The organism is Caballeronia mineralivorans PML1(12) (genome assembly GCF_001028175.1).
Taxonomy (GTDB): domain Bacteria; phylum Pseudomonadota; class Gammaproteobacteria; order Burkholderiales; family Burkholderiaceae; genus Caballeronia; species Caballeronia mineralivorans.
Map to the genome: position 1 here is coordinate 1 of NZ_AEJF01000142.1, position 50,777 is coordinate 50,777.

At 59.1% G+C, this 50,777-nt stretch carries 43 protein-coding genes and 1 pseudogene; 27 read left to right on the forward strand and 17 right to left on the reverse strand.

The features are described 5' to 3' along the window. The 4 genes from EOS_RS23085 to EOS_RS23100 all read left to right on the forward strand — a co-directional run. Positions 1-343, forward strand: a 343-nt coding sequence (locus tag EOS_RS23085) for an RraA family protein (protein WP_047849038.1), incomplete at its 5' end; no start/stop codon positions are given. 132 nt (positions 344-475) lie between these two features. Continuing rightward, positions 476-1,747 carry an MFS transporter gene (locus tag EOS_RS23090; protein WP_200908690.1) on the forward strand — a complete coding sequence of 424 codons (1,272 nt, stop codon included), beginning with the start codon at positions 476-478 and terminating at the stop codon, positions 1,745-1,747. 88 nt (positions 1,748-1,835) lie between these two features. After that, positions 1,836-2,906 carry a LacI family DNA-binding transcriptional regulator gene (locus EOS_RS23095; protein WP_047849040.1) on the forward strand — a complete coding sequence of 357 codons (1,071 nt, stop codon included), beginning with the start codon at positions 1,836-1,838 and terminating at the stop codon, positions 2,904-2,906. Positions 2,907-3,378: 472 nt separating this feature from the next. Then, positions 3,379-3,711: a DUF4148 domain-containing protein gene (locus tag EOS_RS23100; protein WP_047849041.1), complete on the forward strand. Its 333-nt coding sequence runs from the start codon at positions 3,379-3,381 to the stop codon at positions 3,709-3,711. Positions 3,712-4,031: 320 nt separating this feature from the next. Here EOS_RS23100 and EOS_RS23105 read toward each other — a convergent pair whose 3' ends face one another. Then, on the reverse strand, positions 4,032-5,075 hold the full coding sequence (locus EOS_RS23105) for a hypothetical protein (RefSeq protein ID WP_047849042.1): 1,044 nt from the start codon (positions 5,073-5,075) through the stop codon (positions 4,032-4,034). A 100-nt stretch (positions 5,076-5,175) separates the two neighbouring features. Next, a complete protein-coding gene (locus EOS_RS23110) occupies positions 5,176-5,766 on the reverse strand; it encodes a lysozyme (protein WP_235442931.1) in 591 nt (196 codons plus the stop codon). A 582-nt stretch (positions 5,767-6,348) separates the two neighbouring features. On the opposite strand from EOS_RS23110, the gene EOS_RS23115 reads away from it, so the two are divergent. From EOS_RS23115 to EOS_RS45710, 8 genes are all read left to right on the forward strand, one after another. After that, positions 6,349-7,701, forward strand: a complete 1,353-nt coding sequence (locus tag EOS_RS23115) for a hypothetical protein (protein ID WP_160312521.1) — start codon at positions 6,349-6,351, stop codon at positions 7,699-7,701. A 291-nt stretch (positions 7,702-7,992) separates the two neighbouring features. Then, positions 7,993-9,513 carry an aldehyde dehydrogenase gene (gene adh / locus EOS_RS23120; RefSeq protein ID WP_047849044.1) on the forward strand — a complete coding sequence of 507 codons (1,521 nt, stop codon included), beginning with the start codon at positions 7,993-7,995 and terminating at the stop codon, positions 9,511-9,513. 81 nt (positions 9,514-9,594) lie between these two features. Continuing rightward, a complete protein-coding gene (locus EOS_RS23125; protein WP_047849045.1) occupies positions 9,595-9,987 on the forward strand; it encodes a DUF779 domain-containing protein in 393 nt (130 codons plus the stop codon). Between the two features lie 144 nt (positions 9,988-10,131). Then, positions 10,132-12,066, forward strand: a complete 1,935-nt coding sequence (locus EOS_RS23130; RefSeq protein WP_047849071.1) for a sigma-54-dependent Fis family transcriptional regulator — start codon at positions 10,132-10,134, stop codon at positions 12,064-12,066. Between the two features lie 158 nt (positions 12,067-12,224). Beyond that, on the forward strand, positions 12,225-13,370 hold the full coding sequence (locus EOS_RS23135) for a GAF domain-containing protein (protein ID WP_047849046.1): 1,146 nt from the start codon (positions 12,225-12,227) through the stop codon (positions 13,368-13,370). Between the two features lie 94 nt (positions 13,371-13,464). Beyond that, complete coding sequence (locus tag EOS_RS23140) at positions 13,465-15,267, forward strand: NAD(P)/FAD-dependent oxidoreductase (RefSeq protein ID WP_047849047.1); 1,803 nt, start codon at positions 13,465-13,467, stop codon at positions 15,265-15,267. 485 nt (positions 15,268-15,752) lie between these two features. After that, entirely contained in the window at positions 15,753-17,885 is a 2,133-nt protein-coding gene (locus EOS_RS23145) for a putative bifunctional diguanylate cyclase/phosphodiesterase (protein WP_047849048.1), read from the forward strand. A gap of 7 nt (positions 17,886-17,892) precedes the next feature. Next, the gene (locus EOS_RS45710; protein WP_082163490.1) at positions 17,893-18,306 is read left to right on the forward strand and encodes a GFA family protein; all 414 of its coding nucleotides are present in this window, start codon (positions 17,893-17,895) and stop codon (positions 18,304-18,306) included. A gap of 24 nt (positions 18,307-18,330) precedes the next feature. Here EOS_RS45710 and EOS_RS23150 read toward each other — a convergent pair whose 3' ends face one another. Together EOS_RS23150 and EOS_RS23155 are read right to left on the reverse strand one after the other, a co-directional pair. Continuing rightward, positions 18,331-19,908, reverse strand: coding sequence for an ABC transporter substrate-binding protein (locus EOS_RS23150; RefSeq protein ID WP_047849049.1), 1,578 nt, complete (start codon positions 19,906-19,908; stop codon positions 18,331-18,333). 80 nt (positions 19,909-19,988) lie between these two features. Next, positions 19,989-21,089 carry a porin gene (locus EOS_RS23155; RefSeq protein ID WP_235442932.1) on the reverse strand — a complete coding sequence of 367 codons (1,101 nt, stop codon included), beginning with the start codon at positions 21,087-21,089 and terminating at the stop codon, positions 19,989-19,991. Positions 21,090-21,402: 313 nt separating this feature from the next. Between EOS_RS23155 and EOS_RS23160 the strand changes: the two genes are divergently transcribed. Next, on the forward strand, positions 21,403-22,257 hold the full coding sequence (locus EOS_RS23160; protein ID WP_047849051.1) for a class II glutamine amidotransferase: 855 nt from the start codon (positions 21,403-21,405) through the stop codon (positions 22,255-22,257). A gap of 256 nt (positions 22,258-22,513) precedes the next feature. Here the strand turns inward: EOS_RS23160 and EOS_RS23165 are convergent, their stop codons facing one another. After that, on the reverse strand, positions 22,514-22,963 hold the full coding sequence (locus tag EOS_RS23165; RefSeq protein WP_047849052.1) for an ester cyclase: 450 nt from the start codon (positions 22,961-22,963) through the stop codon (positions 22,514-22,516). Positions 22,964-24,040: 1,077 nt separating this feature from the next. Between EOS_RS23165 and EOS_RS23175 the strand changes: the two genes are divergently transcribed. From EOS_RS23175 to EOS_RS23185, 3 genes are read left to right on the forward strand one after another with little or no spacing between them, the layout of a single operon-like run. Beyond that, entirely contained in the window at positions 24,041-25,588 is a 1,548-nt protein-coding gene (locus tag EOS_RS23175) for a cytochrome ubiquinol oxidase subunit I (RefSeq protein ID WP_235442933.1), read from the forward strand. A gap of 16 nt (positions 25,589-25,604) precedes the next feature. Further along, positions 25,605-26,591 (forward strand): cytochrome d ubiquinol oxidase subunit II, encoded by a 987-nt coding sequence (gene cydB, locus EOS_RS23180; RefSeq protein ID WP_047849054.1) that lies wholly within the window; start codon positions 25,605-25,607, stop codon positions 26,589-26,591. Between the two features lie 24 nt (positions 26,592-26,615). Further along, a complete protein-coding gene (locus EOS_RS23185; protein WP_235442934.1) occupies positions 26,616-28,400 on the forward strand; it encodes a thiamine pyrophosphate-dependent enzyme in 1,785 nt (594 codons plus the stop codon). A 238-nt stretch (positions 28,401-28,638) separates the two neighbouring features. On the opposite strand, the gene EOS_RS23190 is transcribed toward EOS_RS23185, so the two are convergent. Continuing rightward, positions 28,639-29,580 (reverse strand): AraC family transcriptional regulator, encoded by a 942-nt coding sequence (locus EOS_RS23190; RefSeq protein WP_082163491.1) that lies wholly within the window; start codon positions 29,578-29,580, stop codon positions 28,639-28,641. 267 nt (positions 29,581-29,847) lie between these two features. Between EOS_RS23190 and EOS_RS23195 the strand changes: the two genes are divergently transcribed. The 3 genes from EOS_RS23195 (at position 29,848) to EOS_RS23205 (ending at position 32,877) form a co-directional block, all read left to right on the forward strand. Beyond that, positions 29,848-30,588, forward strand: a complete 741-nt coding sequence (locus EOS_RS23195) for an SDR family oxidoreductase (protein WP_047849056.1) — start codon at positions 29,848-29,850, stop codon at positions 30,586-30,588. 61 nt (positions 30,589-30,649) lie between these two features. After that, positions 30,650-31,498: an SDR family oxidoreductase gene (locus tag EOS_RS23200; protein WP_047849057.1), complete on the forward strand. Its 849-nt coding sequence runs from the start codon at positions 30,650-30,652 to the stop codon at positions 31,496-31,498. A gap of 365 nt (positions 31,499-31,863) precedes the next feature. Beyond that, positions 31,864-32,877, forward strand: coding sequence for a hypothetical protein (locus tag EOS_RS23205; protein ID WP_047849058.1), 1,014 nt, complete (start codon positions 31,864-31,866; stop codon positions 32,875-32,877). 31 nt (positions 32,878-32,908) lie between these two features. Here EOS_RS23205 and EOS_RS48790 read toward each other — a convergent pair whose 3' ends face one another. Both EOS_RS48790 and EOS_RS48795 read right to left on the reverse strand, forming a co-directional pair. After that, positions 32,909-33,358: a UPF0149 family protein gene (locus EOS_RS48790; protein ID WP_326972946.1), complete on the reverse strand. Its 450-nt coding sequence runs from the start codon at positions 33,356-33,358 to the stop codon at positions 32,909-32,911. After that, positions 33,348-33,599 carry a UPF0149 family protein gene (locus tag EOS_RS48795; protein ID WP_268760350.1) on the reverse strand — a complete coding sequence of 84 codons (252 nt, stop codon included), beginning with the start codon at positions 33,597-33,599 and terminating at the stop codon, positions 33,348-33,350. Before EOS_RS48795 ends, EOS_RS48790 begins: the two co-directional genes overlap by 11 nt. A gap of 489 nt (positions 33,600-34,088) precedes the next feature. Between EOS_RS48795 and EOS_RS23215 the strand changes: the two genes are divergently transcribed. After that, on the forward strand, positions 34,089-35,189 hold the full coding sequence (locus tag EOS_RS23215) for a porin (protein ID WP_200908689.1): 1,101 nt from the start codon (positions 34,089-34,091) through the stop codon (positions 35,187-35,189). 633 nt (positions 35,190-35,822) lie between these two features. Here EOS_RS23215 and EOS_RS48250 read toward each other — a convergent pair. Both EOS_RS48250 and EOS_RS48255 read right to left on the reverse strand, forming a co-directional pair. Then, positions 35,823-36,326: a LysR substrate-binding domain-containing protein gene (locus EOS_RS48250; RefSeq protein WP_268760351.1), complete on the reverse strand. Its 504-nt coding sequence runs from the start codon at positions 36,324-36,326 to the stop codon at positions 35,823-35,825. A 9-nt stretch (positions 36,327-36,335) separates the two neighbouring features. Further along, positions 36,336-36,791, reverse strand: a complete 456-nt coding sequence (locus EOS_RS48255; RefSeq protein WP_235442935.1) for a LysR family transcriptional regulator — start codon at positions 36,789-36,791, stop codon at positions 36,336-36,338. A gap of 88 nt (positions 36,792-36,879) precedes the next feature. Here EOS_RS48255 and EOS_RS23225 point away from each other — a divergent pair, with 88 nt between their 5' ends. Beyond that, positions 36,880-37,911, forward strand: coding sequence for an alcohol dehydrogenase catalytic domain-containing protein (locus EOS_RS23225; RefSeq protein ID WP_082163492.1), 1,032 nt, complete (start codon positions 36,880-36,882; stop codon positions 37,909-37,911). 408 nt (positions 37,912-38,319) lie between these two features. On the opposite strand, the gene EOS_RS23230 is transcribed toward EOS_RS23225, so the two are convergent. The 4 genes from EOS_RS23230 to imuA all read right to left on the reverse strand — a co-directional run bounded on the left by EOS_RS23230 (position 38,320) and on the right by imuA (position 44,213). Next, positions 38,320-38,790: a DUF2501 domain-containing protein gene (locus EOS_RS23230; RefSeq protein ID WP_047849060.1), complete on the reverse strand. Its 471-nt coding sequence runs from the start codon at positions 38,788-38,790 to the stop codon at positions 38,320-38,322. 124 nt (positions 38,791-38,914) lie between these two features. Next, positions 38,915-42,076 (reverse strand): error-prone DNA polymerase, encoded by a 3,162-nt coding sequence (locus tag EOS_RS23235; protein WP_047849061.1) that lies wholly within the window; start codon positions 42,074-42,076, stop codon positions 38,915-38,917. 6 nt (positions 42,077-42,082) lie between these two features. Next, complete coding sequence (locus EOS_RS23240; RefSeq protein WP_075645390.1) at positions 42,083-43,576, reverse strand: Y-family DNA polymerase; 1,494 nt, start codon at positions 43,574-43,576, stop codon at positions 42,083-42,085. Then, positions 43,506-44,213: a translesion DNA synthesis-associated protein ImuA gene (gene imuA / locus EOS_RS23245; RefSeq protein WP_047849062.1), complete on the reverse strand. Its 708-nt coding sequence runs from the start codon at positions 44,211-44,213 to the stop codon at positions 43,506-43,508. Before imuA ends, EOS_RS23240 begins: the two co-directional genes overlap by 71 nt. 140 nt (positions 44,214-44,353) lie before the next feature. On the opposite strand from imuA, the gene EOS_RS23250 reads away from it, so the two are divergent. Further along, positions 44,354-45,274 (forward strand): DUF72 domain-containing protein, encoded by a 921-nt coding sequence (locus tag EOS_RS23250; protein ID WP_047849063.1) that lies wholly within the window; start codon positions 44,354-44,356, stop codon positions 45,272-45,274. A 207-nt stretch (positions 45,275-45,481) separates the two neighbouring features. Here EOS_RS23250 and EOS_RS23255 read toward each other — a convergent pair whose 3' ends face one another. Further along, positions 45,482-46,228: an SDR family oxidoreductase gene (locus EOS_RS23255; protein WP_047849064.1), complete on the reverse strand. Its 747-nt coding sequence runs from the start codon at positions 46,226-46,228 to the stop codon at positions 45,482-45,484. 30 nt (positions 46,229-46,258) lie between these two features. Then, positions 46,259-46,816, reverse strand: coding sequence for a nuclear transport factor 2 family protein (locus EOS_RS23260; RefSeq protein ID WP_152693165.1), 558 nt, complete (start codon positions 46,814-46,816; stop codon positions 46,259-46,261). 357 nt (positions 46,817-47,173) lie between these two features. Here EOS_RS23260 and EOS_RS23265 point away from each other — a divergent pair, with 357 nt between their 5' ends. From EOS_RS23265 to EOS_RS23285, 5 genes are all read left to right on the forward strand, one after another. Further along, positions 47,174-47,620 carry an Ohr family peroxiredoxin gene (locus EOS_RS23265; protein WP_047849065.1) on the forward strand — a complete coding sequence of 149 codons (447 nt, stop codon included), beginning with the start codon at positions 47,174-47,176 and terminating at the stop codon, positions 47,618-47,620. Positions 47,621-47,671: 51 nt separating this feature from the next. After that, positions 47,672-47,953: a hypothetical protein gene (locus tag EOS_RS23270; protein WP_047849066.1), complete on the forward strand. Its 282-nt coding sequence runs from the start codon at positions 47,672-47,674 to the stop codon at positions 47,951-47,953. A gap of 194 nt (positions 47,954-48,147) precedes the next feature. Beyond that, positions 48,148-48,609: a MarR family winged helix-turn-helix transcriptional regulator gene (locus tag EOS_RS23275; protein WP_047849067.1), complete on the forward strand. Its 462-nt coding sequence runs from the start codon at positions 48,148-48,150 to the stop codon at positions 48,607-48,609. Between the two features lie 235 nt (positions 48,610-48,844). Next, the gene (locus EOS_RS43645) at positions 48,845-49,282 is read left to right on the forward strand and encodes an SRPBCC family protein (RefSeq protein WP_053064019.1); all 438 of its coding nucleotides are present in this window, start codon (positions 48,845-48,847) and stop codon (positions 49,280-49,282) included. A 114-nt stretch (positions 49,283-49,396) separates the two neighbouring features. Continuing rightward, a complete protein-coding gene (locus EOS_RS23285; RefSeq protein WP_047849068.1) occupies positions 49,397-50,305 on the forward strand; it encodes an ATP adenylyltransferase family protein in 909 nt (302 codons plus the stop codon). Between the two features lie 132 nt (positions 50,306-50,437). Here EOS_RS23285 and EOS_RS23290 read toward each other — a convergent pair. After that, a pseudogene (locus EOS_RS23290) lies at positions 50,438-50,777 on the reverse strand (SAM-dependent methyltransferase); the annotation flags it as partial.

Consider the following 50,777-nt stretch of genomic DNA (forward strand, 5'->3'; position numbering starts at 1 on the left):
GCGCGACAGCGGCACGATCTCCGGCCTCGGCCTGCCGCTGTGGTGCGCGGGCGCGAGCGCGCCGCTGAACCTCGCCAAACATCACGCGGTGGATATGAACGTGCCGATCGCGTGCGGCGGCGTGGCGGTGTATCCGGGCGATATCGTCGTCGCCGATGTGGACGGCGTCGTGATCGTGCCGCGCGAAATGGCGGAAGACGTTGCGCGCGATGCGACCGAACAGGAGCAACTGGAAATTTTCATCTCGCAACGTATCGATGAAGGCAGGCCGTTGCGCGGCACCTATCCGCCGAACGAAGAAACGCTCGCGGCCTACGCGCAATGGCGCGCACAAAAACAATAACGCGCAGACGTTGTACATATAACGGCCCGCTGGGAGTCAGCGAGCGCAGGAGACCTCGTGAATACTGCTGTTAATCCCGTCGCGCATGCGATAGACGAAACACCGCTGATCAACCGGCTGGCGTTCAGGCTGATGCCGCTTCTGGGCCTGCTGTATCTGATCGCGTATATCGACCGCTCGAATATCAGCTTCGCCAAGCTGCAGATGCTGGGCAGTCTCGGTTTGAGCGAGGTAGCGTACGGGCTTGGCGCGTCCCTGTTTTTCATCGGCTATCTGATATTCGAGGTGCCGAGCAACGTGCTGCTGCACAAGTACGGCGCGCCGCGATGGATCGCACGGATCATGCTGACGTGGGGCATTGTCACCGTGCTGCTCGCGTTCACGAAAAACGCCACGACGTTCTACGTGCTGCGTTTCCTGCTAGGTGCTTCCGAAGCGGGGCTTTATCCGGGCGTGATCTATTACCTGACCTTGTGGTTTCCATCGCGGCATCGCGTGCGGATGCTCGGTTATTTCACCGTCGGCAGCAGTCTCGGCAACATGGTCGGCGCGCCTATCTGCGGCTGGCTGCTCGACAAGGGCGGACTCTTCGGTCTGCAAGGCTGGCAGCTTGTATTTATTGTGACGGGCATACCGTCGATCCTTCTGACCGCTGTGGTGCTGCTGTATCTGCCGGAGTCTCCGCTCAAAGCGAAATTCATGACGGATGCTGAAAAGAAATGGCTCGCCGATGCCCTCGACAATGAACGCGCACTCGCGGCGCAAACCGAAGCGGGCAAGACAAATTTCCTGAGCGTGCTGACCGAGCCGCGCGTGATCGGCATGGCGTTGTATTACATGATGCTGTCCATGTCGGTGTATGGCGTGAGCTACTGGCTGCCGACGCTGGTCAAGGGATTTGGTGTCAGCAATACCGTCAATGGTCTGATCAACATCGTGCCGTGGCTGCTCGCGACTATCGTGCTGGTATGGTTGCCGTCGAAGTTGCGCGCGAGCGACCGCACCATGACCGCGATGCTCTGCGCGTCTGTACTGGGCGTGATGTTCTTTCTCGGCAGCGTCTTCCTGCCGACCAATACAGCGCGCTTTATCGCGTTGAGTCTTGGCGCGCCATGCATGTATTTGCTGCTCCCCTGTTTCTGGACGTTGCCGCCCAAGTTCCTGACTGGCGCACGCGCCGCAGCGGGAATAGCCGCGATCAATTCGCTGGGTAACGTGGGCGGTTTCATCGCACAGAACCTGGTGCCGTGGGTACGGCAGACCAGCGGCAGCACGAAGGCGCCCATGCTGATTCCCGCCGCGTGTCTCTTTACGTTCGGCGTCGTTACGCTGATCCTGATTCGTCGCAAGCGCCCTGCCGGTATGCCGGAGCCGGATAATGGGCGTCGAGTGGAAACGGCGTAGGGAGCAGCGCTATCGTTCCTATGACAAGGCAAGCTCCGCCGCGTTGACTACAATAGCTGCGTCAAGCCTTTCAACGACCACGAGAACCATGCCGAACGACAAGCCGACCGCCTATCCCGCCGACTCGCAGGACGAAGCTCCGCCTGCGCCCGTCAAGCGCTCGCGTGGCGGTCCGAAGGGGCTGCGCATTACCGATGTCGCGGCTGTCGCGGGCGTCTCGCCCATCACGGTGTCGCGCGTCTTCAACAATCCGGAATCGGTCGCGCCAGAAACGCTTGAACGCGTGCGCCAGGTCGTGCACAAGCTCGGCTACGTGCCGAACCGGCTGGCGGGTGGATTGTCGTCGTCGAAATCGCGGCTGATCGCGGCCATTGTCCCGACCATCGCGCACTCGCTGTTCTCCGAGACTATCCAGGTGTTCAGCGAGACCATGTCGAAGGCGGGTTACCAGGTGTTGCTCGCGCTGAGCGGCTACAGCGATTCCAGCGAAGAAACGTTGCTCGACGCAGTCCTGAGCCGCCGTCCTGAAGGCGTGTTGCTGACGGGCGTCGCGCATACGGATTCGTTGCGCGAACGGCTGCGCAATGTGGGCATTCCGATAGTGGAAACGTGGGACATGACGGATACGCCGATCGATATGCTCGTCGGTTTCTCGCATTATCGGGTGGGTGAAGCGGTGGCCGAGCGGTTCCTGGCGCGTGGCGTTTTGCATCCGGGCCTGGTGTCGGCCAACGACGACCGCGCGATCGCGCGTATCACCGGCTTTCGCGAGCGGCTGGCACGTGCAGGGATTCACGACATAGCCGAGGTGATTGTCGCGCCGCCCAGTTCGGTGTCCATCGGCAAGACCTCGTTGCCGCAACTTCTGGAGCAGACGCCGCAACTCGACGCTGTATTCTGTGGCTCGGATCTGCTTGCCATTGGCGTGCTTGGCGAGGCGAAACGCCGAGGTATCGATGTGCCGTCGCAACTGGCCATCTGCGGCTTCGGCGATCTGGAATTCGCCTCGGAAACGAGCCCGCAATTGACGACGGTGGGCGTGGACGGCACGCGTATTGGTGTGAGCGCTGCGCGCTGTTTGCTAGAGCGCCTGAAAGGCGTGAAGGAAGCGAACGTGACCGACGTGGGGTTTCATATCGTCGAACGTCAGACGGTTTGACCGCCGCTAACAGTGCAGCCACCGCTACGCGGGGGCGAGGGCCAGCATCCCTCCCTTTGCCGGGCTCCCTCTCCCCTCCCAAAATGCTTCGCTTATCCCCCATCTGCATGGTTTCGGCCGCGACGGCCGACGACGACACTACAGTCATCGATCGGTGACCTTCCTTCGCAAAGACAATGACGGAAGCCAGCTCTGAACTTCCAACCAATATTCCTTATTGTTTTCATCGGTCGAGTGTTTGACTTAAGCGTGTGTAGCGGGCGCTTCATCCGGCTAAGTGGTTGAGCGGTTAAAGCGCGTGGTTGACGGGAAGGGTGCACGGTCCCGCGTACGCATGCTTGTGTCGGCGTTACATGGCATTTAAGAAACGTTATTAATCGTGTGTAACACCGACGATTACTTTTTATCAAACCGGGGACATTCCCTGCGAATCTGGCTCTCAGGCGCAGGACAACACTTTCTGGAGGTAAATATGAAATCGTCGATCTATGCGGTCCTCGCTGTCTCTGTCTCGGCCCTGACCGCGCCGATCATTTCGTTCGCTCAACAGAGCGGACCCATCACTCGCGAGCAAGTGCGCGCTGAACTCGCCCAGCTTCGTGCAGCCGGATATGACGGAAGCGCCGGCGACACGACGTACCCCACTGACCTGCAAACTGCGTTAGCGAAGGTGGCCGAGCAGAATCAGGCGATGGCAAAAGCCGCTCCGCAAAACAGCGACTACGGGACGTCGTCCAGCGGCAGCTCGCAAGCAGGTGCCCCACAAGTCCCGGTGGACACAACGTCTCTCTACAGGGGACAGTAAGGGCGCCGGCTGTTCTGTGCGTTGTTATCGAGCCCGACCCTGCCGCGCCGATGTGCTGCGGGTCATGGAGTATCAAGCCGGCTTGTATGGCTAATCCACCATCGTGGGCTCGTCTCCAAAGACGAACGCAGCGGCCGTCGCTGCGGCTGTTGCGCTGGTCGCCCGCGATATTGAGGAACAGCTTCCACACATTCGTGGTCTCGAGAACGTCGTCCTGATCGTCCGAGTTCGGGCCGTTCCAGGTGCCGTCGGTACAGAAGACAATATTCTTGGACGTGACGTCTCCTTTCGATTTATGCGGCAGTGAGTTGCGCTGCGAATCAGGACTGGGCGTCGCCAGTGGAATAGCCCGACTTGAGGCCATCCAATGAGACACCGGCTGTTGTTGTCGCGCTCTCTGGCTTAGGCTGTGCTTCGGTCGTTTTGAAACCGATGTAAGTCGCGCCACTGATGCCAAGCAGCGCGAGCGTGTTCGCGTCGAACGCGGGCATCGAGCAGGTGGTGAATACCTGATAAAGAAACATCAGCCCGACTACAACGGTGAAGATAAGCATCTGCAGCCGATGCACGGCGACGCCGCCTTCGTCGCTGGTCAGGTCCGCGAAAAAGTGCGGGGTCGTTGCGGGAAACGCGGTCCGCCGCGACAAATCCACGCCCCGTGACGTCATCCCGAGCACACTGTAGATACCCATGAGAACGAGCGCTTGCCCCGATAAGGAGGGGATCGCTCCTAGCGCCACCCACTCGAACACATAGGACACGACAATGACTGCTGTCCACCACGCCATCTGCGTGCGGGCGAGGCTGAAGGTGCGGCTTCTGAAGGGCACCGTGGTCTCTGCGCCGACATCGCGCAGCAAGGCTGTAGTCGCACCCAGATAGATGAAAAGCGCCACGGTCGCGATGGCCACGAGGGCGGCCACCGCAATTCTCCATACCGGCGACCAGAGGAATTTCAGCGTGGCGTTCGGCGCACCGACAGCATTGCCGTTTGCATCGGCCACGCCGACCGGCAGTTCCCGGACGAGCGACGAACCGTTGCCTTGCCATGGAAAGCCGGTCAGTCTGTGCCACGCCGCTGTATTCGCTGACGCTGGCGTGTCGGTTGTCCTGCTCAGGAGAAACGACACGGTGTTGGGGTCCCCGGAGCATCCCTGCGCCGTTATACCGGTGTTATCGCCATCCACCATCAGCGTATATTTCTGGACGACGGACTGCGCAGGGCAGGGAGTTGTAATAGGAACTTTGATGACATCGCCAAGCGAGCCGTTGATGCCGCCGCTGGTTTGCGCGCCAGCCTGCGCGGCGGCGCATAGCAGTATCGGCACAAGCAGCGCAGCGGCGCCGTGACAAGGTAGCTTCATATAACCTCCAGCTTTTTGGAGTAGTCCGGCGGGCTGCGCGAACCGTCCTCGCTTACCCGGCGTGGCCGGCCGCAATTGTGGGTTGGGATTGCAAATTGCCTTACTGAATGGGCAAAGCGGGCGGCGGGGGAGGCGCTTGAAGAAACAGGCTTCGCTCGGCGGTTCTGCGTTTGAGCAGACCGGGAAGCACGGAACCGTTTGCGCGGCACCAGCGAAGAAACTGATCTGCGGCACCCGCAAAATTCCCCGCGTTAAGTTCGGTGAGCAAGGTGGACGAGCGAAGATTGCCCAGGCCGAGGTTAAAGGTGAAGCTGGTCAGCGCACCATACTGATTGTCATTGAGCGCTACCGAGACGGATGCAAGGACACCTGCACCGGCCTGCATGAGATCGCTTTGCAAGAGCGTTTCTGCCTGCGCGACGGTAATTCCGCCGGGATACAGTGCCTTGACTTCGGGAAGCGCTCCATTTCCCCTGAGAAAGTGCCCGCCGCTTTCAATGGCATGTCCCCAGCCAATGGTCCAGATTCCGACGGGATCGAGGTACGGGCGAATTGTCCCGCTGCCGTCGCCGAATCCTGGAATGCCCTCGTATTGCTTTACAAGGCTCACTGCAGCATCACATACGGTGCGCGGGGTCATGACGTTCTCCTGATACTTCGCACGGGCCCGCAGCGAGACGCGCAAGGTCACCACTTTCCAGGACATGCGTTGCTCAGAGCCAGCCTAGAAAATCAACTCTTTGCGTCAAGGCGTATGTGCGCTAAACCGCATAACCAAGGGCAAGTTGGATGCGTGTTTTTAAACATATTCTAATGTTGAGGATGACGACAGAATGCTTCGGATTCAGGAATCGTGACACTTTTTTAAAACTGTCTTGATCCCCTGAACCGATGACGGCCAGACCGAAGACTGCATTCGGCGAATCGAAAAATCGGCTGTCGGGCGGTTCGTCTTTTTTGACTCGTTACCAGGCTTGCCCATTCAGCCCGACACAGCTGGATCAAGGAAGGTGTAGCGAGCTTTTCGATGCAGTGGCTCAACGAAGGTGGGCCAGCAATCCATAAAGCATGGGTCATGCAACGCGCAGACCGGCGGTCGACTTGTCCTCACGGCGTCGCCCTCCGGTGAGGTAGAGGGGTTGCGCTCGGATCTCCAGCAGTCAGACGCTGGCAGCATGACTGCGCGTGCCGACATATCGGCCTTTTTAAAAATAAATCGAGGTCAGCGATGACGTCTTTGAATTCGAACAACATCCCGGGCACGTTCGACGAATTGATCTTCAAGCGCGAACTGAACGAAGTGCATTTGCTGCTCGACTTTATTTCCGGCCGCCCGAATGCGCATATATGGGACCTCGACGGCAAAATCCCAAAGCCGGTTGCCGACGCACCGAAGCCCGGGTCAGCAATACAAACACTGATCAAGACACTTTGGTCGCCCGCCGTAGTTACGTCGACGCTCGACAACGGTAAAAATACCCTTGATGCCTTCGACACGATCAAGTGGGTATGCAAGCTCCGCTATCCGCCGGCCGCGCCTTCAGCGGACAAAGCATACGACGCCACGCTGCTCTTTTACGTCAAGGACAGGCTGAACAGCCTTGCGTATCCGGCGACGGGATTGACGATCGCGTACACCTACATTTTTGTGGAAGAGCAACGCCCGCTGCAACACGCGACCAAGGACGAGAGGGACAGTCAGACCCGTGCGTCCGTTGCGAGAGAGGCTTACCCGGGGCTGGTCGGAAGTGCCAAGCGGTTTCGCTGGGTTCACAAGCTCTATACCGGCGTTGGCGCATTCGTTACTCTGCTTGCCGCCATCTTGCTATGGCTCGTGACTTATGGCGTGCAGATCACTTCGCGTTTCGAGGAAGACGGAAAACGTGCAACCGAAATAACGCGAGCAATCTATGCGGAGATCGACAAGGAGAATGCGGCGGTGCCTCTCGACGGCAAAACCCTATCAAGCCGCAAAACAGTGCCGGAGCGGTGCGACGCCAAGGAGATCGAAAACCAGACCAACTCGATCCGGCTGCTATGCAACGACTGGTCCTACATTCAGGCGCGTTATGACATGTCCATTGCTGACGCCACGACCTTCGCCAACAGCCTCCCTTCAAGCCTCCTCATGCTGGTTTTTCCGACCGCTGTAGGAAGGGGTGAGTGGCAGAGTCAGGCTACACAGGCCAACCCGTCGCTTGGGGACGCTAAAGCGCGGCAGCGCGATAGCAGCCGGCAGGAGGCTATTCAGTCCATCACCCTGGTGTTGTCAGCTTATGCGAGCTACGTCTTGCCAATCCTCTTTGCGTTAGTGGGGACTATTGCCTCAATGCTGCGCGACATTGGCAACAAGATCACGGATAACTTGCTGGCGCCCAGGGACGAGGCCCTCGCGTTGATGCGCGTCCCGCTAGGGCTGATGGCGGGAGTCGCGGTCGGCTTGTTCTTCAGCCCTTCGTCGGTCGCGTCACAGGTGAGTTCGGGTGCCGGGGTCATTACTCTCACGGCTTCCGGACTTGCCTTTCTTGCGGGCTATGCAGCCGATGGTTTTTTCCGGATGCTCGACACCTTGACCACGCGTGTCTTCAATTTGAATAGTGAGGGCAAAAAGCCGACCGCCCAGTAGGAGGCGTTTACCGTGGCTAGTCCCACATATTACGAAACGCCAGGGCCGCGATCACAATTTCCCGCCCGTCGTCCTCGACGCGCGGATCGCTGTTCCGTTTCATTACAGTTCTTTGCACGGGTGTTCCGAAACGGAACGCTTGCCCCAATCCGCGCTTAGCCCTTAAACCCGGGCAACGCGTGTGTATTCTTGCGACCTGTTCGTTGGCACACATCTCGCAAGCATGCTCCCACCGGTCGCGGCAATCATAGTCGCGGCGGTCACTCTCACCGACATGCGAGGAGCACGCACATGAATCACGCCGAAATGCAGTTTTTGAACACCGAATTCCCGTACAAAAAGCAGTATGGCAACTTCATCGGTGGTCAATGGGTCAAGCCGGCAGGCGGCGAATATTTCGATAACATTTCGCCCATCACCGGTGAAGCGTTCACCTCCATCCCGCGCTCGCGCGAAGCCGATATCGAACTGGCGCTCGACGCAGCGCACAAGGCCAAGACCGCCTGGGGCAAGACCTCGTCCACAGAGCGAGCCAACATCCTGAACAAGATCGCAGACCGGATGGAAGCGAATCTGGTGCGCATTGCGGTGGCGGAGACCATCGACAACGGCAAGCCGCTGCGCGAAACCATGGCCGCCGATATCCCGCTGGCTATCGATCATTTCCGCTATTTCGCCGGCTGTGCGCGAGCGCAGGAAGGCTCGATTTCGCAGATCGATGAAGACACGGTCGCGTACCATTTTCACGAGCCGCTAGGCGTGGTGGGCCAGATCATTCCGTGGAATTTCCCGATCCTGATGGCGGTATGGAAACTCGCGCCGGCGCTGGCCGCTGGTAATTGCGTGGTGCTGAAGCCCGCTGAGCAGACGCCTGCTTCGATACTCGTGCTGCTCGAGTTGATTGAAGACCTGCTGCCGGCCGGCGTGCTTAACGTGGTCAATGGCTTTGGATTGGAGGCGGGTAAACCGCTGGCATCGAATAAGCGGATTGCGAAGATTGCGTTCACCGGCGAGACCACGACCGGCCGGCTGATCATGCAATACGCCAGCCAGAACCTGATTCCGGTGACGCTCGAACTCGGCGGCAAGAGCCCGAACATTTTCTTCGCCGATGTCATGAACGCAGACGACAGCTACTTCGACAAGGCACTCGAAGGTTTCGCCATGTTCGCGTTGAATCAGGGCGAGGTCTGCACGTGCCCGTCGCGGGTGTTGATCGAAGAGAGCATCTACGACCGCTTCATGGAACGCGCGCTCAAGCGTGTGGCGGCGATCAGCCAGGGGCATCCGCTCGACTCGAAGACGATGATCGGCGCGCAAGCTTCCCAGGAGCAACTCGAAAAGATCCTGTCGTATATCGATCTCGGCAAGCAAGAGGGCGCTGAATGCCTGATCGGTGGCGAACGCAATACGCTCGACGGCGAGTTGAAGAACGGTTATTACGTGAAGCCGACGGTCTTCCGCGGTCACAACAAGATGCGCATCTTCCAGGAGGAAATCTTCGGGCCGGTGGTATCGGTGACAACCTTCAAGGACGAAGCGCAAGCGCTGGAAATCGCCAATGACACGCTCTATGGCCTCGGTGCGGGCGTGTGGACGCGCGACGGTACGCGCGCCTACCGGTTCGGCCGCGACATCCAGGCTGGCCGCGTGTGGACCAACTGCTATCACGCATATCCGGCGCATGCGGCGTTCGGCGGTTACAAGCAGTCGGGCATTGGCCGGGAAAATCACAAGATGATGCTCGACCACTATCAGCAGACGAAAAACCTGTTGGTGAGTTATAGCCAGAAGCCGCTCGGTTTCTTCTGATCGAAGCGGTCATTTGATCGACATGGCGGGCCGCTTGGCGGCTCGCCATATTGCGTATTCAGTGGCTCAGTGGAAACCCTTATGACCGAAGAAGAAGTTTCGCGCGTGGTCGCCACACCAGCGGCGATTGATTTGATCGAGACGCTGAAGGCCGAACACGGGCAGGTGTTGTTCCATCAGTCCGGCGGTTGCTGCGACGGCAGCGCGCCCATGTGTTTCCCCGTCGCCGAATTCATGGTCGGTTCATCGGATGTCAAACTCGGCGAGCTTGCCGGCGTGCCGTTCTACATGAGCGAATCGCAATTCGAGTACTGGCAGCACACCCAATTGATCATTGATTGCGTGCCGGGCAATGGCGGCATGTTTTCTCTGGAACGCCCTAGCGGTTTGCGTTTTCTCACGCGATCGCGTCTTTTCGACGACGCCGAATCCGCTTGGCTCGAACGCCATCCGGTTGAGCACGTCGCAGGTTGAAAACCGGTGCAGTGGTACATTGTGTCCATCGACCACGCGACGGACGGAGCTGACGACCGACTCCTTCCGCGAATGCTGGTGGAGGAGACAATGCTTATGAACCCGGTTTCTATCGACCGTTCAAGTGGATCAAGCCGATCCGCGATGTTGGCCAGCGACCCTGCCGGCCGTATGGAAGGGCTGGATATCATCAAGCTATCGCATGAGCGTTCCCGCAGCTTCGGGCTGTCGGACACCATGCGGCCCGATTATGGTGTGCTCGTTGAAGCCGATCTCCTGCTCAAGCGCGAGCAGAACCACGCGCTCTGTACACATGCGCTGCCCGTCATAGAAACACTCTACGGGCAGATCGCGAACACCCATAGCATGGTCGTACTGACCGATTCAGAAGGGCTGATCCTGCATTCGCTCGGCGACGACGATTTCCTCGCCCGTGCCGATCGTGTCGCGCTGCGGCCCGGTGCGTTGTGGAGCGAGCAGCAGCAGGGCACCAACGCTATCGGCACGGCCATTGCCGCGGGCGATGCCACCATGGTGCTCGGCGACCAGCATTACCTGCGCGCGAACCGGTTCCTCGCGTGTTCGAGCGTGCCGATTCTCGATCCATTCGGCGAGCTGCTAGGTGTCCTCGATGTGACCGGCGATTGTCGCGGTCATAGCCGCCACACGATGGCGCTTGCCAAGATGTCGGCGCAGATGATCGAGAACCATTTGTTCACCAGCGCCTTTCCTGAAGCATTACGAATTCATTTCCATGGACGGCCCGAGTTTATCGGCACGTTGATGGAAGGCATTGCTGCGTTCAGGGCCGATGGCCGGTTTCTATCGGCTAATCGCAGCGCCCAATTTCAATTCGGTTTGCCGCTTGCTTCGTTGCGAGCGCATACCTTGTCGTCATTGTTCGACGTCTCGTGTGGCGAGCTGATCGACCGGATGCGCAGCGGCACGAACGCGGCCGTCGACCGCACGATTTCGCTGCGCCTGCACAGCGGCGTCAACGTGTTTGCGAGCGTGGAGCTAAGGCGCTCGACGGCTGTCGCGCTCTCTGCGGAGACACGCGATGTCACCGATGTCGTCGCGCGCAAACACCTACCGGAACCGCAGCCGAAACTCTCGGGTCTGCGTTACCTGATGACCGGCGATGCCCAGGTCGCCGCGCTCGTGGAGCGGGTGCGCAAGGTGATCGGTAAAAACATTCCGATCCTGATCGGCGGCGAGACGGGCACCGGCAAGGATGTTCTGGCGAGCGCGGTACATCGTGATTCGCCGCGCAGCAGCGGGCCGTTTGTTGCAGTGAATTGCGCATCGATCCCGGACACGCTGATAGAAGCCGAATTGTTCGGCTATGAGGAGGGCGCGTTTACCGGCGCGTCGAAGCGCGGTGCGTGCGGCAAGATTCTGCAAGCCGATGGCGGGACCTTATTCCTCGATGAAATCGGCGATATGCCATTCTCATTGCAAAGCCGTTTACTGCGCGTGCTGCAAGAGCGTACGGTGACGCCGCTTGGCAGCACGCGCGCCCTGCCCGTCGATTTCGCCCTGATTTGTGCGACCAATCGCAATCTGCGCGAGCGTGTCACGCGGGGAGAGTTTCGCGAGGATCTGTACTACCGGATCAACGGTCTGCTGGTGACGCTGCCGCCGCTGCGCCAGCGCACCGATCTTGCGGTGACGGTAGAAAAAATCCTGCGCGCCGAGCGCACGAGCGGTGCGCCAATCAGGGTTTCACCCGAGGTCCTGGCGGCGTTCACGCGGCATCAATGGCCTGGAAACTTCCGGCAACTCGCTAACGTCCTGAGGACCGCATGCGCCATGCTCGACGACGATGAAACGTGCGTGGGTCTTGATCATCTGCCGCAAGATTTCTTCGATGACGACCGTGCCGCAGAGAGCGTGCAAGCGGTCACGTTGTCGCTTGTCAAGGACAGCGCGCGGCTGGATGATCTCGCGTTGTCTGCCGTCGCAGCGGCGCTCGAAACGCATGCCGGCAACATCTCGGCGGCGGCGCGGATGCTTGGGGTATCGCGCAATACGCTGTACCGGAAGATGGCTGCGCTCGACGAAACGCGGCGTCGGTAACATCGTTGTTGGTGAGACGAACGTCTCACCAACAACGATGGTGCACTGCGGTGTGATCTCCCGGAACACGCATGTTAAAACGTCACCATGCGCTTAAGTTTTCGGGTTGCAACGTGTCATGAGTGGCGCGAGCGCACCGAATCCGCCGGAGACTCTTCATGCCGTATGTTTCGCAGACCAGACATATCGATCGCGTGCGCAACGTGATCGAAGGGCGCATGAGCAGTCCAGGTGCCGATGCGTCGCGGCTGGCTTCATCGTATAGAAGGTCGCTGGAGCAATATCATCTCGATCCGGGCGCGACCATCGGCCCGCGCATTCTGACCGTACCCGAATTACGCAATGTCCAGCAGCGCGAAGAAACAGTGCTGCGTGCATCGGGTCAATGTCTGTCGCGTTTGCATGAGACCGTGCGTGAGGCTGACTACTGCGTGATGCTGACGGACGCGGAGGGCGTGACCATCGACTATCGGGTGGACCGCGATCGCCGTCATGAGTTCAAGCGTGCGGGTCTGTATCCGGGCTCGTGCTGGTCGGAGCGCGAAGAAGGGACATGCGGCGTTGCGTCGGTGCTGCTCGACGCCGAGCCGATAACCGTTCACAAGACCGACCATTTTCGCGCGGCGTTCACCACGCTGACCTGTAGTGCATCGCCTATCTTCGGCGTGCAAGGTGAGTTGATCGGTGTGCTGGATGCGTCCGCTGTGCGTTCGCCTGAAGAGCGCGAGAGTCAGCGGCTGGTCAACCATATCGTGCGGCAAAGTGCGTTGCTGATCGAGGATGGTTTCTTTCTCAACGCCACAACACACTGCTGGGTCCTGCTTGCACATCGCAGCCGGCATTACGTGGAAGCGCAGCCGGAAATCCTTATCGCTTTCGATGCACGCGGTTATGCGATTGCTGCAAACCGGCGCGCGAGGGAATGCGTGCCAGGACTGGATCAGTTGCCGCGTCACGTCTCCGAACTCTTCGATATCCGCGCCGAACGTCTGCTCGATGTCCGCCCCGGACGTGATCTCATTTCATTCAGATTGATCGGTTCAGGCGCGCCGCTGCATGCGCGCGTGAGGCCGCCCGTTATACGTTCGTCCCGAAGCACGCCGGTGCCTCCGCGTGAAGCCAATACACCGGCGACACAACCCGCGTTGTCTGAAAGCGAAACACTCGAATGCAGCCGCATTGTTGCCGCGATGACCGATGCAAAGTGGCGCCCAGTTCTCGCTGCGCAGGCATTGGGAATATCGCGGGCGACGTTATATAGACGTATCGCGAAGTTTGGAATAGTGGCGCCGCACAGGCGTTAGCAGCAACTTGGCGGTTTTGACGGGCACAGAACCCGTATTTTTTTGATCGATATCAATCGATATTCAGTAATCCGTATTTCATGGAGGAGCGACCATGCCTGAACGTAATCCGAACCAAACCATCTCCAACATTCTGGAGACATTCGAAGCTGCACTGAAAAGCGGCGACACGGCGGCTGCCGTTGCGCTATTCCAGCCCGATGGTTATTGGCGCGACCTGGTCGCGTTCACCTGGAACATCAAGACGATGGAGGGCCGCGAGCAGATTGCCGCGATGCTGGATGCGCAGTTGAACACGGTCAAGCCATCGAAAGTGAAGATCGCGGACAACGAAACGGCGACCGAGGCGGACGGCGTGACGCAGGCGTGGATCACGTTCGAAACCGGCGTCGCGCGTGGTACGGGGTTTATTCGCGTGAAGGACGGCAAGATCTGGACGCTGCTCACCACCATGACCGAACTCAAGGGCCATGAAGAACCCAAAGGCTTCAAGCGCCCGATGGGCGCCGAGCACGGCGCGCGTACGGACCGGACGAGCTGGAAAGAGGATCGCGAGGCGGAGCTTGAGGCGCTGGGTTATGAGAAGCAGCCGTATTGTCTGGTTGTCGGTGGTGGACAGGGCGGCATTGCGCTAGGCGCGCGGCTGCGGCAACTTGGTGTGCCGGCGATTATCGTTGATAAGAACGAGCGGCCCGGCGATGCCTGGCGTGCTCGTTATAAAACACTTTGTCTGCATGATCCGGTTTGGTACGACCACATGCCGTATCTGCCGTTTCCCGACAACTGGCCGGTGTTTTCGCCGAAGGACAAGATCGGCGACTGGCTCGAGATGTACACGAAGGTGATGGAGTTGAACTACTGGGGGTCGACCGCGTGCACGTCCGCACGATACGACGAGGCCGCGGGCGAATGGATTGTGGAAGTCGAGCGCGGCGGCGAAAAGCTGACGCTTCGGCCGAAGCAACTCGTGCTTGCAACCGGTATGTCGGGAAAGCCGAATATGCCGAAGTTCAAGGGCATGGATGTGTTCAAGGGCGAGCAACATCATTCGTCGAAACATCCGGGACCGGATGCTTACCGTGGCAAGAAGGTTGTTGTGATCGGCGCGAATAATTCGTCGCACGATATTTGCGCGGCGCTGTGGGAAGCGGGCGTGGACGTGACGATGGTGCAGCGTTCGTCCACACACATAGTCAGATCGAATTCGTTGATGGAGTTGGCGCTCGGCGACCTTTACTCGGAGCGTGCAGTGGCGGCGGGGATGACCACGATGAAGGCCGACCTGACGTTTGCATCGATTCCGTACAAGATCATGCACGAGTTTCAGATACCGGTTTATAACGCGATCAGGGAGCGTGATGCGGAGTTTTATGATCGGCTGGAGAAGAGAGGTTTCATGCTCGATTTCGGCGACGACGACTCGGGTCTGTTCATGAAGTATTTGCGGCGTGGGTCGGGTTATTACATCGACGTGGGCGCTTCCGAGCTAGTCGCCGACGGCAAGATCAAGCTGAAGAGCGACGTGGATGTGGTCGAGTTGAAAGAGCATTCGGTGGTGCTTAGCGACGGTAGCGAGCTTGAGGCGGATTTGATTGTGTACGCGACGGGATATGGGTCGATGAATGGCTGGGCTGCGGATCTGATTTCGCGCGAGGTGGCGGATAAGGTCGGGAAGGTGTGGGGGCTGGGATCGGATACGACTAAAGACCCGGGGCCGTGGGAAGGCGAGCAGCGCAACATGTGGAAACCTACGCAGCAAGAGGCATTGTGGTTCCATGGCGGGAACCTGCATCAGTCGCGGCACTACTCGCAGTATTTATCGCTGCAGCTTAAGGCGAGGATGGAGGGGATTCCGACGCCGGTGTTTGGCCTGCAGGAGGTGCATCACTTGTCGTGATGGCAGGTTGTAACTGACGCTTTGCAACGAAGTGTCAGACGTGCCCGGCGGTGGTCGATTCTTTGTCGATTGCTGCCGGGCACGCGCGTTTCAGTCGTCGGCTCGTCCGCATGGCCACCCATCAGAACCGCCTCGACGTGGGTTGCGACCAAAATGGGACCCCGATTGGGCTTTCCGGAGCGCAATGACACTCGACCGGCTCTCGATTCTTTCAAGTTTCGGAACGCCGAGTCGTTATAACAAATGCGTGTGCCGTTGCCATGAGCCTGACCATCGCGACTTTCGCACACAGGTCCACCAGCGTTTTGTGGAATTGTTCGCTGTAACCAATTGCTCAGGCTCTCATGGACGCTTCTTTTTTGCGTCCCAGGCATCTGTTTTACGTGGGAGGCTAAGGCTCGACAATCATCTTATGCTCACGCTGTAGTGCGCGGGCGCGGTGGGAGAGATCCACGTAGTTTGGATCAACACTTATGGAATACCCCATGCTTGCAGGTAGCTACAACAGTTTGCTCGTCTTGTTCTCGCTGCTCGTAGCGATTCTGGCCTCGTATACCGGGTTGGACATGGCGGGACGCATTTCTACCTCACAGGGACGTGCTGCCTTTGGGTGGCTGGTGGGCGGCGCGTGCGCCATGGGCACGGGCATCTGGTCGATGCACTTTGTCGGCATGCTTGCCTTCAGCTTGCCGATTTCGCTCGGCTATGATCTCGCGATCACCGTGCTCTCGCTTCTGATCGCGATCGCATCCTCGGCGTTCGCGCTGTGGCTTGTGGGCCAGAACGAGTTGCCTGTGTCGCGATTGATCTGTGGCGCTGTATTAATGGGCGCCGGGGTCGCCGGCATGCACTATACGGGCATGGCTGCGTTGCGCATGACACCCGGAATCCGCTACATCCCGCCGCTTTTTATCCTGTCTGTCGTCATCGCGATTCTCGCGTCGGGCGCGGCGCTGTGGATTGCATTCCGTCTGCGCCGCCATTCACCTCTTGTCCGGCCGATGCGTGCAGGCGCTGCGGTGGTGATGGGCCTGGCCATTGTCGCGATGCATTACACCGGGATGGCGGCAGCGCAGTTTCCGCTGGGGAGCGTTTGCGGTGCTGTGCATGAGGGAGTGAACGCGGGATGGCTTGCGCTTGTGATCATTGTTGCCACGCTGGCGGTACTCGGCATCGCACTGATCATTTCAGTACTTGACCTGCGGCTGGAGGCACGCACCGCCATATTGGCGGTCTCACTCGCTGAGGCCAACCGGGAATTGACCTATCTGGCGTTACATGATGCCCTCACCAAGCTTCCCAATCGCGTGCTGCTGGAAGACCGGCTCGATCGGGCGATCCAGAGCGCCGATCGCGAACATGGCCGCTTTGCCCTGATGTTCATGGACCTGGACGGCTTCAAGGCGGTCAACGACGCCTGCGGCCATCACGTCGGCGACCTGTTGCTAGTCGAAGTCGCGCAACGCATCGGGGTGACCGTTCGATCACAGGACACTATCGCTCGTGTGGGCGGAGACGAATTCGTGCTGCTTGCAGAGGTAGTCGAACCAGCGGATGCGGCGACGCTCGCCGACAAAGTATTGGCCGTTATTCGAGAGCCCTTTCAGCTTGCCGGCCGCGAGTTGCGCGTGTCGACAAGCATTGGCATTGCGATGTACCCCGGCAACGGCTCTCATCGGGCTGACCTGCTGATCAATGCGGATGCCGCGATGTATCACGCGAAGGCGCTAGGACGCAATACTTACTGTTTCTTCGAAGCCTCGATGAACGCCAATGTGCATGAGCAGTTACAGCTCGTGCAAGATCTCCTCGCGGCCGTTGGTCGAGGGCAACTGGTTCTGCAATATCAACCGAAGTTCACTGCACCCAACGGGCCGGCAATCGGCGTGGAAGCGCTGGTGCGTTGGCGGCATCCCACTCGCGGGCTGATTGCACCGGACCAGTTCATCCCCCTGGCGGAGAAAACCGGCTTGATCTTGCCAATCGGTGAATGGGTATTGGACGAGGCTTGCCGGCAGATCGCGGCGTGGCGCAACACAGGCCTCCAAGACCTGACCATGGCGGTCAACCTGTCAGCATTGCAATTCAGACATGCGAGTTTGATTCGAATTGTCCGGGAGACTTTGGCGCGCCACGCACTGGAACCGAGCTGCCTGATGCTCGAGATCACCGAGTCCACGGCAATGCACGATGTCGATGCGAGTCTGCGAATCCTGGAGCAACTGCACGATATGGGCGTGCGTATTTCCATCGACGATTTTGGCACCGGTTATTCAAGTCTTCTGTACCTGAAACGGCTACCGGCGAGCGAGCTGAAGATCGACCGTGGGTTTATCCGCGACCTCGCTCGCGACACAGAAGACGCAGCGATTGTTTCGGCAATTGTGGCACTGGGTCAGACGCTCAATCTGAATATTGTCGCGGAAGGTGTGGAGACACAGGCACAACAAGAGTTCCTGACCCGTCTTGGTTGCGATTCGCTGCAAGGTTTCCTGCTCGGCCATCCGATGTCGGCAGATGATTTGATTGATGCACTATCGCTGGATGGGGTAAGAGGAGGTCGGCCTGCTAACGAGGCCGGTATGGGGATGGCGCCTGTTGTGGGGCAGGTGGGTTGATTCGGCGATGCTAGGCGGTGGCGCGATCCAACCGGGTAAAGCCGAAACGGGTCACCGACGCCGTGCCAATACCTGGACGAGCGTCGTAGTACCACAAAATCATTGGGCCTCGGGCGAAAGCCTGTTACGCAGCTTCGAGTCTTCTCCCGGCAAGCTACGCTATTTTTGCTCGGGATGTGGCACGCATCTCATTGCTGAGCGTCCCGAGCAAGCACACGTCATTCTCCGAGTTCAAACACTTGATGAGGATCCTGGAGTCACGCCCGCGATGCATATCTGGATTTCGCACGACCAGCCTCGGCACCAGTCCGAGCAGGCGGGCGACAAGGAATTTCAGCACAAGCGGTCTCCAGAGAAAAACGCACGCAAGTCTCCACTGACGGCCGTGCAACTGCACGACCGTCATCCGGTGAAAGAGTGATGCGGGAAGGTTTGCCGGACGCGACTACCGGATCGACACGGACCCGAAGTTCACGCGGCCGAACGGACTGACGTGATAGCCATCCACATTCGGGCGCGTGATCGCGGCCACCAGCGGATGCGCAAGCGGAATCCAGAGCGCCTGATCGTGCGCGATCTTCTGGGCGCGCTCGTAGTCCTGCGCACGAACCGATGCAGTGCTGGTCGCCTTGCCGCTCGCGATCGACGCATCCAGCGACGCATCGCAGTAACGCTGGAAGTTGGTGCCGCCCTTCACCGCGTCGCACGAGAACAGCGGCGACAGGAAGTTGTCCGGATCGCCGTTGTCGCCGGCCCACCCCATGAACAGCAGGTCGTATTGCCCTTGCTTGATTTCATGAAGCAGCTCGCCCCACTCCAGCGTCTTGATCTGAGCGTCGATGCCTACCTTGGTGAGGTCAGCCTGAAGCAGTTCGGCGCCCACCTTCGGATTCGGATTGAGCGTGCTGCCGGTCGAGCGGGTCCAGATCGTCAGACTTAGTCCGTTCGCCATGCCCGCCTGGGCCAGCAGCTTTTTCGCGAGCACGGGGTCGTACGCATAGCCGGTCTTCGCCTCCGTGCTGCTGGGATACGGACTCGTCGCCGGGACTGCGCTGGTGCCGAACAACGTCTTCACGTACGTATTGCGATCGAAGGCGAGGTTGATGGCGCGGCGCACCGCCGGATTATCGAGGCCGTGACGCTGCGTATTGAGTGCGACGAACGCGGTCATAAAACCGGGCACGTCGAGCACTTTCAGCGACGGGTCCTTGCGCGCCGACGCGACGTCGTCCGGTTTCGGTGCGAGCGCGATGTCGCATTCGCCTGCCTTGACCCGTTGTGCCCGCACGGTCGGATCGGGCGTGATCGCGTAGATCAGTCCATCGACCTTGAGTTTCGGTCCCCAGTAGTCCGGGTTCACTGCGTAACGGATCGTCGCGTCCGGGCGATAGCTCTTCAGGATGAACGGGCCGGTCGATACCGGTTTGGCGTTCAGGTCTGCGATCGCGTTGGTCTTCAGCAGTTGCGCCAGATATTCGCTCGAATAGATCGACGCGAAACTCATCGTCAGGATCGGCAGGAAGGTGGCGTCCGGACGGTTGAGGACGATGCGAACTGTCAGCGGATCGACCTTGTCGACCGACTTGATCAGCTTCGGGATCTGCATCGACTGCACGTTCGGCATCACGATCGTCGGCAACGCCTTGCGCCATGCGTTGTCCGGATTCAGCATCCGGTCGAACGTGGCGATCACGTCGTCGGCATCGAAGGTCCGGGTCGGCTTGAAGTAATCGGTCGTCTGGAAGTGGACGTTGGGACGCAGATGGAACGTGTACACCGCGCCGGACTCACTGACGTCCCAACTCTGCGCGAGCGCCGGCTGCACAGTGCCGGTCACATCGTCGTACGCGACGAGCCCGTTGAAAATGACGTCGGCGGACGCATTCGTGATGGTCAGCGTGCTGTAACGTACCGGATCGAATCCTTCCGGGCTAGCTTCGGTGCAGACAACCAGCGGCTTCGCAAAGGCGCTCGCAAGCGGTAAAACCATGAGCAACGCAATAGCGGAGAATCGCAATTTCATTGGATGTTTCTCGTTTGAATTAGCCTCGACCGCGGCACGCGGGTCGGCGGCCGAGGCCCGGTACAGGTTCAATCAGAAGTTTAGAAGTTGTGGGCGATGCCGACGCGCAAGGCGGTTTGCGTCTGTGTGCTCGACGGAGTGAACGCATAGCCGATCACCGCATTCACGCCGCTCGATGCGCGAAGGTAGCCCGCCGACGCGTAGATCCGCGTACTCTTCGACAGACTCTCGTAGAGACCGATCGACAGCTCGTTCCAGTGATGATGTTCGAAGGTCGTGTACTGGTAGCCCGAGCGGAGCGCCAACGCAGGCGAGAACTGATACGCGCTGCCGGCTTCATACACATGCATGAAAGACGACACCTTGCCATCGGCCGACGTGACCTTGGTCAGGGTCGTGTTGGCCTTGATCGTGAGCTTGTCGAAGCTATAGCTCGCGCCGATCCCGCCCGTATCGAGGTGGCTCACGGTCAGTCCGGTGCTCGAATACAGCGACGTGAGCTGGCCCGTCGAGCTGCTGACTTTGGCGGTCGTGGTGCCAAGGAACGACGACAAGCCGAGCGCGTTGTATGGATCGATCGTCGTGCTGTTCAGCTGCGAGTAAGCCGCTGCCGCACTGAATGCGCCCGTCGCGTAAAGCACGCCGGCACTCCACGCGGAACCGGTGTGAAAGCTGCCGGCCGTATTGCTGAACGAATACATCCCGCCCGCGCTCAGGCCGTTGAAACTCTTGCTTGCGAACTTGACCGAATTGATCATCGTGTCGCCGCTCATGCGGTCCAGGTCGCCGAGGTGGATCGCGTACCCGTCGCCGTCCTGGCTGATGTTATAGCGGGACGTGTAGTCGTTAATGAAGTCGTATTGCCTGCCGAGCGTCAGCGTGCCGAACGAGTTGCTCAGGCCGACCAGCGCGGTCTTTCCGAACATGTAGGCGCTGCTGGGCTTCGAACTGCCGTCGTTCACGCGAAAGCCCGAGCGAAGGTCGAATATGGCTTGCGTGCCCCCGCCAAGATCCTCTACGCCACGCAGCCCCCAGTAGTTGCTGTACACGACGCCGCTGTCCATCTTGTATTCGTGTTGCCCTCCCGTGTTCGTTATATAGGTCACCCCGTTGTCCATCCGCCCATAGAGCGTCACGCTGTTGTCCGCTTGCGCCGCCGATGTTGCCAGCATCGCAGTCATTCCCAAAGCTCCAAACCCGAAAAAGAATCTTGATTTCATGTGCGGTGTTTTTAATGTTGGATCCCATAGAAGCCAGACCGAAACCAATGAGATGCAGCAATGCGCCGCACACCGGGTTCGGAGCTGCATTCCCGTTCATCGGGGAACGGAATCACTGTATCGCGGGGTGGGTAGAAGAAAAAACTAAAGCCCTTCGTTCCGATCGATCAATTTGAAATAACGTTCTATATTGGCTGGTAATTAATATAGATAGCATCTACCTGATGCAGCGAACAAAGTAGTTAATTCTTACCACTAATTACATGCCTTGCCTATGTGCCAGCTCCTTGCTCTTAGTTGCGCTGAACCGACCGATGTGACCTTTTCCTTCACGGGATTTGCGGCTCGAGGCGGTCTGACCGATCACCACGTGGACGGATGGGGAATCGCGTTTTATGAGGAGCGGGCATGCCGGCTATTCATCGACGACAAACCTGCTTGCCAATCCCCCATGGCGGAGTTCGTGAAGCGTTATCCGATCAAATCGCGCAATGTCATCGCGCACATCCGCAAGGCCACGCAGGGCGGTGCGAGTGCTGAGAATTGCCATCCGTTCATGCGCGAACATAACGGACAGCAATGGGTGTTCGCACATAACGGCGATCTGCGGGAGCGAAACTGGTGGGTGCCTGGCCCTTACGCACCGGTGGGAACAACCGATAGTGAATCGGCCTTTTGCACGATTATGAATGTGATCCACGAGCGTGGCGTCGGTCGGGATACCACGCCGGACGAGCTGTTCGACGTAGTCGAGGACATGACTCGCAACCTGAATCGCTATGGAATTTTCAACTTCCTGCTGTCGAATGGACAGTCGCAGTTTGCCTACTGCTCCACGCGGCTGGCTTATGTCATGCGCCGCTGGCCGTTCTCAAGCGCGAGACTTGTCGATGCCGATATGTCGGTCGACTTCTCCGCTTATGCGACCTCGGAAGACTGCACGGCAGTGATCGCGACGACACCACTCACCGATGAAGCATGGACCACGTGCCAGCCGGGTGATCTGCTCATGTTTCGCGAAGGCTCCCTCGTCAGACGCGCACACGTCCCAGTGCCGCCCCAGGTACTTGCTACCGCGCGATATGCGCCGTCCGAGACATCGGGCGCACCGGTTGTCTCGATGGGGTGAATGGCAGTTGCGCCTTGGTGGCTGCCGATGACGTTACGGCGGATCTATAGTGGGTCGACTACGCCAGTTTATCGTCGGACCGGGGCCGACCAGGAAACGACGGCCGACGCTGTCGCTTCGAATGGCTGTTCTTGGCCACAGGGTTGACCTTCGCGGTTGGCGTCACGGGCTACAACGGGCAGGGGTATACCCGGCCCGTTGTAGCGTTAGATGCACATGGCGTTGCGCAAACATATCGGACGGATCGTGCCTTCGATCACGCTGTTTTGATGAGTCCGAGTTGCTGCAGAGCGGTCACGCCGTCGTCCAGGCCGATTTCTTCAACGATCCTGCCGTCTTTTAGCTGGAGCACAGTCGTGCCAGTGAACCGCATTTTCCGTCCGGTCGCAGCCGGCAACGATCCAATGAGGAAATCGCTGAATGCCGGACCGGCATGCGTGCCGCCACGTTCCCAACGACCGACTACATAGTCCCCCTCGGCGATGAGATCAGTGGTGCCCCAGAAGTTGAGATCCGGGAATGCTTCGCGGAAATCGGTCATGAATGCCTTGATGTCCTCGCGGCCACGGCGCGGCTCGTGCAGCGAGTAGCGCAGAAGCATGCCAGGAGCGGCAAGCTCGTCGACGATTTCGAGATTGCAGGTCTTGCCCCAGAAATCGGTGAACCAGCGGCCCACGATGGCCTTGTTGTCATCTTCCTTGGACATGGTGAATTCCTCATTGACTGTGGTTGAAAGAGAGATGCACGATCGCCCCTCTCTGCCTGAACAATATTGGCGCGAGCAGTCAGCAGCCCCCCGTTTCTTGCTGCAATACTCGAAGAACCGCCATGCGGCTTGTGATGACTATGGTCACTATGGCGTGCCGTTCGTAGGCAACCGCGCCAGCGGTCAAAGGCGACAAAACCGCATAACTGTGCGCGTTAAGCGTGGCTCTACGTTCATCGCAATTGAACAGCAAGAAACGGAGTGCCCGTACCGATCTGCTGCGCTAGCTTGGGCATTCGATCCCGCACTAGCCGAGGTCGGCGGACAACGCGCGGCGCGTCCGAACCACACTTATCTCGCAGGCGCCCGACATGCCAATTCTTTCATCGTCATCGCGCTCGCCTGCCTTTCATCGACTGGAGTTCGACCATGTTGCCATTTCTCTCGCTTCACGCTCTTGCAGCACAACGCGGCGACGGACTGCGCCCTGAACTTCTCGCCTTGTTCGAACGCCATGTCAGATTGGAGACTGGTCTGGTTGCCATCATCGAACCTGTCGAAACGGAACTCCCCTCCCAAGCGGTAGACGTTGTTCCGAAAGTCCCTGTGGCGCCGTGCGGAGCCGATGAGTCTTCGGCGGAGGTCTCATGCCGCTGCGAAAACGGACAGCGGGAAGCGAGTTCTGGGTGACTCAAACGGGTCGACTTCGGCTGTTCATCATCGGACGGGGCTCGGCCAACGCCGGCTGGTCGAAGACACTAGGTAAGCTGCTAACGATCGAAGAAGTTCTTTAGTGCAGCGCTTCTAGGTAAGCCTACCCGGTGACAGTTGCGTAGCTGTCAGGCCGACAGCAAGAAGCGGATAGGGCCATTCGGCGCTTTGATCAAGCGTCCGCAGAAACAACGTATGACGTTGTGCTCGGCCGAGACATTGCATGTCTATGTAATCCGAGGCACGTCTAGGTGCCTGTCTTCGTTGCTCGATAAGCGTCCAGCGCCAATAGTCTAGCTGGGCTGATTCCAGATTCATGTAATAGCCGCCCTTCGCCCCGGCAACTATCATCAAGCACCTGGAAGCATGACCCGTTCAATTCAGTCTCTACGGCTTGGTGATTGCACTGCGGACCTCGATGTGCCCGCGGACCTGATGAACGTCCTGCCGGGCAATTCACGGCAACCGATTCAGCAACTCGTCTTGGTTGCGCAATCCAACCTCTGTCGCCAGGGGAGCGATATGGACACCACTGCGCTCATGTTGTCGCGATTGCAATTCGCCTTCACCGTATCGTTTCACATCATCTTTCCGTCTTTCACCATCGGACTGGCGGCGTGGCTGACGGTACTGGAAGCGCTGTATCTGATTACCGGGCGGCCCACGTACCGCTGCGTCTTCGACTTCTGGCTGAAGATCTTCGGGATCGCCTTCGGCATGGGCGTGGTCTCCGGAATCGTGCTGGCTTTCGAGTTCGGCACGAACTGGAGCGAACTGTCGCGCCTTTCGGGGCCGATCCAGGGACCGCTGCTGTCCTATGAGACCTTTACGGCTTTCATGCTGGAGGCGTCGTTCTTCGGCGTGCTGCTGTTCGGCAAGAACAGGGTGAAGCCGGGACTCTATCTCTTCTCGACGGCGATGGTCGCGCTCGGCACGACGCTCTCGGCGTTCTGGATCATGGTGAACAACAGCTGGATGCAATATCCGGTGGGCTACACGATCCAGAACGGTGTCTACGTGCCGGACGACTGGCTAAAGATCATCTTCAGCCCGGTTGTCTGGGTGCGGTTTCCTCATATGCTGCTCGCGGCTTATGTCACCGGCGCGTTCTGTGTCGCGGCTACAGGTGCGTGGTACTCGCTGCGCGGAATGTGTCGTGCCGAAGCCCGCGTGATGCTGCGGATGGGTCTTTTTCTCGCCGCTATCCTCGTGCCAGTTCAACTGCTGTTCGGACATCTGGTCGGCGATTATGTGCACCGCTATCAGCCCATCAAGTTTGCAGCGATCGAAGCACGTTGGCACGACGAACAACTCGCATCCGAAGTCCTGCTTGCCTGGCCCGATGCAGCGCACGAAAAGAACGACTATGCGATTTCGGTGCCGGTGCTCGGTAGCCTGATTTCATCGATGACACTCGATTCGAAAGAGGTCGGCCTCGCTGATTTTCCGCGCAGCGAGCGTTCGCCGATCGTCATTCCGTTCTTTGCATTCCGGGTCATGGTGGGGTGCGGTCTCCTCATGCTGCTCGTCGCCTGGGGCGGGACCTTGCTGTCGCTCAAGGAGCGCCTGCTGCAGCGGCGCGCGTTGCTGTGGACGGTATTTCTGTGCTTTCCACTGCCGTTCATCGCGACGCTCACCGGCTGGTTTACCGCGGAGGTGGGACGGCAACCCTGGACTGTCTATGGGGTGCTGCGCACGGCTGATGCGATTACGCCGTTCCTGACGCCGCGCGCGGCAGCGGGTTCGCTGCTGGTCTTCTGCGTGACCTATGTCTTCATCTTTGCCTTTGGCACGTTCTACATTTACAGGCTGCTCAAAGGGGGACCTACCGAAGACCCGCTGCACACGCTGCCTGCTGCCTCACCGAGCCGTCCGCTTTCGGCAGCGGCGGATCTGCCGTCGACGGTCAAATGATCCAGGAGATGTGCAAATGATCCTCTACTGGTCGCTGATACTCGCCCTCAGCATGTTGCTGTACGTGTTGCTCGACGGTTTCGACCTCGGAGTCGGCATGCTCTTCGGCCTGACCCGGGACGAAACACGCCGGCGTCATATGCTGGCCGCCGTATCGCCGCTGTGGGACGGCAACGAGACCTGGCTGATCGTAGCCGGCGTGGTGTTGTGGGGCGCATTTTCGCAGGCTTACTCGTTGCTGGTCTCCGCGTTCTATGTGCCCGTGGTCCTGATGCTCGCCGGCCTGGTCTTTCGCGGCGTCGCCTTCGAGTTCCGTGGCAGCGCTCGTCGTACGCGGGCGATCTGGAACGTTGGCTTCGTGGTGGGTTCGGTCGTCGCTGCGTTCATGCAGGGTGCAATGGTCGGCGCGCTCGTCAAAGGGTTGCCGATTGTCGACGGGCGTTTCAGCGGCGATGTCATGACGTGGTGCAGTTCTTTCTCGATGCTATGCGGTGTGGCGTTATGCGCCGGCTATGCTTTGCTCGGTGCGAGCTGGGTCATCAAGAAATGCGAGGCAGACGCGCGCGACGCTGCGTATCGTGCGATTGCGCCGTTGCTTCTGGTGGTGCTTGTTCTGCTGATCGTGTTGTTCTTTCATGCACTTCATGAAAACCTCGCGATCATGCACCGCTGGCTCGACCGTCCGTATCTTTTTCTTGTGCCCTTGGTCGCGCTCTGTGCAATCGCAGGCACCCTGACCGGCGTCAGACGGCACCGCGACAACCAGCCGTTTCTCATGATCGTGGTGCTGTTCATCTGCGCTTACGCGATGCTGGCGATTTCTTTCTGGCCGTACATGGTCCCGTTCTCGCTCACGATCGCCCAGGCGGCGGGGCCGCATACAAGCCTCGTTTTCATGTTCTGGGGCGAGGGGTTGTTCGTCTACCCGTTGATGCTGATGTACACGGTCTACAGCTATAACGTGTTCAAAGGGAAGGTCGACCTGACTTCGGGTCACTACTGATGAACGCCGTGCTTACCAAATGTAGTGGGCTCGATTCGGGTTGCGCGTCACAAGGGTGGTCGGTCACTTCATGAACAGGGTACCTTCAGGAGAGCAGACATGAGCAAGAAAGTTGCTGAAATTATTGTAGACACACTCGCCGCGGCGGGCGTAAAGCACTGCTACGGGATCGTGGGCGACACGCTGAATCTCATCGCCCACCACGTTAACGAGAGCGACATCGAGTGGATCCATGTGCGCCACGAGGAGGCGGGAGCGTTCGCCGCCGAAGGCGAAGCCATGATAACCGGCAACCTGACGGCTGTCGCCGGAAGCTGCGGCCCTGGCAGCCTTCACTTCATTAACGGGTTGGTGGACGCCAACCGTAATCGGGCTCCGGTTATCCTGATCGCAACCCAGGTAGCGAGCGAGGAAATCGGCTTTAACTTCCCGCAGGAGGTCGACTTCAAGGCGATCTACGGATCGTGCAGCGTGTTCTGCGACATGATCATTACGCCGGAGCAGGCGCGACGCAAGACGGTGATTGCCTGTCAGACCGCCATTGCAAAGGGTGGCGTCGCCGTGCTGATCGTTCCGGTCGACATCGCCCATGCCAATGCGAGCGATGACGCCCCGTATTCGGTCCACACGAATGTGCCGATGGTCCGGCCGAGTGACGCAGACCTCGACCGTGTCGCTGACATCCTCAATTCAGGCGAGAAGATCACGATCTATGGGGGTTCGGGATGTCGTGGTGCCCACGCCGAAATCCTGGCCGTTGCCGAGCGGCTCAAGGCGCCCATTGCACACACGTCCCGCGCCAAGGACGCGCTTGAACACGACAACCCGTACAACGTCGGCATGACCGGCATTATCGGCGGCGAAGCGGGCTATCTGGCGGTATCCGAATGCGAGACCTTGCTGATGCTTGGCGCCGACTTTGCGTGGCGGCAGTTCTACCCGGATAAGGCCAAGATCGTTCAGATCGACCTCGCACCCGATCATCTCGGGCGCCGGCATCCGGTCACGTTAGGGCTGGTTGGAGATATCAAGTCCACGATGGAGGCGTTGCTGCCGCGCCTTAAGCCGCGCACGTCAACCGAGTTCCGCGACAAGCTCGTCCAACGGCATGCCGCTGCGCTGGAAACCCACCGTTCCAAAGCGGTCCCGTCGAGCCGCGGGACGATTCCCCCCATCTATCTGACCGAGCTGATCAACCGGCATGCGGCGAGCGATGCACTCTTCTGCGCCGACGATGGGACGCCCACTGTTTGGCTTTATCGGCACATCGAGACTAACGGAAAACGTCGGGTGTTTTCGAGCCTGCTACACGGCACGATGGCGGCGGCCCTGCCGATGTCATTGGGGCTGCAGAAGTGCCAGCCTGGACGCCAGGTGATTTCCATGTCCGGCGACGGTGGTCTCGCCATGCTGTTCGGTGAGCTCATGACAGTCGTGCAGGAGAAGCTGCCAATCAAGGTGGTCGTATTCGACAACGGCAAGCTTGGATTTATCGACATCGAGCAGAAGTCCGAAGGCATGCTCCCACTCTATACGGGCCTGCAAAACCCGGACTTCGGCAAGGTCGCCGAGGTGATCGGATTATGGGGGCGCACGGTGTCGAAATCCGATGAGCTCGAAGATGCGGTCGTCGCATGGCTGAATGAGCCCGGCCCCGCACTTCTGAACGTCAAGGTCGATACGATGACACTCGTGATGCCGCCGAAGATCGAGTTGGGGTCTGCGTACGGAATGATCCTGTATTCCGCCAAAGCCATGTTGCAAGGGCAATCCGCCGACGTGTTCGCCATGATCCGCGAAAATTTATAGGACTTGCCGGGTTAAGCGGGGCGGAGCGGCGTGCCGACGACGAACGCGGCGGAGGTGTTCGTCTGGATAGGCCGTGACGTCTGCAGGCTTGCGGACGGACCTCGTGAATGTCCGCTTTCTCGGCGCATGGGCAACCGAATTGCGGCTTGCCCAACCCTCGAACGATTCGCGACGATACCCTCGGTCCTCGTTCGTACTCAAGCGCGCCATCAACGGGCGTTCCATACGAAGTCATCAGTCAGTGAGACGCCGCGAAATCGTTGATCTTTGCAGCGGGTGAGAGCGCGAACGACGCCCGCATATCTCGAGCCTCATCTGCGGGCGAGCGTCCGAAAAACCGCTTGAACTCGCGGCTGAACTGCGACGGACTTTCGTAACCGACGCGCGCCGATGCGGACGCGGCCGTCAAGCCGTCGCGAATCATCAGCAAGCGCGCCTGATGCAGACGCGTCGACTTGATGTATTGGATCGGAGAGGTCAGCGTGACGGTTCTGAAGTTGACATGAAACGCGGGAACGCTCATCCCCGCCTCTTCCGCGAGACGACTGACATCCAATGACTGCGCGTAGTCGGTGTGAATTCGCCGCAGCGCTTTCGCCACGCGGCCGAAGCGGCCCTGATGCGCGAGCGCGGCCCTCATCGCGCCACCTCGTTCCCCAATCAATACCCGGTAGCAGATTTCCCGCACGATTGCAGGCCCCAGTATTTCGGCGTCAAGGGGTGAACTCAGGGCTTGCAGCAGACGTAAGGTTGCTTCGGCGAGATCTCCCTCGAGCGGCGTCGACAGGATCCCTAGCGGTGCGCTCGGCTGATGGCATCCGGAGCGATCGATCGCCAGTATCAGGTCGGTCAACTCGATCAGATCGAGGTGCAACGATACGGCCAGCATCGGCTCGGACTCGCTCGCTTCGGTTTCAGTCGAGAACGGCAGCGGCACAGACAAGACCAGGTAGTGCTGCGCATCGTAGACATACACCTCTTCGCCCAGAAAGCCCAGCTTGCGCCCCTGGCACACGATCACGATGCTTGGCTCGTACAGCACGGGCGTGCGCCCCAGCGGCCGGTTCGAGCGCATGAACCGCACGCCCTCCAGCGCGGACTGGGTGTACCCCTCATTCGGCGCCAGACGCTGAAGCAGGCTCACCATCCTTGTGGAAACCGGGTTGTCGGCAACGGTCACGAGGGCTCCTCTTTCGCCAGATCGGATGGAGGAATTCTACTGGATGCGATCGACGGCCAGCATCCCACTTCAATAGGAATAGGCAATACCGCCATCGTCGCGTGTATTCGCGTGCAGGCAGCCGGCTCATAAGATGGGTCATCGGCTGCACGGTGCAACCGAAGCGCCCGAGAGGCCACGCAGCGATTGCCTTGCCCCTTCATGCGCAGGCTTCGTAGCCTCTCCCTCAGATCACCCTAAACAGATTATCGAAACGGAGAACGCAACATGACAACGCAAACCAATCAACCCAAAGTCATCCTCATCACCGGGGCAAGCAGCGGTATCGGCGAAGCGACGGTCCGGCTGCTCGCCGCGCAGGGGCACCAGCTCGTGATCGGTGCGCGGCGCACGGAACGACTCGCGGCGCTGGCTGAAGAAATCCAGGCAAGCGGCGGCTCGGTTCGTTACCGCGCACTCGATGTCACTTCCGCCACCGACGTCAACGCTTTCGCCCAGTTCGCACTGGACGCCTTTGGCCGCATCGACGTGATTGTCAACAACGCCGGCGTGATGCCTTTGTCGCCCTTGAGCGCGATAAAAGTGGACGAATGGAATCGCATGATCGACGTGAACATCCGAGGCGTGCTGCACGGCATTGCTGCAGTCCTGCCGACCATGGAGCGCCAGGGGTTCGGCCAGGTCATCAATATGTCCTCGATCGGCGGCCTGTCCGTCTCGCCGACGGCCGCCGTGTACTGCGCCACCAAGTTCGCCGTGCGCGCCATCTCGGACGGCCTGCGGCAGGAAAGCGACAAGATTCGTGTGACCGTGATTTGCCCGGGCGTCGTGGAGTCGGAGTTGGCCGAGTCGATCTCCGACGAAACCGCGCGGGCAGCCATGCGCGACTTCCGCCGCATCGCGCTTACGTCGGATGCCATTGCGCGCTCGGTTGCCTATGCGATCGAACAGCCGGCGGATGTCGATGTCAGCGAAATCGTCGTGCGCCCGACGGCGAGCCCCTTCTAATCACTCTCATCTAAGTCGTTCCCATTTAAATTTGCATTACTTATTTTCCAAGGAAATTATCATGAGCAAGTCTGAAAAAATATGGTTCGTTACGGGCGCGTCGAAAGGTGTCGGCCAACGACTCGTGCGGCAACTTCTCGCGCGTGGCGATCGTGTCGCAGCGACCTCGCGTACTGTGGTGTCGCTGACGGAAGCTATCGGCCCCGCCTCGGGGCAGTTTCTTCCTCTGCAAGTCGATCTGACCAACGACCAGAGCGTGCGGTCCGCCATTGCGCAAACGATCAAGACGTTCGGCAAGATCGATGTGATCGTCAATAACGCCGGCTACGCGCAACAGGGAACCATCGAGGCCCTCTCGGATGAGGAGCTTCGGGGGAACTTCGACGTCAACCTGTTCGCACCCCTGACCGTGTTGCGGCACGCGCTTCCGCATCTGCGCGATCAGCGCAGTGGGCATGTGATCAATATCGCCTCGATCGTCGGTTTCCAAGGCGGATACGCCGGCTGGGGCAGCTATGTGGCGAGCAAGTTCGCACTCGCCGGCCTGACGGAGTCGCTGGCCGCCGAGGTGGCCGAGTTCGGCATCACGGCAACGGTGGTGTATCCGGGCCCGGTACGCACGGAGTTTCTGTCGAGCGGCGCGCTAGCAGTGGCCAAACGGCAGATCGATGAATACACCGAAGCCAAGGCGTCGCTCGATCTTCACCTTGGCACACTGCACGGTCATCAGGCCGGCGATCCGGACAAGCTGGCCATGCTGATCATGCAGGCTGTAGACGTGGCGGCCCCACCCTTGCACCTGTTCGCCGGCAAGATTGCCAACGAGCTGGCAGCGCAAAAGGCCGCAGCGGTCCAACACGACATCGATGCGTGGAGAGGCTCATCCGAAGCGACGGACTTCGTCGAGTAACTTCAAAGGCAGGCAGCGTTCAGCGATGGGCGGGCCATTAAACCAAGCCCGCACGCATTGGAACTGAAAATGTCACCAGCAGCGGGGCGTGAACTGATCTGATCTGCACTCCGCTTGGGCGAGGAAGCTTCCTCGCCACAAATGTTAGCCCGCGATAGTTCGCCGCTCAACGGACTGACGCGAGCGATCATTAAATATAACTAACTAAATAACTTCGGATATTCGAGAGGTACTGCGGAGTGGCCGAGAAGGGTCGGCTACGGAAGTTCGACATCGGAAACTCGCGGAATTTCATCGTTCGGTCTCCGCCCGGTTGGTCTATGCTTATTAGACCCATCCACGCAATATGGCTAAGGGGACCTGTCATGAAACTCGCGCTATGCGTCGCGATCGTCAGTGCGATGTTCGGGGTCCCGCTGGCGCATGCCGCCTGCCCCAACAACGCCGTCTTCCTCGCTCTCGATGATCAGATTCGCGGTTACTCCTTGCGCGCCAACGGAGCGACCGAGCCCTGCCAGGTGCTGCAAGGGTCGCGCACCACCCTCGTAACCGGTCGGGCGATGGCTTTCAGCAAGAACGACTTCTTTCACGTCGCGCAGTTTCTCACCAACGGCACCGTCGACATCTTTCCGCCGAAGGCCGAGGGCAATGAGGCGCCCAGTCGCTCGTTCATGTTGCAGACGAATGATCTGGTAAGCATCGCCGTGGATTCTCACCTCAACGACTTCGTCATGATCGTTCGCCCCGCGAGTGCGGGGGTCCAGGTCGTCCCCGTCAATAGCTCCGGGGTCGTGCACAATCCGATTGCCATTACTGATCCGAATATCGTCCAGTATGTGAGCCTTGCCGTTGACGACGAGGACAATCTGCTGATTGCGGGTTATGACACGCGGGGGGAGGTGATAATCGACACGCTTGGCACGAGCCTGAGCATGACCTCCCCGCGGCTTCTGCGCAGCCTTACGGGTAGCAAAACCGGCCTGCTGCCGGCTACCGGAGGTTTCGCAAGGAACAACATCACGATCGATCTCGATCCTGATACGGACGAATTGGTCGTCTACAACGCGACTACAAACCAGACGCAGATCCAGGTGAGCGTTTTCGCCGCCAAGGCGAGCGGCGACGTGCCGCCGGTACGGACAATCAGCGGTCCAGCCACGGGAATCACTGGGCCAGGCTCGGAGGTGGGCAACAAGATCGGCATCTCCTCCGACGGGCGGCTCTTTGTTGCCGAGCCGAACAGGCGCATTCTCGTGTTCGCGCCGGGAGCTACCGGCAATGTGGCACCGTCTCAAGTCATCGAGGATTCCACCTCCGGTCCAGTCGGCCAGGGAGGGATCGCGGTTCGGTCCTTGAAGGAGAAGGAGAACTGCAAATAGTCGCACAGCGGTTTCAGAATCATCGTCCGCGCTAATGAAGAATGCTTCCCGCTCCGCAGCATTTCTTGAACTTCTTGCCGGAGCCGCATGGGCATGGATCGTTGCGGCCGACTTTCGGCGCGGCGCGCTGAACCGTTGTCGCGAGTTCGCGTTCGAACACCGCTGCCCGGAACGGGCTCCAATAACGGTAGATCGAGGCAATGCTGGCGGGAATCTGTTCCGAAAGCTGTTCCCGTCGATCGGGCCGGAGGACGAGCGAGCATTCTTCCTCGCTCACCTCCTTAGACCCGAGTAAGTGCAACGGCCGTAGCCATGCTTGTCCCTGCGTTTCATCGAACAGCGGTTTCCACGCAGACCGGTACAAATCAACACCCTGCATGAATCCAAGCGCCCAATTCTCAGCGTCGAGATACACGTGCGGGTCGTCTGGAAGCTCGTTCTCGTTGAAGATCGGCGCGATCGAGTCCGGATCATTCTCCAGGCATCGCGATGATGCTGTTGAAGTGCCGCACGATCAGATTCATAACGCGTTGAGCTTGTTCCATCGACTCGAATTCAGGCGCGTCGTCAGGCTCAGGCCCCCAGATACCCGGCAGCCATTCACTCGGCATCAATGTGATCGGACCGATCGCGATGGCGGTCAGATAGCCGTCCAGACTGTCGAGCATCAATGTTTCGTCCGATACCAAATCGGACATCAGGAACTGGTCGAGTTCTTCCACTTCGCGGTCGGACAGGAGATGTATTTTGGAGATTGGTCTCGAATGGGGTTTGGTTGCGGCAGCGCAGGCAGCAACATAGAGATACGGATGGGCGATGCAAGGCCGTATGCAATAAACGTTTCATTTTACCGCGACCCGAAACAGTGAGTTCGAGACCAACGTCGGCCGATGCGGTCGTTCATCGCCTACTTGGTATCTGCGCATTACCTACGTCCGGTCCGCCATGCCGAAAATTCCTATGGTTAACGATTATTCAAATAACGAAACGGCATCTAATTGCATTGCAGCAAACATCAATCGACTCAAGTTTTATGCGCTATCCCTTGAATCAAAAGTCAATCCAATGTTGTGAGCGGGAGACACACAATCAAAAACAGATCCCGATTTAATTTGACGGAAATATTATTACCCGCGGGCCAAAAGCCCTCGTATGAACCGCAGCCGTCAAATAGACCTGCGGTTTGCCTAATAACTAAACATGGGAGAACTTTGGTGAAGAAAACCACCAGCGCCATCGGCGGCGCACTGATCGCCATCGCGGCCCAGTCCGCTTTCGCGCAAAGTTCGGTCACGCTGTACGGCATCGTCGACACGAGTGTCCGCTATCTCACTAACGCCAATGCGAACAACGACAGCCAGGTATCGATGGGCGTCGGCCCGATCACTGGCAGCCGTTGGGGCTTGAAGGGAGCTGAGGATCTGGGCGGCGGCCTGTCTGCGGTGTTCCGGCTTGAGAACGGCTTCAACGTCTGGAACGGCCAGCTTGCGAGCTCGGGTACGCTCTTCAACCGGATGGCTTATGTTGGGCTGTCTAGCAACCGGTATGGCACCGTCACCTTGGGTCGCCAGAACACGCCGCTATTCGACCAGCTAGGTAACGTCTACGACCCGTTGACCGTGGGCAACTACGATCAGGACGGCTGGTTGCCCGGCGCACTCGGCTACGGTCTGCGCCAGAACAACTCCGTCAAGTACAACGGCCAGTTCGGCGGCCTGAACGTGGAAGCCATGTACGGCTTTGGTAACGTGGCTGGCAGCGTCGGCGCGAGCAACATGTACGGTTTGACGGCGTCCTACACGTACAACAGCTTGTCTCTCGATGCGGGCTTCCAACAGAACAGCGACGTGCACAACAACAAGTTCAATGTTGTCAACATAAGCGCTGTCTATGCATTCAACACGGTCAAGGCTTTTGCGGGCTGGCTGCATTCGCAGGACAATACCGGCATGGTCGACATTTTCATGTCGGCTGCAAACTCGCCGGCTGCCAACTTCGCGGCGCCCGTGACGAAGACTAACCGCATCGACGACGGCTTCTACGTTGGTACCACCTGGCAGGCCACGACGCCGCTGCTGCTGACCGCGGCGGGCTACTACGACCACTCGCGCAATGCGCTGAACGCCGACGGGACTACGCTTGGCCGCGGCGTCCGCTACTCGGGCGTGTTGCTTGCCGAATACTCGCTGTCCAAGCGGACAGAAGTGTATGGCACGGTCGATTTCATCCGTGGCACCGGCGCGGCGCAAGCAGACTTTCCGGGGCGTAATAACCAGACTGGTGTCGCGATCGGTCTTCGCAACATATTCTGATGTGGGATGCCCGGCTTGCCGCCGGGTGTGATGCTTTCGGATTAACGGCGCGCACTCAAGGTGCGTGCCGTTTTTTTTAAGGCATGCAGGGGCACGCATGCCACGAAGCTTCCCTTCAGTGACGAAGCTTTGCTGAACGAGGCCGTGTCTCGCGTTAATAGCGCGCTACCGAAACCGCTGGTAGAAGGTGCGGCGCATAAAAAGCCGAATGTGCGTTTGTCCGATTTGTCGGAGCGACAGTTCGACGACTTTCTTCGTGCGTTGGAATGGATGGAGACACGAATCGCCAGAGCATGACCATGCCGGACCGCGTGATCAGCTGCAAGGGCCGCGTTCGGTGAATCTTCACGAGCTAAGTCTCCGTTTTATGCATGACACAGAGGAGCAACGGTGTCCCTCTGAAAAGCGATGTAGGAAGCCGGTTCCTGTATCTTGCAATCTAGCGATTCAACCGATCGAAGTTCGGCAGGATCGGTCGTTGGCGAGCTCGTCCCAGTCTTCGCGAATGTCGACTTCAGGGGCCTTAGTTGAACTGGCGCTATCGGCCACAACCGGTCACTCGCGACGGTGCCTTGATTGACCGCTTCCGAAGGAAAATCCGTACAAGTGCCTATTGTCGTGAGCGCCCGCGGGTTAAACGCGCAATGTATCAATCAACGCGCGTAGACCGCTCGATACGTGACGGTGGCCAGGGTAATAAAGACACAGGCCGGGCAGGGCTGGGCACCAATCGGCCAATACGCGCTCAAGGTGGCCATCGCGCAATGCGTCGCGGACAAGATGATCCGGCACGAACGCAATTCCGATGCCGTCAATCGCGGCATCAACCATGAGTGGTTGATCAGTCAGGGTGAGCGGGCCGCTGACGTTGACGGTCTCGACGATGCCGCGACGCTCGAACTCCCAACGGTAGACTGCGCCGCTGTCAAAGCGAAAGCGTATGCAGTCGTGCCGATAAAGGTCCTGGGGCACCTCAGGGCGGCCGCGCGAGGAGAAATAGGCAGGCGAAGCAACAGCCGCAAACTGCACCACGTCAGACACCCGAATCGCAACCATATCCTGTGGCACCGCCTCGGCTAGCCGAATCCCCGCGTCGAACCCGCCGGCGACTATATCGCTGAGCTTTCCATCCGTCACAACGTCGAGTTAGACCTGCGGATGGTCACGCAGGAAGCGTGCAAGCACTGGTTTCAGGACCATGCGAATAGCGCCTTCGCTAGCGTTGATTCGTACATTGCCACAGGGCGTATCGTGCAGTCCGTCGACCACTTGCATCGCCTCCGCTACCGACGAGATCGCGGGACGAAGTTTATCGGCGAGTCGCTCTCCTGCGTCTGTCAGTGACACGCTGCGGGTAGTGCGGTTGAAGAGGCGAACACCAAGACGTTGTTCGAGGATCTTGATCGAATGGCTGACTGCCGAGGGGGTAACGTCGAGCTCAATCGATGCCGCGCGAAAACTGCGGTGCGTCGCCACGGTCAGGAACACATTTAGCGAAAAGAGGTCGCCGCTTTTTAATTGATGAGCACTTTTCATCTTGGCATAAAGATTGGCGAGATAGTAATGATAATGATTTTTTCCTAGACTGAGCAGGTTTCTCACAACGACGACCTAACGCGGCCGGAGTGATATTTGCCAACGCCAGAGGATTTGACCTTAACCGGTCCCTCTGTCGACCAAGGAGCAGACAATGAAGATGAAAGCAGTCGTAATGACCGGTGCCAATCGACCTTGGGAGGTCTGGGAACTCCCGATTCCAAAAGCTGAGCCAGGGCAGGTGCTGGTGAAAGTTCATGCGTCTGGAATGTGTTACACCGACGTATGGGCAACACGGGGCTTTGGTGGCAATATCTATCCCCAGACGCCCGGTCACGAAGTAGTCGGCGAGATTGTCGAAGTGGGTGCCGGCGTGCATACGAGCATAGTGGGCGACCGGGTCGGCACGACCTGGGTGCAGTCCGCGTGTGGCCGCTGTGCCTACTGTCGCGAGAACCGCCCCCTCTCCGGTCAGACTGCGACGAACTGTGACGAGCCTCGCACCACCGGGTTCGCTTCGCAGGGCGGACACGCGGAGTACATCGCCGTTGCGGCTGAGGGGACAGTGCTGTTGCCTGACGGACTGGCATACACGGATGCCGCGCCTATGATGTGCGCTGGCTATACCACCTGGAGTGGCCTTCGGGATGCGGCGCCACAACCGCACGAAAAAATCGCTGTTCTGGGTATCGGCGGATTGGGGCACGTCGCCCTGCAGCTGTCCAAGGCATGCGGTTTCGAGACGATTGCGATCACGCACTCCGCGGACAAGCGCGACCTGGCCATCCAACTAGGCGCTGATCAAGTCGTTAGCAACGGCACCGAACTTCGCGATCTTGGAGGCGCAGATATCCTGCTGGTCACCTCCAACGACTTCGGCATCGCGGAGGAGGCTATGGCGGGTCTGAGGGTCGACGCTCGCGTAGTCCTTTGTGGACTGGACTTCAGCAGGCCGTTCTCGATCTCATCGGAGGGGAGACCGTTTCACATGATGCGCCAACGGGTGATCGGCTCCACGCATGCTGGCTTACGCCACCTCAGCGAGGTGCTTGATCTCGCCGTGAAAGGAAAGGTTAAGCCAATAGTCGAGACATTTTCGCTAGATCGTGCCACCGAAGCCTATGACCGTCTTGCTTCTGGGAAGATGCGCTTCCGTGGAGTATTTACGCCTTCACATAGCAACTGAACGCAGGTACTGCCGAGCGGACGCCGCGCAGCGTATCGCTCGGCAAGAAGACTTCGAAAAGCGGACATCCAGAATGTTACGCAAATTGTCGCTTACGGGTCGGCAAGACTCATTCGAGTTTCTCGTCACCCGACATTCGCAGCGGTGCAGATTCGGGTCACGATCCATCGCCAGGCATGCTTCGTAGTCCGCCATGGAGCGTAGGCGGATCGGCAGGCGATCGGTCTCGAACTTAGGTAGTGGGTCGCTCATCGGAAGCAAAGAGGGCGATACGTCGCGATTGCCCCCGACAAGCCTGCTTCGATCCGCAACAGAACCATGAGCTTATCGGGGTTGTTGAAGAAACCTAGCTGGGCAACTTGCCATACCCCCTCAAGTTGCCCGTCAAAACATCAAACCATCAGCCCACTAACCCCCACCCATCAACGACTTCCCCTGCGAAAGAATCTTGTCGCAAACCTGCTTGGTGACTTGTTGCTTCAACCCGCCCCCACTCAAATCAAGCTGCTGCCCATTCCCACTTTTCAAAAGCCCATTTGCCCCATCGGTATACCCACTATCCGACGACGCAGCCGATGTTCCACCCAGCTTGCTCATCAACGAGTCCTTAACCGACGACGCCCCATTGCCACTGAGATAGTTGTTCTTGATACAGAACTGCAGCACGCCTGCGACATTGCTGGTACTACCCGATGTCATCGATTGCCCGGTCAACGCGCTGCCCATGCTACCCAGGCTACTGAGCCCGCCTGACGACGACCCGTCGGAGCTCCCACCGCCCTTGAGCAAATTACCAAGCTGCGCATGAGCGGCTGAAATGGGTAACAACATCGCAATCGCGATGCCTGCAACGGTGCTGCGATACATGCGGACTTTCATACTCGAACTCCTTCAGTGGCTAAAACCAGCCTCTAATATAGTGCCTTTCACGCGAGATGTTGTATGAGAACGTTACCACCTTGCGCAAAAACAAATTAGACGGAGTGCTGATGATCAAAAAAGTTCAATGAAAGTCCCGGCTCACACTCGTCAACCCACCCAGCAAATACGACATATCCACCAACCTCTGCGCGACGAGATGTCGAACCTCGCCCTCGCATTGCCATGTGCCATACACCGCCAGCAACGTCGAACCTAGCGCCTCTCGTCGCTGCTTCTCCAGCAGGCTTGGCCATACGATCACGTTAACGTTGCCGGTCTCATCCTCCAGCGTAACGAACATCACGCCCTTCGCAGTACCAGGCCGCTGGCGCACGGTCACGAGTCCACAACCGCGTGCGAGCCGGCCGTCCCTGTAACTCCGCAACGTAGCAGCCGACATCAACCGATGCTCAAGCAACGCCGGCCGCAGCAATTCGAGCGGATGACGTCCGAGCGATAAACCCGTAGCCTTATAGTCGCTGACAATATCGTCAGCCTCCGACGGCGCCCCAAGCAGCGGCGTAGCATCTTCCACGCGTGCATCGTTGAGCATGTCCTTGTCGGGCACTGCGGCCACGGACTGCCAGAGCGCTTCCCTCCGATTACCCGCAAGTGAAGTCAACGCGTTAGCCGCAGCCAGCGCCTGCAGATCATGCCGATCAAGTTGCGCCCGTTGCGCGAGATCGCCCACACTCTCGAACTGACGCACACAACGAGCAGTTCCAATACGCTCCGCCGCACCGTCCCGCATCCCGCGAAGCAACGATAACCCCAGCCGCACAGCAGGCCTGCTCTCATCGCCCCGACGCTCATCTGGATATTCAAGCACCGAATCCCAGCCGCTCACCGTTACATCGGCGGGAAGCACGACTACGCCATGGCGCTTCGCATCCTGTACGAGTTGCGAAGGGGAGTAGAAACCCATCGGTTGCGAGTTCAGCATAGCCGCAAGAAACGCCGCTGGTTCATGTCGCTTCAACCAACTGCTGACATACACGAGCAGCGCAAAACTGGCCGCATGACTTTCGGGAAAACCGTATTCACCGAAGCCTTTGATCTGCTCGAAAATAGCTTCCGCAAAGGCCTTTTCATAACCACGCTCGGTCATGCCGTTCACAATCCGGTCATAGTATTTCTCCAGGCCGCCTTTGCGTTTCCACGCGGCCATTGCTCTTCGCAACGCATCGGCTTCGCCTGCAGTGAAGCCCGCCGCGATCATCGCGATCTGCATGACCTGTTCCTGAAAGATCGGCACGCCCAAGGTTCTTTCTAATGCGATCTTCAAACCCTCGCTAGGATATTTAACCGGCTCCAAACCCTGACGCCGCCGCAAATACGGATGCACTGCACCGCCCTGAATCGGACCGGGCCGCACGATCGCGACCTCGATCACCAGATCGTAGAACGTACGCGGCCGAAGTCGCGGCAACATCGACATCTGCGCCCGCGACTCGATCTGAAACACGCCGATAGTGTCCGCCTGCGAGATCATCTCGTAGGTCGCTTCATCTTTGGACGGGATGTCCTGCATCGTGAAGCGCTTGCCGCGCTTCTCCGAAACCATATCGAGCGTGCGTCGAATCGCCGACAACATGCCGAGCGCGAGCACATCGACTTTTAGAAGCCCCAGCGCTTCCAGATCGTCCTTGTCCCACTGAATCACGCTGCGATCCGGCATCGCAGCATTTTCGATGGGAACCAGCCGCGTGAGTTTCTCCCGGCTGATCACAAAACCCCCCGAATGCTGCGACAGATGGCGCGGAAAATTCAGCAATTGCGCAGCCAGCGAAGCCCACGACTGAATCAACGGATTCTCCGGATCAAGCCCGGATTCGGCGAAGCGCTGCAGCAGGTCATGACCGTTATCGAACCACTGATGCGACTTCGCGACACGATCCACAATCTGCGCATCGACCCCCAGCGCCTTGCCCGTTTCACGCAACGCGCCACGTGGCCGATACGTCGACACCGCCGCCGCAATCGCCGTGTGATCACGCCCGTATTTACGATAGATGTATTGGATAACTTCCTCGCGCCGCTGATGCTCGAAGTCGACATCGATATCCGGCGGCTCGCCGCGCTCTTTACTGATGAACCGCTCGAACAGCATGTTGCCGCGCGCCGGGTCCACTTCGGTAACGCCGAGGCAATAACAGACGGCTGAGTTCGCCGCGGAACCACGCCCTTGGCAAAGGATGTTTTGGCTGCGGGCGAAACGAACGAGGTCATAGACAGTGAGAAAATACGCCTCGTATTTCATATGCTCGATCAACTCGAGTTCATGTTCTATCTGCGCCTGCACCTTGTGCGGAATGCCGAGCGGGAAACGTCGATGCGCGCCCACATAAGTTTCCTGCCGCAAATAAGCCGCGTGGGTATATCCGGCCGGCACGATTTCGTCCGGATAGTCGTAGCGCAAATCATCGAGTGAAAACGTGCAATGCTTGAGCACGTTGAGCGTTTCGCCGAGCGTGTATTCCGGGTAGAGATTCGCAAGCCGCAGCCGGGAACGCAGATGCTGTTCGGCGTTCGGCGCGAGATCGTAACCACATTCCGAAACCGGCTTGCCGATACGAATCGCCGTCATGGTGTCCTGCAGCGGCTTGCGCGAACGCACGTGCATCACCACGTGGCCGGTCGCGACCACAGGCACCTTATGAAACGCAGCGACGTGCTCGACGATCCCCCGGTGGATGTCGTCGAGTGCGCGCTGGTGCAGCGTCAAGCCAACCCACGCCCGTTGCGGAAACGTGGTGTCGAGCCATTCGATCTGGGCATCGAGCGCGGCCTGCTTCGCGGGGAAATCGGGCACCAGGATCGCGAGACAATTCGGCATGCCACGCAGATGAGCGAACTCTTTATCAGGTCTAGCCAGATCGTTCGGCGTGAGCAAATACGCGCCTTTTTTTGAACGCATGCGGGCAATAGTGATGAGCTCGGAGAGATTGCCATAACCCTCGCGGTTCGTCGCCAGCAAGATGAGTCCGAAGGCCGACGAAAGATCCGCATTGACTAGCTTGAAATACGAGCCAATGACCAGCGGAAAATTCAGCTTCTTCGCCTCCACATGCGCGCGTACGACACCCGCTAGCGAGCATTCATCGGTGATCGCCAGACCGGCATAATTGAGTTGCGCTGCCCGTGTGACTAGCTCTTCTCCACGCGATGCACCATGAAGAAACGTGAAGTTGGAAAACGCGAAGAGCTCCGCATACGCGGGCAGCATGGAGAAGATGGTATCCACGGTGCATCATCCAAACAGACCGTGGAGAAACCAGCGCGGATCTTCGGCCTCGGCGCTGCCGGGCCGCTCGCGATAGATCCAGTAGCAGCTTTGATCGCTGGCTTGCGCGACGAAATAATCGCGGCTTGTCAACCCGCCGTCGAACCATCCCGCTTCGATGCGCTCAGCCGGCGACACCAGTTTCAGCGACGACCCATAAAACGGCCGATGGCTTTTCATCATCAGTTGCAGCGGTGTTTCGAGCAGCCACGCCGGGCGCGGCAGATCGGACGGCACGGCTTCGGGCTTTTGAGGATGGGTGGTGTCGGTGACGGAGATCCAGCGGTTCGCCTGTTCCGGCCGGTAATCCGACGAGGGCGCCGCGCGCAGCACGTTCTCGGGACCCAGCCGCGCAACCAGCAATTCAAGCAAACGATTATGGTCTTCAGGCGAGTCGCCTGGTTCGGGAAAGAGCGTGTCGGTAGGTGGTTCGGCGGGCTGTATTTTTGCCGCGCTCAGGCGCATCGCGATCACCGCGGCGACGAGTTCCGTGCGGCCGAGCCGTTCCTTGAACAAGCGCAGCAAATGTTCTTCGTGCCAGGTTGGCTCGGCGAGTGCGATGGGGATAACGGTGGGGTCGATGGCATCGCGGCCGCGCTCATGTTCCAGCGTAAGCGTGGCGTGCGTGAGCGCCAGTTGTAGCGTGCTCAGCCAGCCGCACAGTTGCACGATCAGCCGGCGCGCGGAAAACAACATGGCTTCCGCATGCTCGATATGATCGGGCAACTCGATGCGCGCGCTGAAAGCCGGCGGCACGGCCAGCCATTCATACAGCTCGGGTGCAAGTCCATAAGCGCGATCCAGCGAATCGAGTAGCTCGACGCCCCAGCGCTTTTTCAGACCCGCACGCGGCAGGCGGCGGATGTCGTTCAGCGTCTTGCAGCCAAGCCCGGTGAACCAGTCGGTGAAGGCGCGCACTTCCGGCGCGGCCTGGAACGGCAGCGTTCCGAGCTTGCGTTCGAGCGATGTCATCTTCAGCACACGCCGCTTGCCGCGGTGAGCGCTGTGGGCGCTTTTAGCCAGCAGCCACGCTCCCTGGCCAGTCGGCGCGGTGCTCAAACGCGCCGTCACGCCGATGGCATCGACAATGTTCCGCATCTGATGGCACAGCCGCACGATTCCGCCGAAGAGCCGTAAGCTCGCCGTGACATCGATAACGATGGTTTCCTCATCGCAGAGAGCGACCATGGGTGAGAATTTCATCAGCGAAAAAGCCACCTCGCGCATCAAGTCGTTTTCTTTACTCAGCTCGCGCTCGAACATCAGGGTGTCGGGTGACAGCGTGAGGACGCCGCCGCGTTTCATGCCCACGCACACGCCGGCCTCGCGAGCGCCCAAGTCTCCTATAAAGACCGTGTCGCGATCGAGGACAACGCAGCCGTGTTCATGTCTACGCGACCAGCGTGGACGGAACACTTCCAGCGACAACCGGGGTAGGTGTATGCCGACGTACACGGGCATGGGGACTCATCAGGACGGGAGAGGGTTGCAGGGTGACGGACAGTCTCTCGGCGCGAATAGGGCCTTTGCGCTTGATCACGTCGATAGCGATGCCGTCGCCGGCCGGGCGCACGCACAGCCTCAACGTGGCCGGCGACGAATCCGCCGCGCTCGCGAGCGGGCGCACCATCAGGAACAGCGTTTCGGAGGATTGCGCGGCCATATGCAGACGCCGCAGCGATTCTGTGCGCGCGTATTGCTGCCAGAAGACGAGTGCGCCGCAACTGCCGGTCTTGAGAATTTGCTCGGCCGACCACAGCGCGTCGGCCAGTTTCGATGCGCGCACCTGGAGCAGTTTGTCGAGCGGTACGCCCAGATACGCGAAAGCGAGAGAATTTGGAATATGAGGCGGTTGCACAAGAGCGATAGGGCGCTTGCTCACGGCGGCGAGCGCCGGGCGTAACAGTCTGACTTCGCCCACGCCCGGCTGTTGTACCAACAGCTCGATCAGCGTTCCCAGCGGCCAGCCGCCACCCGGTAGTTCGGCCGACAGCACGGCGTAGCCCGTGTCGACAGTCTGCCCCTGCGAGCGCGCGAGCTGCGACCCGCGCCACAAGGCGGGGTGAATCTCTTCGACGTGTTTCGGCAGGGCTGACATGGTAAATTTACCTGTATGAATGTACAGTACTTTACCTTGAAATTGACCGAGCCTGAACTGCCCCTTTTTAAACACGGGGAGGAATGCGGGGAGAAATTTATGACGAGTGAATGTAGCGAGAATGGTAGGGAGAATGCGCGGTGACCATCCTGGTCGGCACGGCTTCGTGGACGGATCCCACGCTCATCAAGTGCAAACGCTTTTATCCGCCAGGCTGTTCGAGCGCCGAGGCCCGATTGCGCCATTACGCGTCCGTGTTCCCGCTGGTGGAGGTCGATTCCAGTTACTACGCCATGCCGAATCCTGCGAATTCGGTGTTGTGGGCTGAGCGGGCGCCGCCGGGGTTCGTATTCAATATCAAGGCGTTTCGTTTGTTCACCGGGCATCAGACCGCGCGCGACATGTTTCCGCCAGACATACAGCCGTACTTGCCGCAGAACGGCAAGACAAGCCTGTATTACAAGGATTTGCCGGGCGAGTTGCAGCAGGAATTGTGGTGCCGGTATCTGGAAGCCATCGAGCCGCTTCGTGCCGCCGGCAAACTCGGCGCGGTGCATTTCCAGTTTGCACCGTGGGTGATCTGCAATCCTCATGGCATCCGGCATGTCGAGCACTGCGCAGACGTGATGGGTGCAATGGACGCCTATACGATGGCGGTCGAGTTTCGCAACCAGACCTGGTTCGATGAAAAGCGCCGGGATTCCACCCTGGCTCTCGAGCGTGAGCGCGGGCTGGTGAACGTGGTGGTGGATGAGCCGCAAGGGTCGAGTAACAGCATCCCTGCCATCTGGGAAACAACGCATCCGCGGCTGGCGTTGATCCGTCTGCATGGACGTAATCAGGAGACCTGGAATATCAAAGGCGGAGTGGCGTCGTCGTCGAGATTCAAGTACGAGTACAACGAGGACGAACTTGGCTCGATCGCTAGTCAGATCATCGAGATTTCAAAGGCCGTCGAACTGACGCATGTGGTTCTCAATACCAATTACGAGGACCAGGGGCAGAGGAACGCGCTGAAGTTAATGAGGGTTCTCGGTGTTACGCATTTTGTTGACGCATGATGAGAGAGATACTACGGCTCCTCGTCTTTATCTGGCCGCAGGCAAAACTGTGCGGAACTTTTGCCTGCAGTTGCGAAAAACAGGGAGGCGCTGATGGAGGATTTTGTGCGCTTCGTGATCGCGGGTCTCGATGTCAGACAAGCAGCCGAACAACTGACGCGGCCCGGTATCCGGATTGCCTGACTTTCTCGCCAGGCAATCCCATGCTCAACCGGCAGCAAGCATGTCGTTGAACTGGTTGACCCACGCGTGCTCGCCAGGTCCCGGATTGGCGCGCATGTCCACAGCCTGACCCACCAGTATCTCGTTGGCCTCGGTGCCCAGTTGTTCGATCGCGCCCGCGATGAACGCTTCAAGCGGCATCGCGCGCTCTTCCTCGCTGCTGTTCATCAACTCGGTACGGACCCATGGCGGTGCTATCTCAATGAGTGAGACCTTGCTGTCCCGAAGCAGATAGCGTTGTGAGAGCGTGTATGAATGCAATGCCGCCTTGGTCGCGCTGTACACAGCCGCGATCGCCATTGGTACAAAGCCAAGTACCGACGTGACATTTGCCACGACGGCGCCGTCTCGAGTCTTCAGGTGCTCGATCAGCGCCGATGTCATGCGGATTGGCCCAAGCAGATTCGTCTCGACGGTCGTGCTCAGCAGTTCGTCGTCGACCGGGCCTTCAGCGCCATCGGGAAGCATGATGCCGGCGTTGTTGATCAGCACGTTCAACCCGGGATGGTCGGCAATCAGCTTGGCGGCGACTGCCTTGATATCCGCCGGATCGGTGATGTCGAGCGCAACTGCTCGCATGCCGGGATTCGCATCGATGGTCGCTTGCAGACGCTCCGCGCGTCGGCCCGAAATGATCACCTGATTGCCGAGCTTGTGGAACGCTTCAGCGAGACCACGGCCGATGCCCGAGCCGCCTCCGGTGATAAAGACAGTGTTACCTGTGAGTTTCATGATTGGCTCCAATGGAAGTGATGGGTAGAGTTAGCGCGGAAAACTGTTCCCGAACATGGGCAGGCCGCTTTTCGAATCGGCCTCGGTTGCCTCGTCCTGCAACACGTCCCAATGCTCGGCGAGTACGCCGTCCGAAATGCGCAGGATGTCGGCAGCGATCCATGCGACGGTACGCCCATTGCCTGAAAAGCGCCCGTGAGCGATGACGTAATCGCCGTCCGCCACGATCACGCCGGGTTCGTATCGCAATGTCGGAGGCAGGCTCTTGATCAGGTTGAACAGACCGTCGCGCCCCGGTGCGATATGCGCGCTGTGCTGGATATAGTCGGGCGACCAGAAACGCGCGGCGGCGGCATAGTCGCGTTGGTTGAAGAGCGTGTCGAACGCTTCGACCACAAGGGCCTTGTTGGTTGCTTCGGCCGTGTTGGTCATGATAGTTCTCCTGAGATGTGAGTGCACGCCGGTCGGGACAAGCTCGGGATTCGCCGCGCGCATGCGCGTCAGCGGCGCCATGACGACGCGATTGGGAAAATCGAGGTCCTCCAGCCGAATCGGCTTGAGCAGGGGTTGGCTGCCTTCGATGCTCATGAAAATTTCCTATGAAGTTTGAAGGATTCACCCAAACACAATAGTGATTGACATCGAGTTTGGTGGATCGACTCTGAAAAGTCAATGTCGATCACCATTGTATTTTTCGAAGACGGCTATAACCGGGCTGACAACGGCGTGGAGCATTGAACGATGGGTGTCTCAAAACGCTGGGTTGTGCGCGTCGATTCGTGATCGGTCATCGCTGGGTCATCGTTCGTCCCTGTTAAAAATCGTATGCGATTAAATCTTATGAGATTGACATCGCTTGTCTCTTCCTTCATTATACATCGCATGCGATTGAAGTGCATGCGAGTAAAAATCATACAACACCCCTTATTCATCAAGGAATCCATCATGACCAAGATCGAAAAAGTCATTTTTTCGGGCAAGACCCACACCACGGTCAACCGCGACCCCAGCGCCCAGCGTGGCGACCACGGCGTCGTCGACATCAAGCTGTCGGCGCCCGGCGGTGAAAACCACGAGTTCATTGCCGCCGAGCCGCACCCGACGGCCGAGCAGTTGTTTGCGGGCGCCTGGTCGGCCTGTTACATCAGCGCGCTCGGGATCGCGGCCTCGCTGAAGAAGGTCACGCTGCCGCCCGACTCTTCCGTGGATATCCAGGTAGACGTGGGCCAGACCGGTCCCGGCTGGTTCCTCGGCGCGCAGTTCACCGTCCGCGTGCCGGGCCTGGCACAGGACGTCGCCGAGGCGATCGTGCACGCGGCCCATCAAATCTGCCCGTACTCGAAAGCTGTGCACGGAAACATCGACATCGCCCTGAACGTCATCACGGCATGATCCGGCAAGGCACTCGCCTCTCACTGAACATTTTTTTAGAGAAATTCCATCATGAAGACCAAACTCATCGTTGCATTGCTCGTCGCATTTTCGGCTTCCGCCGCCGCGCCCGCGTTCGCCAGCGGCTATGGCCCGGCTCCCTTTTACAAGCCCTCGGTTGGGGCACCGGTGTCGCAACGCGGTCAGAGCGTGCAATCCCTCGCCGCCGAGCGCGACGACGCTACTGGCTCGCAAGCGGCGTATGGCGGTGTAGTCGCCGGGCACTCCCAGGCGGGGAGCCGTGCCGTCGTGACGCTGCGCGACAATCGCGACAACGTCTACGCACATCGCTAGATCGCGCATCTTCCCGTCGCTGGGCCGTCGCGCATCATCGGTCCTGATGCGCGTCGGTCACAGCATCGGGTTGAAATTAATCAGGGCTTGCTCTCAACGCGGCGGCAGCCCAAGTTTCACTCCATTGCGATACAATCGCATGCGATATATAACTTTCCTTGCGTAACATCAGTCTTTAGCTAAAGAGGATGCAGATGAGATCCACGGACCAACCGGCGCCCGCGAACGTGATGCTCTCCGACTTCCTGTGCTTTGCGGTCTATTCCGCGAACCTGGCGTTCGGCAAGGCATACAAGCCGATCCTCGATGAGCTTGGGCTCACCTATACGCAATACGTCACGATCATTGCGCTGTGGGAGGAGGACAACCAGACCGTCAGCGGTCTGGGCGAGAAGCTGTTTCTCGAATCCAACACGCTCACGCCGATGCTGAAGAAGCTCGAGGCGATGGGTTATCTGGAAAGGCAGCGCGATCCCGAAGACGAGCGTCAGGTGCTGGTCAGCCTCACGAAAAGCGGCCGACGGCTGCGCGAAAAAGGCCTGAAGATGGACCTCGTCGAGGCGACTGGCCTGGCGCCTGACGAGTTCGCGAGAGTGCAGAAGGCGATCGTGACGCTGCGCAACAATCTCATCAAGTCAGTCCAAACCGGGGAATGAGCGCTGAGCGGCCGGATTGACGCAATCCTTTCTCGTGAGCATGGAGGGAACCGGCCATTGATCGGCTTCAGCTACGGCCGCTTTTGAACGCGGTGGAAACGTTCACAGAAACTGGCCGAAGGGCAGAAGCGGGTTGACTTCGGCTGAGTGTATAAAGAAAGCTCCACGCCGCGGAAATGGCAGCCCTCGTTTGCAGGGGCGACGCCAGAGAGCCAAGCGGCAATCGGAGGTAGCGATGACCGATCTTTATCATCAGATCACGATCGAGGTGCCGGCGGAACATGTCTTCGCCGCGCTCACCACGCAGGAAGGCCTGAGGGCGTGGTGGACCGAAGACAGTGTCGTCGAAGTGTGTCCCGGCGGCATGGCCGAATTTGGTTTCATGGAACGCAGCGTCGTCTTTCGCATGCGCATCGACGAGCTGAATCCGCCGCACCGGCTAGCGTGGTCCTGCATCGGCGGGCCGCCCGACTGGGTTGGCACCGCGATCAGTTTCGAGCTGGCTGCGCTTGACGCCCGCAAGACGAAAGTCTTTTTCCTGCACGCAGACGCACACTCAGCGGCGAAGGCGATAGCGGAGCGCAACACGACCTGGGGATGCCTGATGCGCCAACTCAAACACCATCTTGAAGGCACACCATTCAACCCGGTGTTCAGGGTGTCGGCGCAATAACGTTGTGCGCTGCAACGAAGCCGCAACGCACAACATCACTTTTTGCAAGAGGAGCCATGATGGAACGCTCAATGCATGGCCTCCGCTTCATCGACTGGCGACCGGCGCTGGCTTATGAGTTCACCTGACATTAGCGGCGCCTTGTGGCCCGCGGTACTCCGCCAAACGGCGCATGCGCTGGATTGTGGCGCACTGTTTCCTATCGAGACAATCCGCACGACGATCGAAGACAGTGGCGTGCGCTTCCTTATCCGCCAGGTATCGAGTCTTGCCCGCAAGGACGAGGACCAACAACTGCGCAAGGCCAAGGCGGCGAACGGTCGCCGGGCTGACCCTTTCCTTCCTTACGACCCCGACCTTTTTGTCGCCGATATCTCCGAGACCCACATCGCCCTGCTCAACAAGTTCAACGTCATCGACCATCATCTCCTGATCGTCACGCGTCGCTTTGAACTGCAGGAGGCATTGCTCAATCTGGCGGATTTTGTCGCGCTGTTCAGCTGCATGATGCAGTTCGATGGCCTCGGTTTCTACAATGGCGGCCCCGCCGCCGGCGCGAGTCAACGCCATAAGCATCTGCAGATCGTGCCCTTGCCGCTCGACGAATCAGGCCCGCCGTTACCGATCGAGCCGCTCCTTGCGGCTGCACGCATGGACGGGCTCGCCGGTACGGTTCCCGGGCTGCCTTTTCCGCACGCGTTCGTCCGATTGGATCCGCTGGTCGCAACGCGTCCGCTGGAGATGGCACGCAGCGCATTCGACCGCTACTGCGCCTTACTCGATGCAGTCGGTTTGCGCGCGATTGATTCCAATGGCGAACCGCAGCAGTCGGCGCCGTATAACCTGCTGGTCACCATCGGATGGATGCTGCTCGTGCCGAGGTCCATGGAGCATGTCGAGGGAGTCTCGATCAACGCATTGGGGTTCGCGGGATCCCTCTTCGTCCGGGACGACGCGCAGATGGGAACGATCAGGAAACTCGGCCCGATGACGGTGTTGCAACGAGTCACGACGTCGATGTAGGTCCGTTCTTCGGGCCCGGCTCAATAGACCAGCCCACCCGCGACATCGATCGTGCTTCCGGTAACCCAACCGGCATCGCGCGTACGGGAAAGAAGAGGTCCTGCGTTTCATCAGATAGTCCACTGCCTCCTTCTACGCGGCTGACGTAGACGGCGCCCGGGCGCTGACCATCCAGCAGGCAGCGGTGTAGCGAACTTCGGTTCCGTGCACATAGGGATCAAAGGCGCTGCGGACAGTTTCGATGACTTGCGTGCGCGTCCGCTCGTCCGCCTCTTGAAGGATCAGACCGACGGGGCCGAGTTGGGTGAAGTAGCCGACCAACTCCTTCTCGGGCAGGCTGCAGTTCACATCGAGCGGCCGGATGTCGATCTCGGCCCAGCCGCTCTGTTCCAGGATGGAAGACACCCGCTGCCGGTCAGCGAAGGAGAACTGCCCCGGCGCGCCCGGCCGGCGGCTGGGCAGATTTGGCAGC

Excerpts from the sequence above, each read along its gene's own strand:
- EOS_RS23155 (WP_235442932.1), bottom strand. The coding sequence starts at position 21,089 with ATGACTGCGATGCTGGCAACATCGGCGGCGCAAGCGGACAACAGCGTG.
- EOS_RS45710 (WP_082163490.1), top strand. The coding sequence starts at position 17,893 with ATGCTAGGCGGTGGCGCGATCCAACCGGGTAAAGCCGAAACGGGTCAC.
- EOS_RS23265 (WP_047849065.1), top strand. The coding sequence starts at position 47,174 with ATGACCAAGATCGAAAAAGTCATTTTTTCGGGCAAGACCCACACCACG.
- EOS_RS43645 (WP_053064019.1), top strand. The coding sequence starts at position 48,845 with ATGACCGATCTTTATCATCAGATCACGATCGAGGTGCCGGCGGAACAT.
- EOS_RS23150 (WP_047849049.1), bottom strand. The coding sequence starts at position 19,908 with ATGAAATTGCGATTCTCCGCTATTGCGTTGCTCATGGTTTTACCGCTT.
- EOS_RS23135 (WP_047849046.1), top strand. The coding sequence starts at position 12,225 with ATGCCGTATGTTTCGCAGACCAGACATATCGATCGCGTGCGCAACGTG.
- EOS_RS23275 (WP_047849067.1), top strand. The coding sequence starts at position 48,148 with ATGAGATCCACGGACCAACCGGCGCCCGCGAACGTGATGCTCTCCGAC.
- EOS_RS23125 (WP_047849045.1), top strand. The coding sequence starts at position 9,595 with ATGACCGAAGAAGAAGTTTCGCGCGTGGTCGCCACACCAGCGGCGATT.
- cydB (WP_047849054.1), top strand. The coding sequence starts at position 25,605 with ATGATCCTCTACTGGTCGCTGATACTCGCCCTCAGCATGTTGCTGTAC.
- EOS_RS23195 (WP_047849056.1), top strand. The coding sequence starts at position 29,848 with ATGACAACGCAAACCAATCAACCCAAAGTCATCCTCATCACCGGGGCA.
- EOS_RS23090 (WP_200908690.1), top strand. The coding sequence starts at position 476 with ATGCCGCTTCTGGGCCTGCTGTATCTGATCGCGTATATCGACCGCTCG.
- EOS_RS23255 (WP_047849064.1), bottom strand. The coding sequence starts at position 46,228 with ATGAAACTCACAGGTAACACTGTCTTTATCACCGGAGGCGGCTCGGGC.
- EOS_RS23105 (WP_047849042.1), bottom strand. The coding sequence starts at position 5,075 with ATGAAGCTACCTTGTCACGGCGCCGCTGCGCTGCTTGTGCCGATACTG.
- EOS_RS23095 (WP_047849040.1), top strand. The coding sequence starts at position 1,836 with ATGCCGAACGACAAGCCGACCGCCTATCCCGCCGACTCGCAGGACGAA.
- EOS_RS23175 (WP_235442933.1), top strand. The coding sequence starts at position 24,041 with ATGACCCGTTCAATTCAGTCTCTACGGCTTGGTGATTGCACTGCGGAC.
- EOS_RS23260 (WP_152693165.1), bottom strand. The coding sequence starts at position 46,816 with ATGAGCATCGAAGGCAGCCAACCCCTGCTCAAGCCGATTCGGCTGGAG.
- EOS_RS23145 (WP_047849048.1), top strand. The coding sequence starts at position 15,753 with ATGCTTGCAGGTAGCTACAACAGTTTGCTCGTCTTGTTCTCGCTGCTC.
- EOS_RS23240 (WP_075645390.1), bottom strand. The coding sequence starts at position 43,576 with ATGCCCGTGTACGTCGGCATACACCTACCCCGGTTGTCGCTGGAAGTG.
- adh (WP_047849044.1), top strand. The coding sequence starts at position 7,993 with ATGAATCACGCCGAAATGCAGTTTTTGAACACCGAATTCCCGTACAAA.
- EOS_RS23130 (WP_047849071.1), top strand. The coding sequence starts at position 10,132 with ATGTTGGCCAGCGACCCTGCCGGCCGTATGGAAGGGCTGGATATCATC.
- EOS_RS23160 (WP_047849051.1), top strand. The coding sequence starts at position 21,403 with ATGTGCCAGCTCCTTGCTCTTAGTTGCGCTGAACCGACCGATGTGACC.
- EOS_RS23230 (WP_047849060.1), bottom strand. The coding sequence starts at position 38,790 with ATGAAAGTCCGCATGTATCGCAGCACCGTTGCAGGCATCGCGATTGCG.
- EOS_RS23270 (WP_047849066.1), top strand. The coding sequence starts at position 47,672 with ATGAAGACCAAACTCATCGTTGCATTGCTCGTCGCATTTTCGGCTTCC.
- EOS_RS23140 (WP_047849047.1), top strand. The coding sequence starts at position 13,465 with ATGCCTGAACGTAATCCGAACCAAACCATCTCCAACATTCTGGAGACA.
- EOS_RS23225 (WP_082163492.1), top strand. The coding sequence starts at position 36,880 with ATGAAGATGAAAGCAGTCGTAATGACCGGTGCCAATCGACCTTGGGAG.
- EOS_RS23200 (WP_047849057.1), top strand. The coding sequence starts at position 30,650 with ATGAGCAAGTCTGAAAAAATATGGTTCGTTACGGGCGCGTCGAAAGGT.
- EOS_RS23100 (WP_047849041.1), top strand. The coding sequence starts at position 3,379 with ATGAAATCGTCGATCTATGCGGTCCTCGCTGTCTCTGTCTCGGCCCTG.
- EOS_RS23285 (WP_047849068.1), top strand. The coding sequence starts at position 49,397 with ATGAGTTCACCTGACATTAGCGGCGCCTTGTGGCCCGCGGTACTCCGC.
- EOS_RS23165 (WP_047849052.1), bottom strand. The coding sequence starts at position 22,963 with ATGTCCAAGGAAGATGACAACAAGGCCATCGTGGGCCGCTGGTTCACC.
- EOS_RS23205 (WP_047849058.1), top strand. The coding sequence starts at position 31,864 with ATGAAACTCGCGCTATGCGTCGCGATCGTCAGTGCGATGTTCGGGGTC.
- imuA (WP_047849062.1), bottom strand. The coding sequence starts at position 44,213 with ATGTCAGCCCTGCCGAAACACGTCGAAGAGATTCACCCCGCCTTGTGG.